This window comes from Pandoraea morbifera (assembly GCF_902459575.1).
In the GTDB taxonomy this organism is placed as follows: Bacteria; Pseudomonadota; Gammaproteobacteria; order Burkholderiales; family Burkholderiaceae; genus Pandoraea; species Pandoraea morbifera.
Genome location: NZ_CABPSD010000001.1, coordinates 1 through 57,671, shown reverse-complemented (window position 1 = coordinate 57,671; position 57,671 = coordinate 1). Strand labels below are relative to the sequence as shown.

The 57,671-nt window shown below is 65.0% G+C and carries 44 protein-coding genes and 1 pseudogene (1 of these 45 running past the window's edge); 20 read left to right on the top strand and 25 right to left on the bottom strand.

All coding sequences use genetic code 11. The annotated features are described in order from the left end of the window. From fdhF to PMO31116_RS00210, 4 genes are all read right to left on the bottom strand, one after another. Positions 1-1,909, bottom strand: partial view of a formate dehydrogenase subunit alpha gene (gene fdhF / locus PMO31116_RS00225; RefSeq protein ID WP_150564938.1) — the 5' portion only. The gene continues 986 nt to the left of window position 1, outside the view; only the first 1,909 of its 2,895 coding nucleotides appear in the window; its start codon is at positions 1,907-1,909; its stop codon lies beyond the left edge, outside the window. A 29-nt stretch (positions 1,910-1,938) separates the two neighbouring features. Then, positions 1,939-3,603, bottom strand: a complete 1,665-nt coding sequence (locus tag PMO31116_RS00220; RefSeq protein ID WP_246185077.1) for a formate dehydrogenase beta subunit — start codon at positions 3,601-3,603, stop codon at positions 1,939-1,941. Then, complete coding sequence (locus tag PMO31116_RS00215; RefSeq protein ID WP_150564937.1) at positions 3,596-4,072, bottom strand: NAD(P)H-dependent oxidoreductase subunit E; 477 nt, start codon at positions 4,070-4,072, stop codon at positions 3,596-3,598. The genes PMO31116_RS00220 and PMO31116_RS00215 overlap by 8 nt, the downstream gene beginning before the upstream one ends. Before the next feature lie 256 nt (positions 4,073-4,328). Further along, positions 4,329-5,402 carry a substrate-binding domain-containing protein gene (locus PMO31116_RS00210; RefSeq protein ID WP_174970661.1) on the bottom strand — a complete coding sequence of 358 codons (1,074 nt, stop codon included), beginning with the start codon at positions 5,400-5,402 and terminating at the stop codon, positions 4,329-4,331. A 237-nt stretch (positions 5,403-5,639) separates the two neighbouring features. Between PMO31116_RS00210 and PMO31116_RS00205 the strand changes: the two genes are divergently transcribed. The 7 genes from PMO31116_RS00205 to PMO31116_RS00175 all read left to right on the top strand — a co-directional run bounded on the left by PMO31116_RS00205 (position 5,640) and on the right by PMO31116_RS00175 (position 14,332). After that, positions 5,640-7,952, top strand: a complete 2,313-nt coding sequence (locus PMO31116_RS00205) for an FdhF/YdeP family oxidoreductase (protein WP_150564935.1) — start codon at positions 5,640-5,642, stop codon at positions 7,950-7,952. Continuing rightward, positions 7,945-8,370 carry a helix-turn-helix domain-containing protein gene (locus PMO31116_RS00200; RefSeq protein WP_174970658.1) on the top strand — a complete coding sequence of 142 codons (426 nt, stop codon included), beginning with the start codon at positions 7,945-7,947 and terminating at the stop codon, positions 8,368-8,370. Before PMO31116_RS00205 ends, PMO31116_RS00200 begins: the two co-directional genes overlap by 8 nt. A 128-nt stretch (positions 8,371-8,498) precedes the next feature. Continuing rightward, positions 8,499-9,566 (top strand): fatty acid desaturase family protein, encoded by a 1,068-nt coding sequence (locus tag PMO31116_RS00195; RefSeq protein ID WP_150564933.1) that lies wholly within the window; start codon positions 8,499-8,501, stop codon positions 9,564-9,566. A gap of 218 nt (positions 9,567-9,784) precedes the next feature. Beyond that, complete coding sequence (locus PMO31116_RS00190) at positions 9,785-10,063, top strand: hypothetical protein (protein WP_150564932.1); 279 nt, start codon at positions 9,785-9,787, stop codon at positions 10,061-10,063. Further along, a complete protein-coding gene (locus PMO31116_RS00185) occupies positions 10,053-10,307 on the top strand; it encodes a hypothetical protein (protein WP_150564931.1) in 255 nt (84 codons plus the stop codon). The genes PMO31116_RS00190 and PMO31116_RS00185 overlap by 11 nt, the downstream gene beginning before the upstream one ends. Positions 10,308-10,326: 19 nt before the next feature. After that, positions 10,327-11,916 (top strand): PepSY-associated TM helix domain-containing protein, encoded by a 1,590-nt coding sequence (locus PMO31116_RS00180; RefSeq protein WP_174970655.1) that lies wholly within the window; start codon positions 10,327-10,329, stop codon positions 11,914-11,916. Between the two features lie 277 nt (positions 11,917-12,193). Then, positions 12,194-14,332 (top strand): TonB-dependent siderophore receptor, encoded by a 2,139-nt coding sequence (locus PMO31116_RS00175; RefSeq protein WP_246185076.1) that lies wholly within the window; start codon positions 12,194-12,196, stop codon positions 14,330-14,332. Between the two features lie 192 nt (positions 14,333-14,524). Here PMO31116_RS00175 and PMO31116_RS00170 read toward each other — a convergent pair whose 3' ends face one another. From PMO31116_RS00170 to PMO31116_RS00145, 6 genes are all read right to left on the bottom strand, one after another. Continuing rightward, positions 14,525-15,295, bottom strand: a complete 771-nt coding sequence (locus PMO31116_RS00170) for a ferredoxin--NADP reductase (RefSeq protein ID WP_023596159.1) — start codon at positions 15,293-15,295, stop codon at positions 14,525-14,527. Between the two features lie 263 nt (positions 15,296-15,558). Then, a complete protein-coding gene (gene pelG, locus PMO31116_RS00165; protein ID WP_150564929.1) occupies positions 15,559-16,935 on the bottom strand; it encodes an exopolysaccharide Pel transporter PelG in 1,377 nt (458 codons plus the stop codon). Then, a complete protein-coding gene (gene pelF / locus PMO31116_RS00160; RefSeq protein ID WP_150564928.1) occupies positions 16,935-18,623 on the bottom strand; it encodes a GT4 family glycosyltransferase PelF in 1,689 nt (562 codons plus the stop codon). The genes pelG and pelF overlap by 1 nt, the downstream gene beginning before the upstream one ends. Positions 18,624-18,628: 5 nt before the next feature. Beyond that, complete coding sequence (locus tag PMO31116_RS00155) at positions 18,629-19,777, bottom strand: lipopolysaccharide N-acetylglucosaminyl transferase (RefSeq protein WP_150564927.1); 1,149 nt, start codon at positions 19,775-19,777, stop codon at positions 18,629-18,631. Continuing rightward, on the bottom strand, positions 19,770-21,188 hold the full coding sequence (locus tag PMO31116_RS00150) for a PelD GGDEF domain-containing protein (RefSeq protein WP_246185075.1): 1,419 nt from the start codon (positions 21,186-21,188) through the stop codon (positions 19,770-19,772). Before PMO31116_RS00150 ends, PMO31116_RS00155 begins: the two co-directional genes overlap by 8 nt. Positions 21,189-21,638: 450 nt before the next feature. Then, on the bottom strand, positions 21,639-22,466 hold the full coding sequence (locus PMO31116_RS00145) for a phosphodiesterase (RefSeq protein WP_150564926.1): 828 nt from the start codon (positions 22,464-22,466) through the stop codon (positions 21,639-21,641). Positions 22,467-23,022: 556 nt separating this feature from the next. Between PMO31116_RS00145 and PMO31116_RS00140 the strand changes: the two genes are divergently transcribed. Next, the gene (locus tag PMO31116_RS00140; RefSeq protein ID WP_023596162.1) at positions 23,023-23,301 is read left to right on the top strand and encodes an HU family DNA-binding protein; all 279 of its coding nucleotides are present in this window, start codon (positions 23,023-23,025) and stop codon (positions 23,299-23,301) included. Between the two features lie 431 nt (positions 23,302-23,732). Continuing rightward, a complete protein-coding gene (locus PMO31116_RS00135) occupies positions 23,733-24,764 on the top strand; it encodes a CHAD domain-containing protein (protein ID WP_174970652.1) in 1,032 nt (343 codons plus the stop codon). Between the two features lie 35 nt (positions 24,765-24,799). Here the strand turns inward: PMO31116_RS00135 and PMO31116_RS00130 are convergent, their stop codons facing one another. Then, a complete protein-coding gene (locus PMO31116_RS00130) occupies positions 24,800-27,241 on the bottom strand; it encodes a heavy metal translocating P-type ATPase (protein WP_150564924.1) in 2,442 nt (813 codons plus the stop codon). 68 nt (positions 27,242-27,309) lie between these two features. On the opposite strand from PMO31116_RS00130, the gene PMO31116_RS00125 reads away from it, so the two are divergent. The 6 genes from PMO31116_RS00125 to PMO31116_RS00100 all read left to right on the top strand — a co-directional run bounded on the left by PMO31116_RS00125 (position 27,310) and on the right by PMO31116_RS00100 (position 34,648). Next, entirely contained in the window at positions 27,310-27,780 is a 471-nt protein-coding gene (locus PMO31116_RS00125) for a Cd(II)/Pb(II)-responsive transcriptional regulator (protein WP_150564923.1), read from the top strand. 427 nt (positions 27,781-28,207) lie between these two features. Continuing rightward, a complete protein-coding gene (locus PMO31116_RS00120; RefSeq protein WP_150564922.1) occupies positions 28,208-29,473 on the top strand; it encodes an NAD(P)/FAD-dependent oxidoreductase in 1,266 nt (421 codons plus the stop codon). Between the two features lie 324 nt (positions 29,474-29,797). After that, positions 29,798-31,132, top strand: coding sequence for a putative bifunctional diguanylate cyclase/phosphodiesterase (locus tag PMO31116_RS00115; RefSeq protein ID WP_150564921.1), 1,335 nt, complete (start codon positions 29,798-29,800; stop codon positions 31,130-31,132). Between the two features lie 78 nt (positions 31,133-31,210). Beyond that, positions 31,211-32,833: a sensor domain-containing diguanylate cyclase gene (locus PMO31116_RS00110; protein WP_150564920.1), complete on the top strand. Its 1,623-nt coding sequence runs from the start codon at positions 31,211-31,213 to the stop codon at positions 32,831-32,833. Between the two features lie 47 nt (positions 32,834-32,880). Next, positions 32,881-34,188 carry a phospholipase A gene (locus tag PMO31116_RS00105; protein WP_150564919.1) on the top strand — a complete coding sequence of 436 codons (1,308 nt, stop codon included), beginning with the start codon at positions 32,881-32,883 and terminating at the stop codon, positions 34,186-34,188. A 244-nt stretch (positions 34,189-34,432) separates the two neighbouring features. Next, a complete protein-coding gene (locus PMO31116_RS00100) occupies positions 34,433-34,648 on the top strand; it encodes a DUF1289 domain-containing protein (RefSeq protein ID WP_150564918.1) in 216 nt (71 codons plus the stop codon). On the opposite strand, the gene PMO31116_RS00095 is transcribed toward PMO31116_RS00100, so the two are convergent. Further along, positions 34,629-36,062 carry an aldehyde dehydrogenase family protein gene (locus tag PMO31116_RS00095; protein WP_150564917.1) on the bottom strand — a complete coding sequence of 478 codons (1,434 nt, stop codon included), beginning with the start codon at positions 36,060-36,062 and terminating at the stop codon, positions 34,629-34,631. The two genes, PMO31116_RS00100 and PMO31116_RS00095, sit on opposite strands and share 20 nt — an antisense overlap. A 346-nt stretch (positions 36,063-36,408) precedes the next feature. Then, complete coding sequence (locus tag PMO31116_RS00090) at positions 36,409-38,004, bottom strand: ABC-F family ATPase (RefSeq protein ID WP_150564916.1); 1,596 nt, start codon at positions 38,002-38,004, stop codon at positions 36,409-36,411. A gap of 275 nt (positions 38,005-38,279) precedes the next feature. Between PMO31116_RS00090 and PMO31116_RS00085 the strand changes: the two genes are divergently transcribed. Next, positions 38,280-38,933, top strand: coding sequence for a cupin domain-containing protein (locus PMO31116_RS00085; protein ID WP_150564915.1), 654 nt, complete (start codon positions 38,280-38,282; stop codon positions 38,931-38,933). Between the two features lie 108 nt (positions 38,934-39,041). Here PMO31116_RS00085 and PMO31116_RS00080 read toward each other — a convergent pair whose 3' ends face one another. From PMO31116_RS00080 to PMO31116_RS00065, 4 genes are all read right to left on the bottom strand, one after another. After that, positions 39,042-40,190 carry a BMP family ABC transporter substrate-binding protein gene (locus tag PMO31116_RS00080; protein ID WP_150564914.1) on the bottom strand — a complete coding sequence of 383 codons (1,149 nt, stop codon included), beginning with the start codon at positions 40,188-40,190 and terminating at the stop codon, positions 39,042-39,044. Positions 40,191-40,269: 79 nt separating this feature from the next. Continuing rightward, positions 40,270-41,199 carry an ABC transporter permease gene (locus tag PMO31116_RS00075; protein WP_150564913.1) on the bottom strand — a complete coding sequence of 310 codons (930 nt, stop codon included), beginning with the start codon at positions 41,197-41,199 and terminating at the stop codon, positions 40,270-40,272. A gap of 10 nt (positions 41,200-41,209) precedes the next feature. Next, positions 41,210-42,316 (bottom strand): ABC transporter permease, encoded by a 1,107-nt coding sequence (locus PMO31116_RS00070; protein ID WP_246185074.1) that lies wholly within the window; start codon positions 42,314-42,316, stop codon positions 41,210-41,212. Positions 42,317-42,408: 92 nt separating this feature from the next. Then, positions 42,409-43,968: an ABC transporter ATP-binding protein gene (locus tag PMO31116_RS00065; protein WP_246185073.1), complete on the bottom strand. Its 1,560-nt coding sequence runs from the start codon at positions 43,966-43,968 to the stop codon at positions 42,409-42,411. A 252-nt stretch (positions 43,969-44,220) separates the two neighbouring features. On the opposite strand from PMO31116_RS00065, the gene PMO31116_RS00060 reads away from it, so the two are divergent. Further along, on the top strand, positions 44,221-45,159 hold the full coding sequence (locus PMO31116_RS00060; RefSeq protein WP_150564911.1) for a LysR substrate-binding domain-containing protein: 939 nt from the start codon (positions 44,221-44,223) through the stop codon (positions 45,157-45,159). Between the two features lie 191 nt (positions 45,160-45,350). Here PMO31116_RS00060 and PMO31116_RS00055 read toward each other — a convergent pair whose 3' ends face one another. Together PMO31116_RS00055 and PMO31116_RS00050 are read right to left on the bottom strand one after the other, a co-directional pair. Further along, complete coding sequence (locus PMO31116_RS00055; RefSeq protein ID WP_150564910.1) at positions 45,351-46,709, bottom strand: 8-oxoguanine deaminase; 1,359 nt, start codon at positions 46,707-46,709, stop codon at positions 45,351-45,353. After that, positions 46,709-48,076, bottom strand: coding sequence for a nucleobase:cation symporter-2 family protein (locus tag PMO31116_RS00050; RefSeq protein WP_023596179.1), 1,368 nt, complete (start codon positions 48,074-48,076; stop codon positions 46,709-46,711). Before PMO31116_RS00050 ends, PMO31116_RS00055 begins: the two co-directional genes overlap by 1 nt. Before the next feature lie 436 nt (positions 48,077-48,512). Between PMO31116_RS00050 and uraH the strand changes: the two genes are divergently transcribed. From uraH to PMO31116_RS00035, 3 genes are all read left to right on the top strand, one after another. Beyond that, the gene (uraH, locus tag PMO31116_RS00045) at positions 48,513-48,863 is read left to right on the top strand and encodes a hydroxyisourate hydrolase (RefSeq protein ID WP_150564909.1); all 351 of its coding nucleotides are present in this window, start codon (positions 48,513-48,515) and stop codon (positions 48,861-48,863) included. A 42-nt stretch (positions 48,864-48,905) separates the two neighbouring features. Beyond that, complete coding sequence (locus PMO31116_RS00040; protein ID WP_150564908.1) at positions 48,906-50,111, top strand: urate hydroxylase PuuD; 1,206 nt, start codon at positions 48,906-48,908, stop codon at positions 50,109-50,111. A 465-nt stretch (positions 50,112-50,576) separates the two neighbouring features. Further along, complete coding sequence (locus PMO31116_RS00035) at positions 50,577-51,956, top strand: MATE family efflux transporter (RefSeq protein WP_150564907.1); 1,380 nt, start codon at positions 50,577-50,579, stop codon at positions 51,954-51,956. 84 nt (positions 51,957-52,040) lie between these two features. Here the strand turns inward: PMO31116_RS00035 and PMO31116_RS00030 are convergent, their stop codons facing one another. From PMO31116_RS00030 to PMO31116_RS00005, 6 genes and pseudogenes are all read right to left on the bottom strand, one after another. Then, the gene (locus PMO31116_RS00030) at positions 52,041-52,889 is read right to left on the bottom strand and encodes a proteasome-type protease (RefSeq protein WP_150564906.1); all 849 of its coding nucleotides are present in this window, start codon (positions 52,887-52,889) and stop codon (positions 52,041-52,043) included. A gap of 49 nt (positions 52,890-52,938) precedes the next feature. Beyond that, positions 52,939-53,745 (bottom strand): transglutaminase family protein, encoded by an 807-nt coding sequence (locus PMO31116_RS00025; RefSeq protein WP_150564905.1) that lies wholly within the window; start codon positions 53,743-53,745, stop codon positions 52,939-52,941. A gap of 4 nt (positions 53,746-53,749) precedes the next feature. Continuing rightward, positions 53,750-54,748 (bottom strand): alpha-E domain-containing protein, encoded by a 999-nt coding sequence (locus tag PMO31116_RS00020; protein WP_150564904.1) that lies wholly within the window; start codon positions 54,746-54,748, stop codon positions 53,750-53,752. A gap of 43 nt (positions 54,749-54,791) precedes the next feature. Then, positions 54,792-56,216, bottom strand: a complete 1,425-nt coding sequence (locus tag PMO31116_RS00015; protein ID WP_174970650.1) for a circularly permuted type 2 ATP-grasp protein — start codon at positions 56,214-56,216, stop codon at positions 54,792-54,794. Between the two features lie 298 nt (positions 56,217-56,514). Then, positions 56,515-57,048, bottom strand: a complete 534-nt coding sequence (locus PMO31116_RS00010; protein ID WP_150565453.1) for an ureidoglycolate lyase — start codon at positions 57,046-57,048, stop codon at positions 56,515-56,517. Positions 57,049-57,186: 138 nt separating this feature from the next. After that, a pseudogene (locus PMO31116_RS00005) lies at positions 57,187-57,671 on the bottom strand (allantoicase); the annotation flags it as partial.

Below are 57,671 nucleotides of genomic sequence, written 5' to 3'. Positions count from 1 at the left end.
TCGCCGCATCGAACATGTTCGGAATGCGCAGTCCCGGCTCGGCCTGCAGCGCCACGCCCCATGCCGCCTCGAATTCCTGGCGCACCAGCGTGTCCGACACGTGGCGGTACCCCGGCAATTCGTGCGGGAACGAGCCCATGTCGCACGAACCCTGCACGTTGTTCTGCCCGCGCAGCGGGTTCACGCCCACGCCTTCCCGGCCGACGTTGCCCGTGGCCATCGCCAGATTGGCAATGCCCATGACGGTGGTCGAGCCCTGCGCGTGCTCCGTCACACCCAGCCCGTAGTAGATCGCGGCATTGCCGCCGGTGGCGTACAACCGGGCCGCGCCGCGAATCTGGTCTGCCGGCACACCGGTCACAACGCTCACGGCTTCGGGCGAATTTTCGGGCAACGCCACGAAGTCGCGCCACTGAGCGAACGCACGATCCTCGCAGCGCTCTGCGATGAACGCCTCGTCGAGCAGCCCCTCGGTCACGATCACGTGCGCGAGCGCGTTGACCATCGCCACGTTGGTACCCGGACGCAGCGGCAGGTGGTAGGCGGCTTTCACGTGCGGTCCATCGACGATGTCGATGCGACGCGGATCGATCACGATCAGCTTCGCCCCCTCGCGCACGCGGCGCTTCAGACGCGAAGCGAAAACCGGGTGCCCGTCGCTCGGATTGGCGCCCATCACGAGAATGACGTCGGTATGCTCGATCGACTTGAAGGTCTGCGTGCCGGCCGACTCGCCCAGCGTCTGCTTGAGCCCGTACCCCGTGGGCGAGTGGCAAACGCGCGCACACGTGTCGACGTTGTTGTTGCCGAACGCCGCGCGCACGAGCTTCTGCACCAGATAGGTCTCTTCGTTCGTACAGCGCGAAGACGTGATGCCGCCAATCGCGTCGCGTCCGTACTTGGCCTGAATGCGCCGGAACTCCGATGCGGCGTGGTCGAGCGCCTCGTCCCACGACACTTCACGCCACGGGTCCGTGATCTTGCTGCGAATCATCGGCTTCGTGATGCGCTCCTTGTGCGTGGCATACCCCCACGCGAAGCGCCCCTTCACGCACGCGTGGCCCTCGTTCGCACGACCGTCCTTGTAGGGCGTCATGCGCACCACTTCGCCACCTTTCATCTCGGCCTTGAATGCACACCCCACGCCGCAATAGGCACAGGTCGTGACCACGGCATGCTCGGGCTGCCCCATCTCGATGACGGTCTTCTCCTGAAGCGTCGCGGTCGGACACGCACTCACACACGCTCCGCACGACACGCATTCCGAATCCATGAACGGCTGGTCCTGACCGGGCGAGACACGCGCCTCGAAGCCCCGCCCCGAGATCGTCAGCGCGAAGGTGCCCTGCGTTTCCTCGCAAGCGCGCACGCAGCGGTTACACACGATGCACTTCGACGGATCGTACGTGAAATACGGGTTCGACTCGTCCTTCGCGCTGTGGATGTGATTCTCGCCGTCGAAGCCGTAGCGCACTTCGCGAAGTCCGGTCACGCCTGCCATATCCTGCAATTCGCAATCGCCGTTGGCGGCGCACGTCAGGCAATCGAGCGGGTGATCGGAGATGTACAGCTCCATCACGTTGCGCCGCAAATCCTGTAGCTTCGGCGATTGTGTGCGCACTTTCATGCCCGCTTCGACCGGCGTGGTGCACGACGCCGGAAAGCCTCGGCGCCCCTCGATCTCGACGAGGCACAGGCGGCACGACCCGAACGGCTCCAGGGAGTCGGTCGCGCACAGCTTGGGGATGTTCACGTCGGTGCCCGCCGCGGCACGCATGATCGACGTGCCGGCCGGCACGGTCACGGTCTGACCGTCGATCTCCAGCGTGACCTCGACCTCGCTCTCGCGCCGCGGTGTACCCATGTCCGGGCCGTGGCCCGGCGTGACTTGTACGTTCGGATGGATCATCTGTCGTCCTCCTCCTGGCCGCGCGTGCGTCACGCGGCTTCGGCGCGTCCGGCGCCATCGGGCAGACCGAAGTCCGCCGGGAAATGCTCGAGCGCCGAGCGCACCGGGAACGGCGTCATGCCTCCCATGGCGCACAGCGAGCCCGAGACCATCGTGTCGCAAAGATCGTGCAGCAGCCGGATCTGACGCGACGAGCCATCGCCACGCCGGATCCGATCGATTACCTCGACACCGCGCGTCGACCCGATACGGCATGGCGTGCACTTGCCGCACGACTCGATCGCGCAAAATTCCATCGCGTAACGGGCCAGTCCGGCCATGTCGGCCGTATCGTCGTGCACCACCACGCCGCCGTGCCCGACCACCGCGCCCAATGCCGCGTAGGCCTCGTAGTCCATCGGTACATCCCACTGCGCGCTCGGCAAATACGCGCCGAGCGGACCGCCAACCTGAATGGCCTTGGCCGGACGACCGCTTGCCGTGCCGCCGCCGAAGTCGTCGAGCAGGGTTCGAAGCGTCACGCCGAACGCCAGTTCGACGAGCCCCCCGCGCCGGATGTTTCCGGCAAGTTGCACGGGCAGCGTGCCCTGCGAGCGGCCCATTCCGTAGGACCGGTAAGCCTGCGCGCCGTGCGAAAAGATGAACGGCACGCTCGCCAGCGTAATCACGTTGTTGATCAATGTCGGCTGGCCGAAGAGGCCGGACAGCGCGGGAATCGGCGGCTTGGCCCGCACCACGCCCCGCTTGCCTTCCAGGCTCTCGAGCAACGCCGTTTCCTCGCCGCAGATATAGGCGCCCGCCGCCTTCGCGACTCGCAACTCGCAGGTGCGTCCCGAGCCGAGCACGTCGGCGCCAAGCCAACCTTCGCGGCGAGCGACGGCGATCGCGGCTTCCATCGCGGCGATGGCGTGCGGATATTCACTCCGCACATAAACAATGCCCTCGCTCGCGCCCACGCTCAACGCCGCAATAATCATCCCTTCGATGAGGACGAACGGGTCACTCTCCATGATGAGCCGGTCGGCGAACGTTCCCGAGTCGCCCTCGTCGGCGTTGCAGACCACGTATTTGCGTGGCGAGGCGGCGCGACTCACTGTCTGCCACTTGATGCCCGCCGGAAAGGCTGCCCCGCCACGGCCGCGCAGACCGGAGTCGAGCACGGTCTGGCACGCGGCCTGCGCATCGAGGGCAAGACAGGCGCGCAATCCGGCCAACCCGCCGTGTGCCTCGTAGTCCGCCGGGTCGAGCGGGTCGGTCACGCCCACGCGGGAGAACGTGAGGCGCTGCTGGCGCGCCAGATAAGGAATCGTGTCGACCCGCCCGACACAGGCGGGCGCGGGCGCCTCCCAACTTCCGTCGGGATCGCCGGCCAGCACCGTCTGCGTGGCATCCTGCGTCGCCCGCGCGGGCCACCCACTGTCAAACAACGCGGCGACCTGCGAAGCCTGCACGTTGCTGTAGCCCACCCGTCCCGCCGGCGTTTGCACTTCCACGAGCGGTTCGAGCCAGAACAGGCCGCGCGAACCGTTGCGCACGATGTCGAGCGCCACGCCGCGGCGCGCCGCCTCCGCCGCGACGGCGGCCGTGAGCCTGTCGGCCCCCAACGCGAGAGCCGACGAGTCGCGAGGAATGTAGACGCGGTACGGGCCGCGCGCAGCCGGTGCACCGACGCTTTGCATGACCGAATCAGGCATGACGCGCCTCCTCTTTCGCCGACGCGAGCAGCGCGTCGAATCGGACCGGACTCACGCGAGCGTGCAATTCGCCGTTGATCGTCACCGCCGGCGACAGGGCACATTGCCCCAGGCAGTAGACCGACTCGACGCCGACGCCGCCGCATGCCTCGCCGTCGATATGCGCGCCAGTGCACGCTTCGACATGCGCGACGAGCGCCTCGCCGCCGCGACTGCGGCAGGCTTCCGCACGGCATACCTGCACCACCGTTGCCGGGGGCGGCGCGCTTCGGAAGTGGTGATAGAAGGTGATCACGCCATGGACTTCGGCGCGCGAAAGATTCAGGGCGGCAGCAATCGCGGGCACGTGGGCCGGATCGACATAGCCTTCGCTGTCCTGCAATGCGTGCAGCAGCGGCAACAACTCGTGTGCGCGGCCGGCGTGGCGAGCCAGCAGCGGCGCGAGCGTCGCGTGGGGTGTGGGCACCATCTCGAGTATCTCCTGGGGCGAACCGCATCCCATATGTTCTTCATTGCATATGATGACGACCAGTTCCTGGGGGCTCAACACCTAGGACATTAGTGCAAATGGCCCACGCCAACAAGCCTCGTGCAAATACCGATGGCTTGGATTAACGGCATTTGCTGCGTTGCAGCATTCAACAACGTCGCAAGCCGCGCGGGCCGGGGGTTTCCCGACCGAATTTGTTGTGCACTTAATATGCAAAACTATTCATATATGAAAGTCACCCTAGCGAAGGAAACGCTTCGGACAACGGCGCAACCTGCCCGGTCGCCGCCTCGCTGTACCCCGGAATGGCATGTACCGCCTGCCGGTACTCGCCGCTCTGAAGGATCTCGAGCAACGCCTGCAGGTGCGGCGATTCGCTGCCGCTCTCGGGGAACATGAGGCAATAACGCTCCGTGAGGATCGGCAGGAAGTCGAGTCCGAACTGGCTGGCGGCCGCCTCGATTGCCAGACCGGCGTCGGCGCGACCGCTCGCGATGTACGCGGCAACGGCGGCATGCGTGAACTCGATGTTCTCGGCGCCTGCGATCGCGCCTGGGTCGATCCCTTCTCGGGCGAGCAACAGATCGAAGATGATGCGCGTACCCGACCCGCGCTCGCGATTGGCGAAACGCGCGCCGGTACGGGGCAGATCGGCCAGCGAGTGAATGCCCAGCGGGTTACCGCGCGCGACGATCAGCCCGAGGCGTCGTGACGCGACGTCCGCCACGCGATACGCCTTGCCTTTGAGCAGCGGACCATAGTGATCGAGCACCGGCCCGGCCAGCGGCCCGATGGGCACGTGAAAGCTCGCCACTTCGCACTCATGCTTGCCCAGCGCCGCGATCGCCTCGATGCTGCCCCGATAGCTGACGTCGATCGGCAAACCGGCACGCCCCGCGAAGTCGACCAGCGCCGCCACGGCCAGACCATGGCTGGCGAACAATCGCAGTTGATCGCTCTCCTGAAGCAGAAGATCGTCGAGTTCCGATTGCAACTCCGAGGCCATCGTCTCGAGCAGCGGGCCGAGCCGGGCCTGCAATCGCTTTTGCCCCCAAAGCAGGCGCTGCGCCAACGGGGTGAGCACCGCTCCCCGCCCACGCGCCATGGTCAGGAGCGGCGCACCGATGAGCGCCTCCACCTCCTTCACGTGTCCCCAAGCGCCCCGGTATGACTGCCCGAGCGCCTGACTGGCCGCCTGAAGGTTGCCGTGCGCCTGGACCTGCGTGAGCAACGACAACACCTTGTCCAGCGCGAGATCGTCTCCGTCGTGACGCAGACGCAGTTGCGGCGCGATCGAAATGCGCTTCATTAAGCCCCCGTATATGCCATTTTTTGCATAAATCAATCTATGCAAATTCCTGATAAGATGCCAAAAAACACCGAATCCACAAGGATTCATGCTTGCGCATCGCGATGAATTTCACGCTTTGACGCAATTTATTATGCATTAATTTGCCTATTTCGGTGCTCATCGTTTGCCCTAAGATGCGGCGTCTCCCCCCCGATGCCGACACCGCACGCCTACCACTCTGTCCGAATACGTTTCATGTCTGCCCCGAAAATTTCACCCTACGACCGCCCCGCCGGTGGCTGGGGTGCGCTCAAGAACGTCGCCATTCAGCTCGTTACCCAGGGAATCCCGCTCAAGGGCGCGCGCACGCTGCTGAGCGCGAACCAGCCGAGCGGCTTCGATTGCCCGGGGTGTGCCTGGCCAGATCGCGAGCACGCCTCGACCTTCGAGTTCTGCGAAAACGGTGCCAAAGCGGTCGCCGCCGAGGCGACCAAGCGTCGCGTCACGCCGGAATTCTTCGCCGCGCACAGCGTGACCGACCTGCTCGCGCTCGACGACTACACACTGGAAGGCTACGGCCGCCTCACGCATCCCATGCGCTACGATGCCGCGACGGACCGCTATCGACCGGTTGACTGGCATGACGCGTTCGCGCTCATCGGCGAACACCTGCGTGCCTTGCCCGATCCGGACCAGGCGGCGTTCTACACGTCGGGACGCACGAGCAACGAGGCCGCATTCCTTTACCAGCTTTTCGTTCGTCAGTTCGGCACGAACAACTTCCCGGACTGCTCGAACATGTGCCACGAACCGACCAGCGTCGGCCTGCCGCCGGTGGTGGGACTCGGTAAGGGCACCGTCACCCTGGACGATTTCGAGCACGCCGACACGCTCCTGCTGTTCGGGCAGAACCCTGGCACGAACCACCCGCGCATGCTCGGCGAACTGCGGGAGGCCGCACGTCGCGGGGCGACGATCGTCTCGGTGAACCTGCTGCACGAGCGCGGACTGGAGCGCTTTGCCGATCCGCAGAGCCCGACCGAAATGCTGAGCCTGAGCGGCACGCCGATCAGCGCGCACTACGTCACGCCCGCGTGCGGCGGCGACTTCGCGTTCGTGAAGGGGGTCGTCAAGCACGTGCTGGAGCGCGACGCCGAGGCCCGCAACAACGGCCAGCCGGCCCTGCTCGACGACGCCTTCATCGCGGAACACACGCACGGTTTCGACGCCTTTGCCGCCGACGTTCGCGCGGAGCGTTGGGACGATCTCGAGCGCGCTTCAGGCGTGTCGCGGGCGCAGATGTGCCGCATCGCCGACGTGTACCTGCGCGGCGAACGCGTGATCGCCACCTGGGGCATGGGCATCACACAGCACAAGCACGCCGTGGCGACTATCCAGATGATCGTCAACCTCATGCTTCTGCGCGGGAACATCGGACGCCCGGGCGCCGGGCTTTGTCCGGTGCGCGGCCACAGCAACGTGCAGGGCGACCGCACCGTCGGCATCAACGAAAAGCCTTCGGCCGCGTTTCTCGCGCGGCTCGGCGAAGTCTTCGACTTCTCGCCGCCCCAACGCGAAGGCCTGGGCGTCGTCGATACGATTTCCGCCATGCTCGCCGGACGGATCAAGGTCTTCATCGGGATGGGCGGCAACTTCGCGATGGCCACGCCCGACACGCCACGCACCTGGGAAGGACTGCGCCAGTGCGCGCTGACGGTGCACGTCGCCACCAAGCTCAATCGCAGCCATCTGGTGCACGGCCGCGACGCACTGATCCTGCCCTGCCTCGGCCGCACGGAAATCGACATGCAGAGCGGCGTGGCGCAAGGCGTCACCGTCGAGGACTCGATGAGCATGGTGCACCTCTCCTACGGGATCAACGCTCCGGCATCGGCGCACTTGCGCTCGGAACCGGCCATCGTTACCGGGATGGCGCAGGCCACCCTGGGGCGGGCGCCCGCGGGCCTCGTCGACTGGCATTGGTATGTCGAAGACTACGATCGGATTCGCGACGCCATTGCCGCGACCTTCGACGACTTCGCCGACTTCAATCGCCGCGTGCGACGTCCAGGCGGCTTCCGTCTGGACGTGCCGCCCGCCGATCGCCGCTGGCTCACCCCCAACGGCCGCGCCAACTTCACCGCGCACCCGCTGCCCGGCGAACTACCGATCGACAGCGCACGCCGGCATGCGGGCGCGCGCAGTGCCGAAGTCCTGCAACTGGCCACCATTCGCTCGCATGACCAGTACAACACCACGATCTATGGCCTGAACGACCGCTATCGCGGCGTGTTCGGCCAGCGGCGCGTCGTCTTCGCGAACCTGGAAGACCTCGACGCGCTCGGGTTCCGCGCGGGAGAACGAGTCGACATCGTCGGCGTGTGGCATGACGGGATCGCGCGCCGGGCGAATGACTTCCTGCTCGTGGCGTACGACATTCCGCGCGGCTGCGTTGCCGCCTACTACCCGGAGACCAACGGTCTGGTGCCACTCGATGCGCTCGCCGACGGCGCGGGCACGCCAACCTCCAAATCCATTCCGGTACTGCTGGAGCGGCGCCATGGCTGATGTGCAAGCCATGTGCGCGCAGCAAGCGGGCGCAACGCCCGCCACCCCAGGCGTCGATCCGGGCGTTGATCCGCGTCCCGACTCACGTCCCGATTCGTGTGCCGATGCGCACATCGATCCCCTCGCAAGCGCCGAAGCCGATCTGGCGCGCGTGCTCGCGACGCTTTCCCAAGGGCGGCGCGAGGGCCGCGAATCGCTCTCGCTCGCCCGGCTGGCCAAGCGCAGCGCACTGCCGATGAGCACGTTGCTGCGCTACCTTGGCGTACTCGCCGACGCGCACTGGGTCGTCGTCGAGGCGACCGGGGACACGCGCCAACACGTACGACTCACTCACGCCGGCCTCGCACAGCACGACAGCCTTGTGCAAGACACGCCTTTGCGCTCGCCGGCACCGGCACGAACAGGATTTCCATCGTAAGGAACCGCAACGCGGCTGACATATTTCCATCCCATGACGCGGCATACACTCCTGTCGCAACCGTGACGCGCCCCCCTCGCCTGGCGAGCCTGCGGCGCCCGGCACGGCCTTCACGTCACGGAGACCTCATGGAGAATGTCGTCATCGACACCGCCTCGTGCGCCGCTGATTCGATCGCCCCAGAACCGATGGGCGAGCCGGCTTCCCAGGCCGGCGACATTACACCCTCTCCGGCGCTATGGCGCCACGCCCGGCCTTCGCGCTGGAATCCATGGCTCATCGGCGTCGCCGGATTCACCGGCCTTTGGCAATGGCTAGGGCTTGGCTGGGCGCTGCGCCACTGGGGCGATGCGGCCGCGTGGTCGCTGCTTCCGGTCCTGCTTCTCACCCCCATGCACTGGGGGCTGATTCACGAATCGATCCACGGACAGCTGCGTCTGAAGCCACGCGCCAACGAGCGCGCCGGCCGAGCCCTGGCCTTGCTACTGGGGCTGCCGTTTGAAATCATGCGGTTCGGCCACCTGCTGCATCACCGCTTCACCCGCCAGCCATACGATCGCCCCGACATTTCGGCGTTGCCCGCCGACGCCACGATGGCAGCGCGCGTGCGCCGGTGGCTGGGCTATCAACTCAGGCTGCTGGGTGGTATGTGGCTGGCTGAAGTGTTCGCACCGCTCATCGCCTGGTTGCCCGCTCGGCGCTTGCCCGCACTGGCCGCGCGTGTCCTGGGCAGCGACCCGCAGGACGACGACGTGCGCCGACGCGTGGTGATGTTCACCGCCGACCCGGTGCGCCGCCGCCGGATGCAACGCGACTTCGCGATCCTCGTCGCCTCCACGATCGTCGCCCTGTGGGCTTACGGCCCATGGTGGCCCGTGTTCGCGGCAACGTTCGTGGCACGCGGCGTCTGGCTGTCGATCGCCGACAACCTGCCGCACTACGGCGTATCGATGGACGAGCCCGCACGGGCGCGCAACTTCCGCGCCGCCGCCCCGGTACGCGCCCTGCTGCTCAATCAACACTTGCATCGCGTGCACCATCTGTACCCGACCGCACCGTGGCACCTCTTGCCGGCGATCCATGCCGCACACCCTGCCGACGTGCCGGCGACGCCGTACTGGCACGCCGCCCTGCGCCAGTTCCGCGGACCGCTTCCGGGCAGTTCGCTTACGGGTCACACGGAACGCGCGTCATAACTGACGCTTCGCCTCGCTTCGCACCCCTTACGAACTGGCACTCGGCACACGGCGCATCGGGCGCCGTTGTTCCGATACCACGCCGATCATGCTGCCGCCTATCGCGTATTGCCAGGAACGCTTCGGGAATTATCCGAATCGTGATATAAATGCGAATCGTTTTTGTTTACGTTTACGTTCACACGATTTGTCGTGCGAAGCGTTTGCACAGGGTTCGCATGTTGATTGCACTGGCCATCGTACTGGCATGGCTCGCGGGCGGCGCCTGCTATCTCACTTCGGAACACCAGCGCCTGCGAGCGCACCGTCTGGCGGCGCAGCCCGCGCGCGCGGTCTCGCTCCTCGCCGCGATCGCGTGCCTCGTGTGCTGGTGCCTGGCGGCAGGCCCGTCGGCCGGCATCGCTTCCGCCTTCATGTCGCTGTGTTTCGGTTTGCTGTTCTGGCCCTACGCCGCCGGTGGCTGGCATTGGCTGCGTGGAGATGCGCATGTGGAGTAGAACCGTCGCGGGCCTCGGGCTCGGCTTTCTCGCGGCCATCGCGCTGTGCGGTGCGATCGCCTATCTCACGCCGGCCGGCTGGCAAACGGCCGTCATTCCGGTGATCGCGCTCTTCCCGCTGGTGTGGCTTGGCTTGTTTGCCGTGGTTTACGCGAGCCGCAATGCCGGGCGCGCATGGATCGGCCTTGGCGCCACCACGGTCGTTGCCTGGGTCGCGCTGCTGCTCGCGCGCGCCGTTTGGTGAGTTTCGCAAGGAGTCTTCGATGCGCGCCCAAACCCTGCGCCAATACCTGAGTGTCCACACGTGGGCCGGCATCGTGGCCGGCTTCGCACTGTTCGTCGCCATGCTCGGCGGCGCACTGACCGTCTTCCATCACGAAATCGAACGCTGGGAACAACCGGCCACGCGTCATGCGCCACTCACGCTCGCGCAGACCGAGCAACTCGCCGACATGGTTCGCGAGAAATACCCGGCCGCCAGGGAGCAAATGGGGGTAGTGCTTCCGAATCACTCGCCGACCCCGTTCGCCTACTGGCAGCAACCCGACGGCGAATGGATGCAGGCGCGGCTACGCCTCGATGGCGACGGCTCGGCGCCGTCGCTGGTCACCGGCGACGCCCGCCCCGGCCTGTCCGGCACGATCAACGCGCTGCATTACTCGCTGTCGATTCCGACGGTCGGCCTGTATTTGATGGGGGTCGTGTCGCTGTTCTACGGCATGGCATTGATCTCCGGGGTGATCGTGCACCTGCCGCGCGTCTCACGCGACATCTTCGCGTTGCGACCGGGGCGCAACCTCAAGCGTTTCTGGCAAGACGCCCATAACGCCATCGGTGTGCTCAGCCTGCCGTTTCACATCGTCTTCGCCCTCACAGGCGCCCTGCTCTGCCTGAGCCTGCCGCTCATGATGGCGTTCAACGTGATCACGTTCGAGAACAAACTGATGTCGCAGATCCCGCAGATCACGGGATCCGTGCCGGCAAAGATCGCCCCGGTCGACGGCAAGCCGCTCGATCTGCCGGCCATCCTCGCGCACGCCGGCCGCGCCGCTCCGGACATGGAGGCGACCGCCGTTGCATGGTCCCGCTATGGGAAGCCGGATGCCGTTGCGGAGGTCTATGGTGAAGCGACCGATTCGCTTGGCGTGTTCGCGGCCGTTGCCGTTCGTCTGAACGATGGGCAAATCGTCGGCCAGCATAGCCCCGGCACGCGCGACGCCAACCATGCCGTGCTCAGCATGATCTACGGCGCGCACTTCGGCAATTTCGCCGGCGACGCGATGCGCTGGGTGTACTTCGTGCTCGGCCTGATGGGCGCAGTGCTCGTGTACAGCGGCAACCTGCTCTGGCTCGAATCGCGCCGCAAGCGCAACACGGCCATTCAGCCCGTCAATCTGCGCTGGATGGCGAAGGCCACCGCCGGTGTTTTCCTCGGGACTTGCCTGGGGATTGCCGTGGCCTTTGTCGGCGCCGTCGTCGCGCCCGGCGCGACGGCACTGTCGATTTTCGTGGTCACGCTGGCCGTCTCGCTGGGCATCGCCGCCATTACCACACCGGCCGTGGCCGCCACCGGTCTGCTCGCGGCGACGGCGCTTGCCTGCCTCGCGGTCCCGGTGGCCGACGCCGCGTTCACATCCGACAACCTCGTGAATTCGATGGCGGCCGGCGACTGGGTGCTCGCAGGGGTCGATCTCACCGCCGTCGCGTTTGCCGTGGCTTTTGCCCTGTTCGCCCGCGCCACATGGCGACGCGCACGCCACGGCGACCCCAACAGCGTCTGGGCACACCCGGCAAGCGGCGCGGCGCAAACGCCGCCGGCCGCCAGCGCGACGAACAACGCGGCGACCCGGTAATTCGTCGCCCGCGCCCCTAACGTCGGGGCTGCCCGAGCAGCCACCCGCGTGAGCCGCCTGCGGCTCACGCCTCCCCAAGAAGCATTCGATCGTTTTCAAAACGTACCCGTCGGCACACGACGCAACACAAATAGGGAGATTCACTTCGATGTCGCACCACCGCCCCCTCACAGGGCGCGCCTTCGCCTGCTCCGCACGCGAGCGCACCACGCATGACTTGCTGTCTCGCTTGACTTCGTCGCGCCTGCCTTGCGAACCGTCATCGGTTACACGCGCTGTGACCGGCGTATTCCCCGCGCGGGCGGTTGGCGTCATTTGGGCCGCATCGCTCACGCTGGGCGCTGGCAATGCGATGGCACAGCAGGCGCCGGCCGCGGCTGACGTGGCGCCAGGCACCGCCGCCCTGCCCGCCACCAGCGTGTCGGCCGGGCGCGATGACGATGTGCGCGTCGAGCGGGTTTCGAGCGGCGCGCTCGGCACTCGCCGCGCGGTGGACACACCGTTCTCCGTGGTCGCGGTCAACAGCGAGCAGATCAAGAACCAGATGGCGCAGACCGCCACGGACGCCTTCAAGTGGGACCCCGCGGTGAGCACCCTGTCGGAGAACAAGCGAAACGAGAATGCGTATTTCGCGGTGCGCGGCATGCGCGTCGACATGCTCGACGGTACCAAGGTCGACGGTCAGAATTTCGTGTCGTGGCAGGCCGACATTCCGCTCGAACCGTTCGAGCAGGTCGAGTTGCTCAAGGGCCTGTCGGGCTTCATGTATGGCTTCGGTGCGCCGGGCGGCATCGTCAACTATGTGCTCAAGCGCCCGACGGAGGAGCCGCTGCGCCAGTTCTCCGTCGGCTACGAAGCCAGCAACGTCTGGAGCCAGAAGCTCGATCTGGGCGGACGCTTCGGCCCGGACAACCGTTTCGGCTATCGCCTGAATCTCGTGAACGAAGAAGGCAACACGGCCGAGCCCAACAACCACGTGCGCCGCAAGACGATCTCGTTCGCGACGGACTTCCGCATTACCCCCGATCTCACCTGGTCGGCGGACGTGGCGTACTGGAAGCGCCAGACGACCGGCACCCTGTTCGGCCTGAACTTCTCGGGCGCCGGCGCGGTACCCGACGCCAGCAAGGTCGCGCGCAATCTCGCCCAGCCCTTCTCGTATTACGAGACCGATGCCCTCACCGCGGGCACCGCGATCGACTACCGCATCAACGATCGGTGGAAGGCGAACTTCAAGTACCGCTTTGCCCGGCAGAACCGACTGAACGGCGACAGCTTCCTTTCGGTGCTCAATGCCGCGGGCGACTATGCGGATACGCAATACAAGTGGAAGACGGCCTATTACTACCAGGCCTGGGACGGCATGCTGCAAGGCAAGTTCGACACCGGCCCGCTGAAGCACGATGTGGTGTTCGGGGTGTCGTACCAAAGCCAGGTCAAGCTCAACGACAACGGTCGGGGCGGCGACGGCATCGCCCTTGGCACGAGCAATATCTACAATCCGTCCCTGCTCCCCAACCAGGACATCGGACTCGATTACGAACCGTATCGCAGCGAAAAGATTTCGCAGCGTGCGATCTTCGCCAGCGACACGGTGGGTATCACGTCGCGCCTCTCCGCGCTGGTCGGACTGCGCTACACGCAGTTCAATGACGATCTGTACGATATTTCCGGACAGACGAGCACGTCATATCGCGCGAAGCCGGTCACGCCGACGCTCGCATTGATGTACAAGACGGATCCGGATTCCACGGTCTATGCGAGCTACGTCGAATCGCTCGAACCGGGCGGCTCGGCAGGCGTCACCGACAATAACTATCCGCAGACGTTTGGCCCGCTCAAGAGCAAGCAGTACGAGGTGGGCTGGAAAGCAGACAAGCAACGCTGGGGCGCGAATCTCGCGCTGTTCCGCGTGGAGCGCGGTTATGCGTACACGAACCAGGCCAACGACTTCGTGCAGGACGGCACGCAACGCTTCCAGGGGCTCGACGCGAGTGGCTGGGTACGTATCGCGCGCGACTGGCGGGTCCTGGGCGGCGTGCTGCTGCTTAATACGAAGGCCGTGGGCGTTGACGATCCGAGCGTGGCGGGCAAGCGCATCTTTGCCACGCCGAAGTATGTGGTGACCGGTCGCGTCGAATACGACACGCCGTTCGTCCGTGGCCTGACCGTGGCCGCGGGCGTGAAGGTCACCGGCCAGCAGGAGGTCGATGCAGCCAACACGCTGTCGATTCCCGCCTACACCACCATGGATGTGTCGGCGAAGTACACCACGCGCATCGCCGGCAAGTCAGTCGTGTTGCGCGCCGCCGTCAACAACCTGACGGACAAGCACTACTGGACGACGACCTATAACGGCTTCGTGCTGCCCGGTTCGACGCGCACCTTCCTCGCCAGCGCCACGATGGACTTCTGAGCGCCGGCAGGAAAAAAGAAAAGCCCCCGTGAGCCGGACTCGTGTCCGGTTCACGGGGGCTTTTCGCTGGCCGCGACGCGCTTACCCGGCGGTGAGGCGACGCAGGGCAATACGGCGCGACACGATGCAACGATGGGGGGACGGCGGTGTCGCGATCAGGCAATGACCTTCACCGCGAGGCAATGCCCCATGTCAGCCAACGAACGCGCGCTCGACGAGGTAATGCCCCGGCGCGTGGTTGTGACCTTCCACAAAGCCGCGCTTTTCGAGCAACTCGCGCGTGTCCTTGAGCATGGCCGGACTGCCGCACAGCATGACGCGGTCATTCTCCGGGGTGAATTCCGGCAGGCCGATATCGGCGAACATCTTGCCCGACTCCACCAGCTCCGTGATACGACCCTGGTTCTCGAATTCTTCGCGCGTGACGGTCGGGTAGTAGATCAGCTTGTCGCGGACATACTCGCCCAGGTACTCATGTTCCGGCAGGTGCTGGGTGATCAGATCGCGATACGCCAGCTCGCTGGCAAAGCGGCAGCCATGGACCAGAATGATGTGCTCGTAGCGGTCGTAGACTTCCGGATCGCGGATGATGCTCATGAACGGCGCGAGGCCCGTGCCCGTCGAGAGCAGGTACAGATTCTTGCCCGGCAGCAGATTGTCGTTGATGAGCGTGCCGGTCGGCTTGCGGCCAACGATGACCTTGTCGCCCGGCTTCAGGTGTTGCAGACGCGAGGTCAGCGGACCGTCCTGCACCTTGATGCTCAGGAACTCCAGCTCTTCCTCGTAATTTGCGCTCGCCATGCTGTAGGCGCGCAGCAACGGCTTGCCTTCCACTTCCAGCCCGATCATCGTGAACTGGCCATTGACGTAACGGAACGAAGCGTCGCGAGTGGTCTTGAAGCTGAACAACGTATCAGTCCAGTGGTGGACTTCCAGCACGGTCTGTTGATTCTGAGTACTCATATTGGCTTGACGTTAGACAAAGGGCGACGCGGCACATCGGCAAAAACGGCGGCGCTGACGGCCGGGAATGCCTGCGTTGCGTGTGCACGGGCCGTCCTTGATGGCCCCGATGCCCGAGCGCCTGGTGCATCGGGTCGACGCACTTTCGGTTTTGGGCGGGAAAACCCCACTATTTTACCCTAATTGGGAATTGCTTTCATTTGTCCGTGCGGGCCGTCAGGGGGGCCGGGTGAGGTCGCCGATGGCGCCGCGGCCCGACGGCCTCAGGCCGGCTGCCCCATGTAGGTGTCGTATTCCAGCGCGGCAAGACGCCGGGCCAGCCGGTGGACGCCGAGCATCACCACACACAGCAGCGCCGCCGCGAATCCAACCCCGTAAAGCGGCGGCCCGTATTGCAGGCTGATCCACGTAAAGCCCGTGTTGAGCGCCACGAGCAGTGACGTGAGCATCAGCACGTCGCGCCGTCGGTCGAGATAGAAGAGCACATTAAGCACTCCGAGCAGCAAGACTTGCAGCCCGGCCGCGACGACATCGATACGCAACAGCGGCTGCCATGCAACGGGCGCGCCCACGAGTTTGAGGATGTCTGCGCCGAAAGCGAATATGAGCAGCGTGACGATTGCCTGCACTTTGACGATCTCGTAGAGACCGGCGCGCACCGCTCGCACCATGAGCACCCGCGCCGATGAAATCTGGCGCAACGTGCCGCCATGTCGCACGGCGTCGAAAAATCCCGCGTAGGCTTCGGCGAAGTCGGTCTCGATACGAAGCAGGAAGACCGCCATGCCAGGAATCACGCACAGGTAGGAGAGGAAGACCGGCAGATCGTAGAACGGCGAGGCGCGCAGCGGGCCAATCACGGCCATGCCGGTCGTGGGCCACGCCCAGAACATCAGCTTGTCGACCCACACACCGAGCGCGAAGCACACCCCGACGCCGATCAGCGAGAAGCGAACGTTGCGCGGCACGAACACCGCCCATGACAGCCACGTCGTGGTGCGATACTGGCGCACGACGATTGCCGTGAGCCCGAGCAACACGAACGTGTGCCCGATCACGAAGCCCCCCAGCAGCCCGGCAAGCCCGAAACGCCCGAGCAGCACGGCGCACACGACGCACAGGCTGCATCCCCCGCAGAACACGCCGAGAATCGCCCGGTACTGCTTCACGCTCGTGAGAAACAGCACCACGATCCAGAGATTGCCGAGCAGCACCAGGCCGATCCACATCAACCAGCGATATGCCAGCGGCTGCCGGGCAAAACAGGTTTCGGCCAGAATCAGCCCCAGCGCGCCGAGCACGACCGTCGTCACGAGGGAGACGGCGTTGAACGACGGAACGACCGCTTGCGGTTCGCCCACGAACAGGCGGTCGCTCAGGTAGCGCGCGAATGCCAGCTGGATCACCCCGGTGGCGATGACGCTGGTCGCGATCAGGTACGTCACCGACACTTGAAACTGCGCCAATACCTCGCGCGGATGCAGGTAAGTCAGGCTCATCAACCCGACCAGCACCACCCCGAGCATCGACAATAGCAAGGGGCCGGCGCCGATGATGCCCGCATAGCCATACGCCGCAATCGTGCCCGAGAGCGTGTCGCTGCGCAGCAGGCGCCGCAGTTCGAAACCGATGCCAGCCATCAGCCGTGCCCCTGCCCTGTGTTGACGCGGCCCATCCAGCGCGCGTAGCGCGCCCGGTAAGCCGCGCACATGATATCCGCACGGTAATAACGCTCGACTCGCGCCATGCCCGCACGGCTTGCCGCGTGCCACTGCGTCGGCTCGAGCACTTCAACGATGGCGGACGCCAGTGCCTCGGGGTCGGCAATCGGCACGATTCGCCCGGCACGGCCAAGCGCGCGGTCGGCGGCGTCGCCGCCCTCGATCAGTTCACGACACGCGCCGACATCCGTCGCCACGACCGGCACACCGGCAGCCGACGCTTCAAGCATCACCAGCGGCAAGCCTTCGGACACGGACGACAGTGCCAGCACACCTATCCTCGGCAGGATCGACTCGATGGCCTGAAAGCCCATGAAGCGCACCTGATACTCCATGCCGAGACTCGCCGCGAGGTCGCGGCACTCCGCCGCATAGCCCCGGTCTTCCGACTCGGGCCCGACGATCCATCCCTGGATGTCGGGACGCGCGCGATAAGCGATGAAAATCGCCCGAAGGAACGTCTTGATGTCCTTGACCGGCACGACGCGACCGATCAATGCAACGACGGGTGCGATCTGCGCGTGGGCCGAATGCGCCGCGGCGTCACGGCGCGCTCCCCGCAGTGCGCCGAACCGGGCCACCTCCACGCCGTTCGCGATACAGCGTGTCTTGTGAGCCGGGGCACCGTCGGCGATCTGGCGCGCTCGCCCGCCCTCGTGGAGCGACACAATCTCGTCGGCCGCGTCGTAGCAGACGCGGCCGATCGCTTCGAAAAAGCGCATCCAAAGATTCTGGAAGTAGCCCACGCGGGCGATGTCGCGCTCCAGCGGCCCTCGGTTGTCACGCAGCCATTCGCTTTGCAGCAGATCGAGCCGTCGCTCCTTGGTGTAGCTGCCGTGCTCCGTCACGAGCAACGGGCGCGCGGTATTCGCGCGCAGCATCGCACCCAGCAACCCCGCGTAGCCGGTCGACACCGTGTGATACATGCGCGCCGGCGGAAGTCCGCGAGCAATGCGTGCGAGCTGCCAAATCGGCTTGTGCATGGCGCGAATCGACCAGAAGTAATCGGTAAAGGATGGATCATGGCAATACCGCTCGTACCGCTGCGTGATGAAGCGCCATGCGCGCTCGCCATGCAGGAAGGCCGATTGGGCCAGCGCGCCGTCGTCGCTCAGCATTGGCAGGATCCGGGCAAGCAGCGCGCTCAGATCCTCCGCACGCATCTGCGCACCGGGTTCCGGCGCGGCTTCTTGCCATGCCTCCGGGCTCGACGCCAGTCCCGACGTCGCGACGCGCGCCGCCCCGGCGGCATCATGCTGCCGGAAGCGATCGTGCAATTGGGCAATCTGCATGAACGCGGCAGCGTCATCCGCGCCCGACGGTGAACGGCGCGTGCCGGAGACCTCTCCGGTCGACGCGTAAAGATAGTGCGCCTCGAAATGAACGACGTTGTCCGGCATCGCATAGACCGGCTCGCCATAATCGGCGCGGCGGCTTCCAATGAACACCACCGAGAACGTCAGATCGGGCAATGCCCGGATGAGCTGGTCGACCCAAGACGACACGCCGCCTCGCACGTAGGGAAACGTGCCTTCGAGCAGCAGCGCCACATCGGCCTGCGACGCCTCGACGCGCGTGGAACGAATTTCAGAGTGGGATACCGGCATGGCGCTCAAGGTGTCCAGAACTGCACAGCGGGCTGCACCGTTGGCGAGACCGCAACGCCCTTCGCCGCCGCATCACTCGCTCCCAGTCCGCGCAGCAGTTGCGACACCCGGTCGTAGCGGCGCTGCTGAAACGCCGCTTCTGCCAGCCACGGCAGCACGCGCTCGGTGGGAAAGCTGTGGAACTGCGCATGGCGCAGGTACATCTCGGCCACATCGGGCGTTTGGCGCAGCAACGCGCAGCGGCCCAGCAGGTACCACATCGACGCGTCGTCCTCGTGCAGCGCAAGCGTATCGCGCGCGAATTGCTCTACACGCTCGAGCGTGAATCGCAGGACTTCGCCGCGCACCAGATTCTGGTAGATCAGTTCCCAATACAACTGGGCGAGATGGCGGCAGGCGTGTGCGCGCGACTCGTCGTCCTGTGCGGCGGCATGACGCTCGCGCATGGCGAAGATCTGCCGCGAGATGCGCTTCTCCATGCCGTCCAGAATGCCGTAGGCGAGCAGCCGCACCTCCTCCACGGGATCGGCCAGCAAGTCACGCGCAATCTCACTCGTGACCCGCGACGGCAGCGCCCGCACCGAAATCAGCGCGTCGAGCCGGTCGGCGCGTGCCCCACCGACGTTTCGCAATCGCGCGCGCAATCGCATGCCCGTGCCATGCCGAACCTTCGCAATGAGATGCGCGATGAACCCTGGCGCGGTGACGCGAATGGCGGCCGGCGCTTCGCGCGGGGGCGGAAACACGTATCCGACGAGCAACACGCTCAGCACGACCGCCACGCCTGCCACGGGCAGGAAAAAGGCGATCAACGCCACATGCCAGAACGCGTCGCGTCGTCCGCCGTAGCCTTGGGGCAACACACGCATGACGAAGCCCCCGGCCAGCAGTGCGCAAACACCCTGCCACGCCAACACCGTTGTGAGGGCAACGCCCCCGGACGGCGCGTTCGACGGCGCCCCGCCAACGTCGGCCGCAGCCCCCGCCGGTGCATGCAGCACGAGACGCATCACATGCCACTGCACGGCGATAGCCAGCCCGCCCAGAATCAGCGTGAGCGCCGCACGCAGGATCCACACCGCGCGGGCGGCACCTCGGCGACGAAGCCGGCGACCGGGTCTCGCGCGCTCGTGCGGCATTGCATGCTCAGTCATGGTCGACGCACCGGGCCACAAGATCGCGCAAGCCCTCGCCTGGCGCCGATGCCTCGACGCGGGATGCATGCACCGCCACGTGCCCGCTCTGGAAATCCACGCCATATTGCTCACGCAGCAGCATCTCCACCCGCATCAGGTAACCGTCCACGCCATGCTCGTCGGTGATCGGCATGAGCGCCACGGCAATCTGCTTGCGCGGTGTGCCGATGGTCCAGACGGCGTCGAGCGCGCGACGCTGCCGCACCGTCTGTTCGAATAGCGAATCGCCGCGCGACCCTCGCGGGAACACCAGCGCGACAAGCGACGATTCGATACCGCTGGCACGCTTGAGGCGGGCAAGACGCCCGAGTTCCAACGCGAAGTCGTACGGCACCTGCGGCACCGATTCGCGCACGCTCGCCACCAGCGGCTGGTGGGCGACCCCGTCGGCATAGTAGGCAAGCAGCACCAGCAACAGTTGCAGGTTGTCATGATTGAGCGCCAGGAACGGCATGCGTCGCACGATCAACACGCTCGCCAACGCGCCATCGCCATCGAACATCGGCGCGCAGACGAGATACGGACTCGCGTCGCTCGCGGCGTCATCGGGGCGCACATGGGCGAGCGTGCCGTCGCGCACGCAGTGCTGCACGAGCGGGTCATCGATGTCCGGCTCGAAACCTTCGCCGACACGCGCGACCGGTGTCGTCAGAAGGCGTTGCCCGCGCACCGCAAACAACGACGCCACTTCGATCTGGCACGTGAGCGCCGCGAATTCGAGCATGGGTTGAGCATTCGGCAGTCCACCCGCGTGCCCATGAACGTCACCCGCCCGACGCAGGGTCAGCTCGCGCAAACGCGTCAGCGCGTCGCGCAATGTCATGGGCCTTGCCAGCAGATCGCGTTCGAGCCGCTCGTGCGACACGCGAAGCAGGTAATGGTTGTGGGTAATCGCGACGAGCCGGTCGCTGTAGTAGTCATTGATGCCATGCGCGCGATGCGTGCGGCGTGACCAGATGTCGCAGAAATGGCCCGCGATCAGCACCAGTGTCATCCAGCCGGCGAAGTGCACCACGGGAAACGTGCCGCCCGCCGGTGCACACAGCACATACCAGGCGGCGGCGAGCATCGCGCCGCTGACCGCGCCGGCGAGCGAGCCATAGCGCAGCGCGGCGACAACGGCGACCAGCCAGAGCCATGGGAATTGCGCGCCGAGGAGGAGCGGATCGTCCGGGCGCAGGCGCCACGCGACGCCTATCGCGAGCACCATACCGCCAGGCACTTCGAGCATGGCGAACGGCCGAACGATGGCAGGCGCGATCCAGCGGCCCCAGCGTCCGAGATTGCCCAGAGGCTGGGCGCTGCGCACCCGTGCCGAAGCCATGGTGTCGCGGGCCGGTTCGCCATCGTTGGGCGAAGCGGCACTCACCGGGGGCTCGCGTGGCGGCATTTCGACCGAACGTCCCGGATTGGCCAAGCGGACCAGGCGCCTGCATGCCGGTCACTTGGCGGCGTGTCTTTGCACGCGATCGACAGGCCCGGCGCAATGCGCGGGCGTTCGCGCGACCATGGCGCGATGGCGGTTCGCATGATTCCCCGTTTTCGGAAGGCGCCAAGGCCGGCAGATTTCGCCGGGATCCCGGGCAGCGGATCGAGAGCGCTCGCCAAGGGTCACATCGGCCGCGCTTGCGGTCCGCATGACGTCGGCTTCACGCCCCGTCGTTCCCGTTCCGCGCGTCGTCTCTCTGAACGCTCGCTCCGGAACGGCCTTTGACTGCTGATCCGAACTGATCTCTTATGTTTGATGGGAATGCACTTTACACACGGCGGGTCCCACTATCGTCCCCATTTTTCTCGCCGGTCCGCCGCTCAAAATACGTCAGGAAACCGACGTACCGTCGAAGCGGTACGGGCCGTCGTACGGGCCGACGAACGCCTGGTGAGTACGCACGCCGGACCCGGCTTGCCAGAGGTGCAACGCGAAGCCGGGCGGTTCGAGCGAGATCGTCTCCGGAGCTCCGGGCGCCAGTCCAAGCGTGATCTGATGCGCGGTGGACACGCACGTGCTGGCCATGACATTGGGTGCACCGGGAACCTGGGCCTGGATGCTGCGGTGCAGGTGACCGCAAATGACACGCTCGATATGACCGTGGCGCGACGTCACGCGCGCGAAACCCTCGCGCCCGGCGCTGGACAATCCGTAGCCGTCCATGAACGCTATTCCCGTCTCGAACGGCGGATGGTGCATCGCGATGATCGTCGGGCGTCCGGCGCAGGCGTGCAATTGCGCGTCGAGCCAGGCGAGACGCGAATCGCAAAGATGGCCGCTCGCGCCCGGTGGGTCCTGCGTGTCGAGCGCCAACACGGTCATCGGCCCCAAGTCGACACGATATTGTAAAAATTCGTAACCGGTTCGCAGATAGGCGTGATCGGGAAACGCGTCGCGCAATGCCTCACGATGGTCGTGATTGCCGACAACCAGGTACAACGGCATCGTCAGTTCCGCCAGGCACTCGCGAAGTACTTCGTATTCCGACGGATGCGGCGTGTCGATGAGATCGCCGGTCGCGATCACCGCGTCTGGACGCGGCTGCAGGTGATTGATGGCAGCGATCGCACGACGCAGCGCAAGAGCGGTGTCGACACGCCCACACGCCAGCGCGCCGGGACGCGTGACGTGAAGATCGGTGATCTGGCAGAGGAGCATGAGGCTTTCCTTGGTGGCGAATGGCGCCGCCATTCGAGTGTAGGACGCGAACGCTCGCGCGCGGTCCACTGAGCCGCGACACGCTAGACGTTGCAGATGACACGCCGGTGACGCCCGAACAGTCGCCGATGCCGTGCATACGCGCCCCAACCAAAAGTCGCCCGGTGGCGCAAGCCCCGATCAGCTAGGGAAACTCCCAAAGCCCGCCCGACAAGGGATTGCGGGCGGCCATGACCGAAGATGCCCGCAGTTACCGGGGTTTTGCCGCCAAGAACGAGAAAGTACGCGGCATAGCGCAACAAAATCGCCGCAAACCGTTGTCAGGACTGGCCCACAGCCCGCCGATGGCTCTATAATGCGGCTGCCCGGCCAGTGCCAGCGCCCTCACGATATGTGACGGAACCGATCCCCGGATCGAGTTCGCGTAACGTGCCGCGAAGGCGACATTCTGGCGTGAGCCGCGTGCCTTATGGCGCGGATACAACACCGGCACTCGCCAAATGGCGAAAGTGTTAGAGTTGTCGCCGGTATTCACCACCTCTCAAGGGAAACACACATGAACAAACAGGAACTGATCGACGCCGTCGCCGGCGCTACGGGTGCCAGCAAGGCTCAAACCGGCGAAACCATCGACACGCTGATCGAGGTCATCAAGAAGGCCGTCGCCAAGGGTGATACGGTTCAGTTGATCGGCTTCGGCTCGTTCGGTTCGGGCAAGCGTGCCGCGCGTACCGGCCGCAACCCGAAGACCGGCGAAGCGATCAAGATCCCGGCTGCCAAGACCGTGAAGTTCACGGCTGGCAAGGCGTTCAAGGACGCCGTGAACAAGAAGTAAAGCCAGTTGCGCGCAGGCCGGCCTTCGTGCCGGCCTATCTTTTTGCTCGCCCGGCCGTTCACGGATGGCAGCAATCAATAGACGTTGCATCATCCTCTTTCGAGGTCCACGACTGATGTAACGCTGCGCGCCTCGCGGGTGTCCTGCGCACCGACTCTCGGAAATCCGGGCGCCCGCGACGAATTCCCCCTCGTCAGTTCAAGGGCCTGCGGCCCGCCATCCCCCTCCCCCGCGTACCGTTCCTCGGCATCGTTTGCGATGCACCGAGCCAGACTTTGCGCCACCGTCGGTGTCTTGCCCTTTCGCAGGGTCATGCACTTTACGCGCCGCCTCCGCGTCGGCCCGGGCGCTCGACCACGCCCGGCGGCATCGAGGTGCATCGCATTTTTTCGTCACGCTTGCCCCAAGCCTTCTATGCTATGTTGCGTGACATGACACGCGCGACCACTGCGGCCAATGCCGCCTCTGCCAGAGGATCGCCCGCTCACGGCCACGCCGAAGCGGCAGCGCCGCGCCCACCCGGCGCCAAGCAGGCGCGGCGCACATCGGCCGCACGTCTGCTCGTTGCCCTCGCTGCGTTTGCGCTGACGCAATGGCCAACATCGCGGGCGGCAAACGCCGAATCCCTGCCTGTCGAATCCATCGATCCGGAAGCGCTTCATGCCCTGCGAATTACCGCGCGCCGCCTGCGCACGCTGATCGACGTCTTCTCGCCGTGGATCAAACCGCGGTGGCGCCGCGAGCTGTTGGAAGAATTGCGCTGGCTTGGCGAGTCCACCGGTCTCACGCGAGACACCGATGTGCTGGCCACGTCGACATTGCCCGCGTTGCGCGCCGAGTATCCGGATATCGACTGGCCCACCGTCGACGCACACGTCGCGAAACTGCGTGGCGACGCCAACAGCATGGCGGCCGAAGCCTTGACGAGCGCTCGGCAGCGCGCACTGCACTCGCGTTTGCGCGACGCGTTCGGCGTACGCAACGACGGCAGTGTCGCGCACCGCGCCGCCAAGGCGCTGCGACGCCCGTCACGCACCCCCGGCAAGCGCCCTCGTGCGCTGGCAAGACATGCGCACAATGTGCTGCGCGCTCGATACATCGCATTGTTTCCGGAAGCGCGCCAGCTGGCGATGCTCGACACCGAGCAACTGCACGCCTTGCGCGTGAAACTCAAACAGGCACGCTACAGCGCCGAAGCGTTGGCGCCATGGATGCGCAAGGCGGTCCGCTCGCCTTACCAGGATACGCTGCACGCCGCGCAGGAATTATTGGGGCAACTCAATGACGCGGTCGTGGCGCAACGTCTTATCGAAGCCATGCCCCTGAGCGCCGCCCACCGCGACACACTCGCGGGGCGCCTCGACACCCTGATCGTGAATACCACGAGTCGCGCAGCCCATGTACTGTGTCATCTGCCCGACGCCCACACTCTCGAACGTGGCATGCGTCAAGGGCGCGGGTGACGCCGGCGTCGGCGAGCTCTCACGCCCGCCGTGCGTCATGCCACTTTCGTGCGCAGCAGACGCATGCCGTTGGCAATCACCAGCAAGCTCGCGCCCACGTCGGCGAACACCGCCATCCACAGCGACGCCAGGCCAAGAACGGCCAGGGCGAAGAACACGGCCTTGATGGCCAATGCCACCGCGATGTTCTGCTTGAGCACCGTGGCAGAACGCCGGGACAACATCAGGAACGCCGGCAGCTTGCGCAGATCGTCGTCCATCAGGGTGACGTCAGCCGTCTCGAGCGCGCTATCGGTCCCCGTGACGCCCATCGCAAAGCCCACGTCGGCGGCAGCCAGTGCCGGTGCATCGTTGATGCCATCTCCGACCATCCCCACGTGACCGAACTTGTCGCGCAGCGACGACACCGCCTGCCACTTGTCTTCGGGCAGCATCTCGGCACGCACATCGCTCACGCCGGCCTGCTCGCCGATCACCTGCGCGGTCGCGCGATTGTCGCCCGTCAGCATGACGGTGCTCACGCCCATGTCTGCCAATCGCGCAACGGCCTCCCGACTTTCTTCCCGCAACGTGTCCGCCACGGCCAGTACCGCGAGCGCCTGCGTTTCGCTGGCCAGCACGATTGCCGTGCGCGCCTGCGCCTCGAGACGCGCGAGCTCCGCTTCCACGGTCGCATTGCACACGCCCAGCGACTCGATCAGACGATGATTGCCAAGGTAATACAGCATCGATCCCACGCGCCCCTTTACGCCCATGCCGGCAAGCGCCTCGGCCTCGGTCACTTCCGGCAACGCTCCCAGGTTCGCCTGCCGGAACCCGTCGACGACCGCACGCGCGATCGGGTGAGTGCTCTGCGCATCGAGGGCGGCGGCGAGCGTCAGCACGTCGTCGTGCGACGCGCGCCCCAGCGGCACCACGTCCGTGAGGTGCGGCTCCCCTCGCGTAAGCGTGCCCGTCTTGTCGAGCGCCACCGCCCGAATCAAACGGCCACTCTCGAGGAAAGCGCCGCCCTTGATCAGAATGCCGGCGCGCGCTGCGGCGGTCAGACCGCTCACCACGGTCACCGGCGTGGAGATCACCAACGCGCAGGGACACGCGATGACCAGCATCACCAGAGCCTTGTAGATCCAAGGCGACCACGCAAGACCGAAGGCCAGCGGCGGCACGATTGCCACGAGCAATGCGCAGAGCACGACGACCGGCGTATAAATGCGCGAGAACTTGTCGACGAAGCGCTGCGTGGGAGAGCGCTGCTGCTGCGCCGTCTCGACGATGCGAACGATGCGCGCGAGCGTGGTGTCACCCGGCGCCACGTTGGTGCGGTAGACGATCAGCCCGCTCTCGTTGATGCTGCCCGCGTAGACGTCGTCACCCACGGTCTTGTCGACGGGCACGCTTTCGCCCGTGATCGATGCCTGGTTGAGCGCCGAACTCCCTTGCTCGATGACGCCGTCGATAGCGATGCGCTCCCCCGGACGAGCGCGCACACGCGCGCCGATCGTTAGCGACGCCGCAGGCACCTCGCGCCAGCTGCCGTCAGGCTGCTCGACCGACGCCTGATCGGGTGCCAGACGCATGAGCGCCTCCACGGCGCGGCGTGCACGCGAGAGCGACGCCGCCTCGAGCTTCTCGGACAGCGCGAAAAGCACGATCACCATCGCCGCTTCCGGCCATTGGCCGATGACCATCGCGCCGATGACCGCAAGCGACATCAGGAAATGGATGTTCAGCGTGAGGTGGCGCAACGCGATCCAGCCTTTCTTGAGCGTGGGCAGGCCGCACGCGAGAATCGCGGCGACCACCATGGCGCCGACCCACGGGCTATGCTCCGGCACGCCGGACCAGACGACAATCTCGCTCGCCGCGGCGAGTACGCCGCCGATGACAAGACGTGCCACGTCGGACTTGCGTCCGGCCGGCGGCGGCGCCGCGGCATCGCCTCCAGAGAGCGAAACCGGTGTCATGCCGAGTTTGCGCAAGGTGTCGGCCACCTCGTCGCCATGGCGCCTGACGTCGTCGGCCGAACTGCGGGTATCGAACACGACCGTCAGTTCACGTTTCAGCAGGTTGAAGTACAGGGCATCGACCCCAGGGCGACGCTCCAGTTGGTCGCGAATCAGACGCTCCTCCGTGGGGCAATCCATCTGGTCGATACGGAAGCGCGCCTGCGGCGCGTTGGCATCGGGCGTTGTTGTCGGTGCCATAGGGGCGAGCTCGGCGCCGGTGGCGCAGCACGAAGCCGTGGAATGCCCGTTTGCCGCACCCGACGCGCAGACATCGCCACGATCATGCCCGTGATCGTGCGTGTGGCCGTGCGCATGGTCATGCGGGGCGTCATGATCGTGCCGATGCGCATGCCCGTGGTCGTGGCCATGCGCGTGGCCGGAAACGTCGCCGCAGTGCGCCAGCGCCTCGCCATCCGTCACGCTCGCGCCCGCCAGACGAGCCACATCCGAGGGATTCGAGGGTTTGGACATGTGAACTCCTGGTTGACTGATTCGTGTTACTCTCCATTGAAAACCCTGTAGTCACTACGGAGTCAAGCATGAAAATCGGAGAACTGGCCCGGGCGGCGGGCACCGATGTCGAAACGATCCGCTACTACGAGCGCGCCGGCCTCCTGTCGGCCCCGCCGAGGACCGACGGCGGTTACCGCGCCTACGGCGAAGACCATCTGGAAGCCCTTCGCTTCATTCGCCATTGCCGCTCGCTCGACATGCCGCTCGCCGACGCGAAGCGTTTGAGCGAACTGGCCCACGATTCGAACGTGACCTGCGAGGACGCCAATCAGCTGATCGAGGCGCATCTGGGCCGCGTCCATGCCCGCATCCATGAGTTGCAGGCGCTCGAGCAGCAGTTGCTCCATCTGCAGGCGCAATGCCAGAGCCGACACGAGACGAGCGATTGCGGCATCCTGCGCGCGCTGATGCAAGGGGCTCACGGTGAAGCCTGCGCCTGCCACAGCGAAGGCGGTCCCATCGACGTCGCGTGCGACCACGGTCCTCTGCATGCATAATCCGGACGCGCGCGGCCACCTCAGCGCCTGACCACCGCCGTACGGCGCCCACGCGCAAGTTACGCCCTGCCACGCAACATGTCGACGTCGCCAGCGCGAGTGTCGATGCCCCGGACGAGCGCGCCGCCCGTGCTGCCCGCGCGATATCCGAGGCACCAGACATCGCTCGCCCAGCGCGACATCCTCGACGAACCGCGTGCTGTGCGCCCCTCGTTCCGATGCGCCTCGACGCCGGCGCCCGGGCGATTGTGACGATTCACCGTGCCCGCCCTGAAAACAGGGGCAAAACACCGCAGTTTCTATACAATGTCCCGCACGCGTCGCGACGCAAGCCCTTCGTTCGTGCAGGGCGCCGCCGTTCGATGCTCAGGATGTGCACGGATACGTCGCAATCCGTTCCAATTTTTGCTTCTTTGTCGGAGATATTATGTCCAGCGATGTAACCGCGACGCCCGTGCCTTCGTCGCAAAGCAGCGCCGACATCGTCATCATGGGTGGGGGAGCTGCCGGCATTTCCGTCGCGGCCAGCCTGCGCCGTCGCCGTCCATCCCTGACGATCACCATCGTGGACCCGGCCGACACGCATTACTATCAGCCGGCATGGACGCTAGTGGGCGCAGGTGAATTCGATCCTGCCCGCACCGCCCGGCCGATGGCAAGCGTCATCCCCGAGGGCGTTAACTGGATTCAGGCGGCCATCACGGCTTTCGCGCCCGAACGTTCGCAGATTCTGCTCTCAAACGGACGTCCGCTGACCTACCGCTACCTGATCGTGGCGCCGGGACTGCAACTGAACTGGGAAGCGATCGACGGCCTGACCGATACGCTGGGCCGCAATGGCGTCACGTCCAACTATCGCTTCGACCTCGCACCGTATACCTGGTCGCTGGTACGCGAATTCAAGGGCGGCAACGCGCTCTTCACGCAACCGCCCATGCCGATCAAGTGCGCCGGGGCGCCGCAGAAGGCGATGTATCTGTCGGCCGACACCTGGCGCCAGCACGGCGTGCTCGACAAGTCCCAGATCGAATTCCATCTGGTGGCGCCGGCGCTGTTCGGCGTGAAGGAGTACGTTCCCGCACTGATGACCTATGTGAAACGCTACGGCATTTCGCTCAACCATCTGTCGCATCTTCGCGCGGTCGACGGTGAGCGCCGTGTGGCTCGATTCGAGATTTTCGATGCCGACGGTCAGTCGCAGTTCGTGGACAAGCCGTTCGACCTGCTGCATGTCGTGCCGCCGCAAAGCGCACCCGACGTATTGCGCGCCAGCCCGCTCGCCGATGCGGCGGGTTGGTGCGAAGTCGATCACGCCACGCTGCGCCATCCGCGCCACGCGAACGTCTTCGGGCTCGGAGACGCCATTTCGGCGCCCAATGCCAAGACCGCCGCCGCCGCGCGCAAACAGGCTGTCGTGGTGGCCGAGAATCTGCTCGCCGCCATGGACGGCCGCCCCCTTCCCTTGCATTACGACGGTTACGGCGCTTGCCCGCTCACGGTGGAACACGGCAAGATTGTGCTCGCCGAGTTTGGCTATGGCGGCAAGCTGTTGCCCACGCTCCCGATCGACGGCACGCGCGCGACCCGCGCCGCCTGGATGCTCAAAAAGTACGTACTGCCCAAGGTCTATTGGGATTACATGCTTCGCGGGCGCGAATGGCTGGCACGGCCAAGCCGCCCCGGCCATAGGTGAAACCCCAACTCAATTTTCGGCCAAGGGTGCCGTTAAAAACGAGAGAACCCGGTTTCGCGACCGGGCACGAGCTTCTAGTCGGGCCACGCCTTGCGCGCGGTCTGCCGGAGCGCGGGAGGACGGCACGTGGTGGCGCGACGGCGCTCACGCACGCCAGGTTCCCCGCTCGATGGCCGACACATTTACGCGTCTTATGCAGAACATGATTCAAGGGTTTTCTGGCGGCACGACCTGTTCGACGCGTGGGCTTGCGATGCCCTGCGGCTTTACATGCGGCAATGATCAACGTTCAACCGAGCGGGCAACGCGTGCCCGCCTGCCGAGATGAACGATACGAACGCGCTGCGCCGGCAAGTCGTTCTCGCCGATCTCCTGCTGGACCGCCAGCGGCTCCTGCGCGCCCTCAGCCTGGAGTTGCGAACCCCCAGCCCGCCCAACAGCCACAGTGCGCTGGTGGTTCTGCACGTCGGGCGAGGCCAGCGCACGGCGACAAGCCAATCCGCCATTTCCGACGCCGATCTGCTCGCGACCATCGCATTCCGGATCGGCTCGCGCATCCGTCGGCGCGATCTCATTGGCCGGGTGTCCGATCAGCAGATCGCCATCCTCCTTCGCGACCTCGGCAGCCGTGAAGCCGCCGTGCAAGTCACGCGCCGTTTCATCCGCGCGGGCGAGTCGCCTGTTCCGTGCGGCAACGGCCTGCTTTACCCGATCCTTTCCGCGGGCATCACGCACTTGCCGCAGGTGCCCGTGTGGCCTGCCACGCTGCTCGAACACACCTCCGACGTCGCCGATCAGGCCATACGGGAGAGCGCATCGCGCTTTCTCGTTACGGAAGCCCCTTGCGCGCCGACCGAGGGCATCAACCCGCCGGACGAAGCCGGCAACGAACAGTATTGGCGCAGTGCCATCGGACGCGCGCTCTCGGATTCGGAATTCCGCCTGCATTACCAGCCGCAGATCGATATGCGGACTCACCGGCTCACCGGACTCGAGGCACTGATCCGCTGGCAGCGAGACGACGAGCTGATCATGCCCGGCGAGTTCATTCCGGCAGCCGAACGGTGCGACGTGATCGGACCGATTGGTGACTGGACCCTCCAGGAGGCCTGCCGGCAACTCGATCAGTGGCACAAGGCGGGCGAGGAATACCCCCGCGTGGCCGTCAACCTGTCCGCGCAGCAGATGCGCGTGCAGACGCTGGAGACCGTACGTTACGCCCTGCGGCACCACCGCGTGCCCCCGGACAAGCTCGAGATCGAAATCACCGAATCGTCGCTGATTTCTCACCTCGACGAAGCCGCTACATTGATGAACGAACTCGTGGCGATGGGCGTGCGTCTGTCGCTCGACGATTTCGGCACCGGATATTCGAGCTTCGTGCGTCTGAAACGCTGGCCGTTCGGTACCGTGAAGATCGATTACCAGTTCGTGGCCGGCGTGCTGCTCGGCGGCTATGACACCGAACTCATCCGTGCGATCATCGCCATCGCCCGCAAGCTGGAAATCGAAACCGTCGCGGAAGGTGTCGAGACCAGCGCGCAACGCGACGCCCTCGCCTCGATGGGCTGCCATGCGTGGCAGGGGTATCATTGCACACGTCCACTTCCGCCCGGGCACATCGAGACATTCATCCGAGACTGGCACGGGCGCCTGTAAACGCGTCTGCACCCGCATTTGCCGTTGCTCAACGATTTGTTCAATCGCCGCCGCACTGTCTCCGCCCTCGTAAGCGGCATGACCATCCTGCTGGGTGTGCTTGCCGCCTGGGCCTTCGCCCGCTTCGCCGCCGATCAACTCGTGGCGAGCCGTTTGGCGCGCCTGCTCTTCGAAGAGCGCAGTATCGCCAGCCGGCTGGCACACGGCACGGTCCATACGGTCAATCAGGACCTGATGCTCATTCGCGGCATTCCCCGCGTGCTTGCACAAATCGGGCAGATTCAGAATGCCGCGGCGGCCGTCGCCGACCACCCGTTGACGAGCCTGTCGCCGAAAGCGGCCAGACATGCGCTGCTTGCCAACCCGCAACTCAAACCCGTGAACGCGCTGCTGAGCGCCGCGCAACAATACTTCGGCGCCGATCTCGTCTGGCTGGGCACGGCCGACGGCGTGACGATCGCGTCCAGCGACGCCGACACGGCGAGTCCGCTCGTCGGCGACAACTTCGGGGACCGCGCGTACTTCAACGCGGCCGTGCTCGGCGGAACGGGCCAGCAGTACGTCATCGGACGCAAGACGGGACTCCCCGGCATCTACTTCACGGCGCCGGTCTATCACGACGGCCGGCTCGTCGGCGTGGTGGTCGTCAAGCTGGGTATTCGCCGGCTCTCGCACTGGGTGGACACCGGCGCTTCGTTTGTCACGGATCCCAACGGCGTCATCGTGCTCGCCAACGATCCGACATTCACCGGCCTGGCCGTGCCCGGCGCCAGGATCTTCGACATGACGCCTGACGAACGGCGCCATCTGTACAAGCGGGAAGATTTCACCGTAGTGCCCATCGAAGCATACGACCTTGCGCCCGGCACGCCGGCGATATTCCGACATCAGAGCGATGGCGACACCGGTAAACGCACGGCGCGTCTCGTTCGCATACGCCCGGACAATCAGCCCTTCCTGATGGAAGCCGAGGTGTCGACCGACGACGATCTCGTGATCTACACCATGAGCGAGGCACCCACGCTCGGCAGCCTGTCCATCGAACGCCGCCGCTACGCGGTACTGGTATTTGCCTTGCTGCTGAGCTCCGCTGGCGCACTGTACCTGCTGGTTCGATATCTGCGTCGGGAGAAACTTCAACTGACCGACACCCTCGCCAAGAATGCCGCGCTCGAGCATGAAGTGAAATACGATGCGCTCACGGGAGCGCTGTCGCGCGGCCACTTCCTCAAGCGCCTGTATTCGGAAGTCTCGCGAACCGAAGCGACCGACATGCCCGCCTGCGTCATACTCGTGGATCTCGACCATTTCAAGCAGATCAACGACACATGGGGTCATGCGCTCGGCGATACGGTTTTGGCCAACTTCGTCCACCTCTGTCACGAATCGTTACGCGAAGATGACATTTGCGGTCGTTTGGGTGGCGAAGAATTCGCTATCATCCTGAGTGGCGCCACGGAGGCCCGAGCCTTCGAAGCCGCCGAGCGGCTGCGCGAAGCCGTTCGCACCAGTCGCATTGCCGTCGACGACCGGACGCTTCAGTTCACGATCAGCGCCGGTGTCGCGCAATGGCACCCTGGCGATGACGCCAATGCATGGCTCAGACGTGCCGATGCAGCGCTTTACCTTGCCAAATCTCACGGACGCGATCGTTGCGCCCGTGAATCCGACCTCCGGGACCTCACCCAAGGCGGATCGTAACGGACCTCGGGCTGACCGGCCCGGGGTCGCCAACCCAGACCGGACCGATGCCCAAGACGAATTTCGCCACATTCGCCCCGTCGCCGCTGCGTGCCCTGCAATGCGGGGCGACGGCGCTATGCCTGGCCCTGAGCCAGACGGCCCATGCCGATCTTTCGCTTTTGCAACCGCCACGTGCGCTAGCCGGCGGAGCACCGCTCCAGCTTATCCTGCTCGCCACCCAGGACGCCCCGGGACGCAAGACGATCAAGTTGCCAGGCGAGATCGTCGTGCGCGTCTCCAACGACGACTTCAAGCCCACGCTGCTGCATCTCAAGCGCGCCGCGCTCGCGCCGTCCGAAGTCACGCTCTCGGGCGGCCAGTTCCAGCGCATTTCGTACTCCGCGGTATTGCCCGCCGAATGGCGCGGCTCGGTGCGTATCGAGCCCGTCGACTGGGATGCATCGACGACCACCATCGTGCTGGATCGGGCCGCGCCGGCGGAGCCGATGGTGGCAGCGGCACCGGTGGCTTCCGGCACGGGGGGCGGATCGCCCACCGCCGGCGCATCGGGATCTCCGGGCGCTTCCACCGCCGCGGCCACTTCCGGCGCGGTGGCCGCGGCATCCGCCGACGCGATTGCCCCCACCAGCGATACCGAGTTCGCACGCATCTCGTCCAATGAGCCGATGTACATTGCCTTTGGCAAGAACGGCGATGCCAATGCGCGCTTCCAGTTGAGCTTCAAGTTCCACATCCTGAAGCCGGACAATCCGACGTCGAAGGCCTTCCTCGACAATCTGTATTTCGGCTATACGCAACTTTCAATCTGGGATCTCGAAGCCGAATCGGCCCCTTTCCGGGATTCGAACTACCGGCCGAGCCTGTTCTACTACGTCCCCGATACCGGCGTACGCGCCGGCTGGTTTTCGTCGCTGGGCGTTGCCGCCGGTTTCGAGCACGAGTCCAATGGCAAGGCGGGTGCCGATTCCCGAAGCATCAACACGGTATTCGTCAAGCCCATTTTCAAGTTCGGCAATCCATCCGACTATCACTGGACGATCGCGCCAAAGCTCTATGCGTATGTCGAGAAAAATGACAACCCCGACATCCAGAACTATCGCGGCTACATGGATCTGCTTGTGTTGTGGGGCAAGCCGAACGGTTGGCAGGTCGGCGCAACGTTGCGCAAGGGTATGAAACGCAACTACGGCAGCGTGGACGTTCAGGTGACCTATCCCCTGGGCAAGCTGATCCCGGGGACCGGCGGCTATCTCTGGCTCGGTTACTTCACGGGCTACGGCGAAGACATGCTCGACTACAACCGGCATTCGCCGTCGCAGGTGCGGATCGGGTACAGCGTATTCCGCTGGTAGGCCCGCCACGGCGGGAGACGACGCGCAACAGCGTGTCACCGCCGCGGGAGCCGCGCGTTGCCAGCACGATCGAGGACGGCATCGACACGTCGTCCCGATGCGGCAACCGCCCCCGGCTACCCCGAATCGGTGCGCAATGTCCACCCGTCACCCCCGGACGTAGGGGAATCGAAACCGGCATCGCCATCGGTGAGATAATGGCGCGTCGGCACCCTCGCTCGCAGCCTAATCCGAAATATCCCTTATGTCCGAATTGCACGACCGTCCCGACAGCCCCTGTATTGGCGTTTGCTCGACGCTCTTCGACGACGTCTGCAAGGGTTGCGGCCGCACCGCCTCCGAAGTGTCGAACTGGGTGTTCTTTACCGACGAGGAAAAAGCGGCCGTGTGGGAACGCATCTCGCGCGAGGGCACGGCCATGCGTTTCTGCGACAACAGCGCTACGACTTCGCAGACTTGAACTGAAGCGACTTGTATTCGAGGAATTCCTCGAAGCCATAGACACCGTTCTCACGGCCATGTCCGGACTGCTTGAAACCACCGAACGGTGCCTGAACGTTGAACTCGCCGCCGTTGATGTCGACCTGACCTGTGCGGATCTGACGCGCCACCCGTACCGCTCGCGCCTCGTCGCCTGACCACACGCCTCCCCCCAATCCATAGATCGAGTCGTTGGCAATGCGCACGGCATCGGCCTCGTCCTGATAGGTGATGATCGACAATACCGGGCCGAAAATTTCCTCCTGCGCCACGGTCGCGTCCGGCGCGACACGCCCCAGTACCGTCGGCTGCACGAAAAAGCCCGCCTCGAAGCCTTCGGGCACAGCATCGCCGCCGGCGATCAGTTCCGCCCCCTCCTCCAATCCCTTGCGAATGTAACGCTGCACGCGCTCGCGTTGTGCCGCCGACGCCAGCGGCCCAAGGCGCGTCGTTTCCTCACGCGGGTCGCCCAGCGTGAAGCGCGCGACGGCATCCTTCACCAGTGCCTTGACCTCGTCGTAGCGCGACACCGGCACCAACATGCGCGTGTGCGCCGAGCAGGTTTGCCCGGAATTGAGATAGCACGCGTTGAGGGTTCCCTTCACCGCCGCGGCGAAGTCGGCGTCGTCGAGCACCACGGACGCCGACTTCCCGCCCAACTCCAGGGCCACGCGCTTGACCGTCTGCGATGCCACTTCGGACACACGCTTGCCCGCACGCGTCGACCCGGTAAAGGACACCATGTCGACATCCGGATGACGCGCCAGCACTTCGCCAACGACCGGGCCGAGTCCCGTGACCAGGTTGAAAACGCCAGCCGGCAAGCCCGATTCGGCGATCACCTCGGCAAGAATGAAGGCGCTGAATGGCGCCACTTCCGACGGCTTGAGCACCACGGTGCAGCCGGCGGCCAGCGCGGGGGCGACCTTGAGCGTGATCTGATTCAACGGGTAGTTCCACGGCGTGATCGCCCCGACAACCCCCACCGGCTCGCGCACCACCAGCGAATTGCCGACGCGCGCCTCGAATTCGAATGTCTGCGCCAACTCCGCGTACTTGTTCCAGTGATACACCGGCCCGCCGACCTGAATCGCACGCACCAGTTTGATCGGCATGCCGGTCTCGCCGGTCATGGCCTCGGCCAGTGCATCGGTGCGGGCCTTCAGGCCCGACGCGATCCTGCGCAGGTAACCCGCGCGTTCTGCCGGCGTCGTTGCCGCCCACGCATCGCGCGCCTTGCGCGCCGCGGCGATGGCAGCTTCCGCATCGGCCGCATCGCCTTCGGGAATGCGGCCCATGAGCTTGCCATCGGCCGAGTGAAAGACGTCCAGCGTGCCACGCCCGATCGGGGTGACCCATTGGCCATCGATGAAAAACTTGTCGTACGTCATCATGCAATGTCTCCTGAAGGGAGGTCCGCAACGAACACCCATTGTAGTCCGCCCGCCCCTCGCTTTCGCCGCGTCGCGCTGAAATCGACCGACGCCGATACGCAACTTCCGATATTCCCGGGAGGCCGACGGACGGAAGGCGCCATCGCGACATCGGCCCCGGCGCCCGCGCCCCATGCACGCGGCGAGCCGACGTCGACCGGATGCGCAACGGATGCCACCCGCAAACAAAAACGGGGCGCCTGCCATGCAAGCGCCCCGTCAGGGGACCCCACCTGTCGCGCCCGGTCGACGCCCCGGCATAGGCGACGCCCATCAGGATTCGGCTAGCACCGATTCCGGAGAAGCCTCAGACCTCGACGCCCTGGCTTGCCAGGTATTCGTCGTACGTGCCATGGTAATCCACCAGGGTGCCGTCGCTCTTCACTTCGATCACGCGCGTAGCAAGGCCCGACACGAATTCACGGTCATGCGACACGAAGACCAGCGTACCGGGATACTTGTCGAGCGCGATCTGCAGCGACTCGATCGACTCCATGTCCATGTGGTTGGTCGGCTCGTCCATCATCAGCACGTTGTGACGGCCCAGCATCAGCTTGCCCCAGATCATGCGCCCTTTCTCACCGCCGGAGAGCACGCGAACCGACTTGCGCACGTCGTCACCACCGAAGAGCAGCCGACCGAGCGAGCCGCGGATCACCTGGTCGTCGTCGCCTTCCTTGCCCCACTGCGTCATCCAGTCGGTCAGCGTGACGTCTTCCGGGAACGCCTCGGACGTATCCTGCGGCATGTAACCGATGTTGGCATTCTCGGCCCACTTCACGTTGCCCGCGTCAATCGGCAGATCGGCCATCAGGCTACGCAGCAGCGTCGTCTTGCCGGCACCGTTCTCGCCGATGATTGCCACGCGCTCGCCGGCACGCACCGCGCCCGTGAAGTTCTTGAAGATCTGACGGTCGTAAGCCTTCGAGATCCCTTCGAATTCGAACGCCAGGTTATGCAGTTTTTTCTCGAACTCGAAGCGGATGAAGGGGTTCTGACGCGACGACGGCTTGACGTCCTCGACCTTGATCTTGTCGATCTGCTTGAGACGGCTCGTCGCCTGGCGCGCCTTCGACTTGTTCGCCGAGAAGCGGCGCACGAAGTCCTGAAGGTCGGAGATGCGCTCCTTCGCCTTGGTGTTCGCGGCCATCTGCCGCTCGCGAGCCTGCGCCGACGCCAGCATGTAGTCGTCGTAGTTGCCCGGATAGATGGTCAGCGTGCCGTAGTCCATGTCGGCCATGTGCGTGCACACGGCATTCAGGAAGTGGCGATCGTGCGAAATGATGATCATGGTGGAATTGCGCTCGTTGAGCACGTCTTCCAGCCAGCGGATCGTGTTGATATCCAGGTTGTTGGTCGGTTCGTCGAGCAACAGCACGTCCGGATTCGAGAACAGCGCCTGCGCCAGCAACACCCGCAGCTTCCAGCCAGGCGCGACGTTGCTCATCGGCCCTTGGTGCTGATCCGTCGGGATACCCACGCCCAGCAGCAGTTCGCCGGCACGCGCTTCGGCGGTGTAGCCGTCGTACTCGGCGAACTTCGCCTCGAGCTCGGCGGCGTGCATGTAGTCGTCGTCCGTGGCTTCCGGATTCGCGTAGATAGCGTCGCGCTCGCTCATGGCGGCCCACATTTCGGTGTGGCCCATCATCACGACGTCGAGCACGCGCATGTCTTCATACGCGAACTGGTCCTGCTTGAGCTTGCCCAGACGCACGTTCGGTTCGAGCATGACGTTGCCGCTGCTCGGTTCCAGGTCGCCGCCCAGAATCTTCATGAATGTCGACTTGCCGCAACCGTTGGCGCCGATCAGGCCATAGCGGTTACCTCCGCCAAATTTGACGGAGATGTTCTCGAAGAGCGGCTTGGCGCCGAATTGCATCGTGATATTGGCAGTAGACAGCACAGGCGGTATCCGGGAGATGAGGTGCGGTGGCACAAAATTGCGCCACGAAACCGGATATTTTAACACCGATGCGTGTCGTGCGCCCCCTGCGCTCCCCTCGTCTCCTGTGAACGCTCCCAAATTTGGCGCGCGTCCCGGACACAGGCGCCCACCGGCTTTACGCTGCCTGGCGCCGTCGAGGCTCGCTCGCTCCGCCGACGAGGCCCGACCGGTTCAATCCCCCGGTGCCACCGCCCTGTCGCACCGGCGACACCCCCCTGTCAGAGAACCTTCACATGATGATCAAGCTAGGCGCGACGTCGCCCTCACGCCTCTCACGCCTCTCGCGCCACGCGCACCACGAGCACCGCCAGAGTGCCTCTCGCCCCTCCCGCCGCTCTCGCCTGGCGCGCTCACTGCGCCGCGCCCTCACGCTTACTGCAAGCGCCACGGCGCTGCTGAGCCTGACTCCGAGTGCGTACGCCAGCCCGGCCTCGGCCGGCGTACGCGCCGAAACCCTGGTCCAATCCACCAGCGCCTGGGATGGAACCCGCTACACCGCGTATTCGCCGGGACGCCCGCAGCCCACGCTCGTTCGCATCACCCTGGCGCCGAACACCCGGCTGGACTGGCATACGCACCCCATGCCCGCGATCGGATACGTCACCGCGGGTCACCTGACGGTCGAACGTGCCGACAACGGCAAGCAGCAGGCGTTCTCCGCCGGTCAGACACTCACGGAACTGGTCGATGTGGCGCATCGCGGCTGGTCAGGCAGTGCCGGCGCCGAGCTTCTGGTCTTTTACGCACGCACCGAACAGCAGCCGCTGTCGTTGCCGGCGAGCGGCGCAGACAAGTCCGCTCACGCTTCCGCCCCGAGCGCGCCATCGGTCCAGCCGGCCCGACCGGTGCCACCTGCCGCCAACGCGGCCCGCGCCGCCCAGGAGTGATCGGCGGCGTCGACACGCCGCAGGGGCGTTCAGCACCATAAAAAAACCGCCGGCAAGACCGGCGGTTTTCCGTCATCGCGCTGCGCCGTCGCAAGACGGCCCACTGGCTCACTGCTTCGGCAGCGAGCCTTCCACGCCCTCGACGAACCAGTTGATCTGGTGCTTCTCGTCGTCGTTGAGCGTCTTGCCGGCCGGCACGATTTCCTTGCCGTCCTGCCCCTTGATCGGGCCGGTGAACGGGTCGTACTTGCCGTCGCGGATCGCGTCGTGGCGTGCAGTCACAGCCTTGCGCACCGCTTCAGGCACCGCCTTGTCGTTGATCGCCACCAGGTTGATCTCGTCTTCCTTGATGCCGCCCCAGACCGGCGAGTTCTTCCACGACCCCTGCATCACTTCCCCGACCGTGCGGATGTAGTACTTGCTCCAGTCAATGGCGGCGGACGCCAGATGCGCGTTCGGGCCGAACTTGCTCATGTCCGAGTCCCAGCCGAACGCGTGGATCTTCTTCTCTTCGGCCACTTGCATGACTACAGCCGAATCGACGTTCTGCATCAGTACGTCGGCGCCCTGACCCACGAGCGATTCAGCCGCCTGGCGCTCCTTGCCCGGGTCGAACCAGCTGTTGATCCATACGACCTTCACCTTGACCTTCGGATTGACTTCGCGCGCGGCGATGGTGAAGGCGTCGATGTTGCGGATCACCTCGGGAATCGGCACCGATGCCACGTAGCCGATCACGTTGGTCTTGGTCACATGACCACCGACCACGCCCGCCAGATGCGCGCCTTCATACGTGCGCACGTCGTACGTGCCGAGATTCGGCGCGGTCTTGAAGCCGGTGGCGTGCTCGAACGTCACATCGGGAAAGTCAGCCGCGGTCTTGACCATCGAATCCATGTAACCGAACGACGTGCCGAAAATCAGCTTGTTGCCCTTGCTCGCGAGATCGCGGAACACGCGCTCGGAGTCGGCGCCCTCGGGCACGTTCTCCACCCGGGTCACGCTCACCTTGTCGCCGAACTTGGCCTCGACGGCCTTGGCGCCCTGCTCGTGGGCATAGGTCCAGCCCGCGTCGCCCGGGTTGCCAATGTAGACAAATGCCACGCCCATGGGGCCCTTGCCCGCCGCGGCGGCCGACGCCTGCGCATCCGAAGCTGCCGCCGGCGCACTGGCCGTGTTGTTCTCCTGCTTGCCGCAGGCGCTCACCAGCATGGCCGCCGCCAGGCTGGCCATCGTGATCAGGACTTTACGTCGCATCGATTCTCTCCTCGTCATCGATTGTTTCGGGTTGATTCTTTTGTCGCTCATCGAAAGGTCGCACCGCCAGCCCGGGACATCAGGATCCGGCGAAGAACGGCTTGCCAAGCGATGCGGGCGCGTTAAGGCGAATCGTCTGCCGATTGCGCGAGATGACCACCAGCACCACGATCGTGGCGAGATACGGCAGGCTTGCCAGCACCTGCGAAGGAATCCGCATGCCCATCGCCTGCGCCTGAAACTGAAGCGCCATGACCACGCCGAAGAGCAGTGCCCCCAGCGCCGTGCGGCCGGGACGCCAGGTGGCGAACACCACCAGCGCCAGCGCGATCCAGCCACGCCCGGCCGTCAGGCTCTCCTGCCACAGCCGCAGATAGCCTACCGAGTAATAGGCGCCGGCCAGCCCCGACATCGCGCCGCCGAACAGCGTCGCGCAGTACCGGATACGCACCACCGGGTAGCCGATGGCATGCGCCACGGCGGGCGCTTCGCCGATCGAGCGCAGCACCAGGCCGGCGCGCGTGCGATACAGGAACCCCGCGATCGCCGCGAGCAGCACGATCGACAGATAGCCGAGCGGGTTGAGCGAGAAGATCGACGGCCCCAGCACGGGAATCGACGACAGGCCCGGAATCGGCATGTCGCGCAGCATCGGGATCGTCGCGTCGGTGTAGGGACGCCCAACATAGGCCGACAGACCGACGCCGAAGATCGTGAGCGCGAGTCCCGTGGCCACCTGATTAGCCATCAATGACAGCGTGAGCCAGGCGAACACGCCCGACATCGCAACGCCGGCCACCACGCCCGCGAGTACGCCGAGCCAGAGGCTGCCCGTTTGCACGGTAACGGCAAAAGCGCCGATGGCGCCCATGAGCATGGTGCCCTCCACGCCGAGATTGAGCACGCCCGACTTCTCGGTGACCAGTTCCCCCAGCGCGGCGAGCATCAAGGGAATTGCCGCGATCACGGCGCTTGCCGCCAGCGGTGTGAGCCAATGGATCCCGTCCATGCGTCGCTCCTCAGGCTTCGCTCGCCTGCGCGCGGGCGCGGCGGCGAAGTCGGTAATTCACGAAAACGTCGCAGCCCAGCAGACTGAACAGCAACAACCCCTGGAAAACCCCGCTGATGGCCTTGGGTAATTGCAGCGACGTCTGCACGGCTTCGCCGCCAAGGTACAGTAGTGCCATGAGCAGGCTCGCCAGCACGATGCCGACCGGATGCAGACGGCCGACGAACGCCACGATGATGGCCGTGAATCCATAGCCCGGCGCCCACGTCGCCTGGAGCTGACCGACCGGCCCGGCGACCTCGCCCGTTCCCGCAAGCCCCGCCGCCGCCCCGCCAATGAGCAACGCAAGCCAGACCGCGCGCGGTTCCGAATATCCCGCGTAGCGGGCGGCCAGCGGCGCGAGCCCCCCCACCTCCATGCGATAGCCCGCGAAACTCTTGCGCATGAAGCACCACGCCGCGGGAACCGCCAACACGGCCATGAAAACGGACGCGTTCAACCGCGTGCCGCGCCACGGCGCCCAGTGCCAGTCGCCGAAGAAGCGCGGAAACAGCGCGTCGCGGCCGAAGTTGATGGACTGCGGGAAGTTCATGCCGTGCGGGTCCTGCCACGGACCGCTGACCAGGTAGATCAGCAATTGCGTGGCCACGTACGTCAGCATCAGGCTCACGAGAATCTCGTTCGCATTGAAGCGCACGCGCAGTAGGGCGGGAATCGACGCCCAAAGCATGCCGCCCAGCGCACCGGCGACCATCATCAACGGCAGCAGCCAGGGCCCGCCGTGGCCGTCGAAATGGATGGCGACGCCGGACGCGAAAATCCCCCCGAGCAGCAACTGCCCTTCCGCGCCGATGTTCCAGACATTCGCGCGATACCCGATGGCAAGCCCCAGCGCGATCAGACACAACGGCGACGCCTTGAGCAACAGTTCCGACCAGCCGTTCAGACTGGCGATAGGCGCCAGGAAGAACGCGGCCATGGCCTGTGCCGGGTTCTTGCCGAGAAAGCTGAAGATGAGCACCCCGCCGGCGAGCGTGATGAGCGTGGCGACGAGTGGCGTCACGAGCCGCATGCTGCGGGAGGGACTTGGCCGCGGCTCAAGCATGAGATCGAACATGGTGTCTGGTGATCGATGGAAACCGATAAATACGTTGGGTCGGTGGCAGCCGTATCACGGCGACGGCGCCAAGTATGGCAATGGCGTGTGTCTCAGGCGGCGCGCTCGCCCGGCCCGCCGGGGAACATCCCGGCCATCCACAGGCCGATCTCGCGCGAATCGGTCTGCTCGGGCTGGCGCACCGGCGACAGGCGCCCCTGCGCCAGCACCGTGATCCGGTCACAAATTTCGAAAAGTTCGTCCAGCTCTTCGGACAGCACCAGCACAGCCACACCGCGCGCCGACAGATCGAGCAGTTGCTGGCGAATGAAGCTGGCCGCCCCGACGTCAACCCCCCAGGTCGGCTGCGCAACCACCAGAACCCGGGGCTCCTGCAGAATCTCACGCCCGACGATGAACTTCTGGAGGTTCCCGCCCGACAGGCTCTGGGCCACGGCGTCGGGCCCCCCGGCCTTCACGTTGAACCGTTCGATGCACAGCGAAGCGAACCGGCGCAACGCGCCGCGACGGATCCATCCGCCGCGCAACAACCCGAGATGTGCCGTGCCGGAAGCGCCCAGCAACGCATTGTCGGTCAGCGACATGCCGGGCACGGCCCCGCGCCCGAGGCGCTCCTCCGGCACGAAGGCCAGTCCGAGACGCCGTCTCGTGGCTGCCCCCATGCGCCCGACGGCGCGGCCGTTGAGCCGAATCGCCTCGGCCAGCGGCGCCTTGATCTCCCCCGACAGCGCGGCGAGCAATTCCGCCTGGCCGTTGCCGGAGACACCGGCAATGCCCACGATCTCGCCGGCATGAACGTCGAGATCGATGCTCTGGAGGTCGGTGCCAAACGGGTCGTCGCTCGCCATGCTGAGCGAGCGCAGCGACAGCAGTGCCTCGCCTGGTTGGTGCGGGCGACGCTCGATCTGCGGCAAGGCGCGCCCGATCATCAGCTGCGCAAGGGTCTCGGCCGTCTCCTCGCGCGGCACCGCGTGGCCAGACACCCGTCCGCCGCGCAACACCGTGGCCCGGTCGCAAAGATCGCGGATTTCGTCGAGCTTGTGGCTGATATAGACAATGCTGCAGCCCTCCGAGGCCAGCCGTCGCAGCGTGGCGAACAACTTCTGGACGGCTTGCGGCGTGAGCACCGAGGTGGGCTCGTCCATGATGAGCAGCCGCGGATTCTGCAACAGGCACCGCACGATTTCCACGCGCTGGCGCTCCCCCACGGACAAGCTGTGCACGTGGCGCATGGGGTCGACTTCGAGACCGTACTGGCCGGACACCTCGCGGATGCGGGCCGCGAGTGCCTTGAGATCGCGCCCGGCGTCGTCCAGCGCGAGCGAAATGTTCTCTGCGACGGTGAGCGTCTCGAACAGCGAGAAATGCTGGAACACCATGCCGATACCGAGCTTGCGCGCGGCGGCGGGACTATCGATGCGGACCGGTCGTCCTTCCCAGTGGATTTCCCCCGCGTCGGGGCGCACGGCGCCGTAGATGATCTTCATCAACGTGCTTTTGCCCGCCCCGTTCTCGCCCAGCACGGCGTGGATCTCGCCAGGCAACACGCACAGCGCGATGTCGTCGTTGGCCACCACGCTCGGATAGCGTTTGGTGATGCCGGTCAGCGCCAGACGTGGCGTGGCTTGCGCGGCTTGCAATGGGGATGTCACTGGCGCGGTCTCGGTCGGGATCTGCTGGCTTGGCCGGCCTGACAGGTCAGGCTTCGGGCGGGGACGAAAATACCCAATTCGCGGCGAAATGTCGAGCGTGTATCAATAAGACGGCAACGCCCCGCGCGACGGGCGCGACAAGCGTCGACTTTGGTGATAAGGGTTTTCGCTATGGAGCCCCGGCAGCTTGTGCCTCATAATGATTTACTTATGCAATTCCGGGTCCGACATATTCGGATCGTTATATTTCTCATGAGCCAAAACCGCGAACCGATTGACACCTATTTGCTGCGCGTTCTTCACACTTTGTTGATCGAGCGCAGCGTGACGCGGGCGGCCGTCAAGCTGAATCAGTCGCAACCGGCGATCAGCGCGGCGTTGCGCCGCTTGCGCGACATTACCGGCGATCCGCTTCTGGTGCGCGGTAAATCGGGCATGGTGCCTACGGAATACGGTCAGTCGTTGCTCGAGCCGACGCAAAACGCATTGCGCGAGATCGAACGCATTACGGTGCAGCAATCGAACTTCGATCCGGCAACGACCGTACGCACGTTTCGCATCGGCTCGCCCGATTATCTGAATACGCTGTTCGTGCCCACGGTGGTCGAACGTTTCCGCCAACAGGCCCCTAACGCGCAACTCGAATTGCATTCGCTCGGGCCCGCCTTCGACTACGAGCACGCGCTCGAGGACGGCAAGGTCGACATCGTCATCGGCAACTGGCCGGAACCCCCCGAGCAGTTGCATCTCTCGAACCTGTTCGTCGACCAGATCGTGTGTCTGGTGCGCAATACGCATCCGTATGCAAAGCGCGGCCTCACGCTGGAACAGTACCTCGGCAGCCCGCACCTCGCGCCCACGCCGTACTCGGTCGCCCAGCGCGGCGCCATCGATATGCACCTCGCGCGCGAGCGTCTGAAGCGCAACGTCGTGGTCACGATCCCGTACTTCAATCTGGCGCCTTACGTTTTACTCAAGTCGGACCTGATTTTCACCACGACACGCCTGTTCGCCGATCACTACGCCGAATTCCTGCCGCTCACGGTGGTCGAGGCACCCATCGATTTCCCGCCGATGCAGTATTACCAGTTGTGGCATGAGCGCACGCACTATTCAGACGAGGTGCGCTGGCTGCGCAGCGTGATCTCCGATGCAACACGCACGTTGCTCGAAGCCCGCCATCCGTCCTGATCCGTCCTGAGCTTTCCCGATCCGTCATTGGCCGTCGTTGGCGCGCCGGTTTTACCGGCGGAGCGGCCCCCACCGCTCCGCCGAACCGCACGGCGGCGTTCCCCATGCACGGGAACCCCACCCCGACTTCCCGCTTGCTCGGTGTCACGCCGCGTCCCACACCATGAATATGGCACCGGCGTGGCAACGCGCTATCGGGAGGCCTCGGCCAGTTGCCGCGCCAGCGCGTTGTGACGCGTGACGAGCGACGGCAGGTCGAGCGTCGCCAAACGCCCTTCCCGCACCACCACCCGACCGTTCACCACGCTGTACGCCGCTTGTCCAGGATTACAGAAGACGAGCGCCGCCACGGGATCGTGCAGGCCGCCGGCCATGCCGATGCCGCGCGTGTCGAACGCCACGAAGTCGGCGGCCATGCCGGGGGCGAGCCTGCCAATGTCGTCGCGTCCCAATACGCGCGCACCGCCCACGGTGGCGATCTCCAGCGCCTCGCGCGCCGTCATCGCGTCCGGGCCGAACCCGACGCGCTGCAGCAGCAGCGCCTGACGCGCTTCGTTGATCATGTTGCCCGCGTCGTTCGACGCGGAGCCGTCGACGCCGAGGCCGACCGGCACGCCTGCGTCGCGCATGCGGCGAATCGGGGCGATCCCCGAGGCGAGACGCATGTTGGAGCACGGACAATGCGCCACGCCCGTGCCGGTCCTGGCAAAGAGTGCGATGCCCGCGTCGTCGAGTTGCACGCAGTGCGCGTGCCAAACGTCGTGGCCGACCCAGCCGAGGTCCTGCGCGTACTCGGCGGGGGTCATGCCGAACGTTTCCCGGCTATAGGCGATGTCGTTGACGTTCTCGGCCAGGTGCGTGTGCAGCGAGACCCCGAAGTGGCGCGCCATCGACGCCGATTCGCGCATCAGGTCGCGGCTCACGGAAAACGGCGAGCACGGCGCCACGACCACACGCAGCATCGCGTAACGGCCGGCATCGTGGTAAGTCTCGATGAGTCGCTGAGTGTCTTTGAGAATCTCGTCTTCACGCTCCACCACGCGATCGGGCGGCAGGCCGCCCTGGCTCTGCCCCACGCTCATGCTGCCGCGGCTGGCATGAAACCGCATGCCGATCTCGGCGGCGGCTTCGATGCTGTGATCGAGCCTGCAGCCGTTCGGGTAGATATACAGGTGATCGCTCGACGTGGTGCAGCCGGAGAGCAGCAGCTCGGCCATGGCGGTCTGCGTCGAGACGCGAATCATCTCCGGCGTGAGGTTGGCCCACACGGGATAGAGGTTCGTGAGCCAGTTGAACAGTTCGCCGTCCTGCGCGGCGGGCAGCGCACGCGTAAGGCTCTGGTACATGTGGTGATGCGTGTTGACCAGACCAGGGATGACAACATGCCCCGTCAGGTCGAGCACTTCGTCGGCGCTCGACGGCAGTGCGTCGCTCGTGCCCACCGCCACGATCCGGTTGTCCTCTACGTACAGCCCGCCACGCGCGATTTCGCGGCGTCCTGCGTCCATCGTCACCAGCACATCGGCATTCTTGACGAGCAGCGTTTTCATCAATGCGCCTCCAGCCCCATGCCATTGCCGTTCGTCTCGCCGTGGCCGTTGGCTTCCGGGGCCTTGAAGCCGTTGAAGTAGGCGTTCAGGATTACGGCCGAGAGCGTGGCGAGCAGAATCCCGCTATGCAGCAGCGGCGCGAGCTGTTCGGGCATCTTCGAGAAGAACTTGTTCGATGCGACCGGAATCATCGCCATGCCGACGCTGATGGCCACAATGTACAGGTTGTAGCGATTTTTCGCGTAATCGACCTTGGCAAGGATCTTGATGCCCGTGGCGAGCACCATGCCGAACATCACCACACCGGCGCCACCCAGCACGAATTGCGGGATCGACGCGACAACGACGGACATCTTCGGAATCAGCCCGAACACGAGCAGGATGACCCCGGCCGCCGCGCATACCCAGCGGCTCTTGACGCCCGTCACCCCCACCAGCCCGATGTTCTGCGAGAACGACGTGTGGGGGAACGTATTGAACACGCCGCCAATGACGGTGCCCAGGCCATCGACGCGCAGGCCCGCAACGAGGGCCTTTTCATCGACGGGTTTGCCGACGATCTCGCCCAGGGCGAGGAACATGCCGGTCGACTCGATGAAAGTGATCAGCATGACGATGGTGAGCGTGACGATGGCCCACGGATCGAACACGGGCATGCCGAAGTGGAACGGCAGCACGACGTCGAACCACTTCACCTGGTCGAGTCCGTCGAAGTTGACCTTGTGGAGCATCAGCGCGATGGCGAATCCGAACAGAATGCCGAGCAACACCGCGATGTTCGAGAAAAAGCCTTTCACGAAGCGCGTGATCAGCAGGATGAAGATAAGCACTGCGAACGACACGCCGAGATACACCGGGTCGCCGTAGTCGGGATTGCCCACGCCGCCGGCGGCCCAGTTGATGCCCACGCCGATGATCGTCAGGCCGATGGACGTGATGACGATGCCCGTCACGATCGGCGGGAAGAAGCGCAGCAGTTTGCCGATCACGGGCGCGAGCAGCGTGCCGATGATCCCTGCCGCAATCGTTGCGCCGAAGATCCCGGGCAGCCCCAGTGACGGATTGGTGCCGATGGCGAGCATGGGGCCCACGGCCGCGAAGGTCACGGCCATGATGACCGGCATGCGAATGCCGAAGCGGCCCACGCCCACGCTTTGCAGCAGCGTGGCGATTCCGCAGCACATCAGGTCCGCGGAAATGAGAAAGGCAATCTGATCCTTGGGCAATCCAAGGGCGCCGCCGATGATGAGCGGTACGGCTACCGCACCCGCATACATCACCAGCACGTGTTGCAGGCCCAGCATGAACAATTTTCCGATCGGCAGTCGCTCGTCGACCGGATCCACGGCTTTGGTTGTCACACTCATTGCGTCTCCGTCCCAGGGGGGCTGTTTGATTGATTTTTTGGGGTGGCTCAATGGTGCAGGTCGACGCCTTTCGCGGCAAGACCGCCGGGGGCTATAGTGTTTTTTTCATGGAACGTATGCATGAATGCGTATCATGCCTCTCGGGTTTTCCCCGAGAATGCACGCAACCATTGGGCTTTCCGGGCGACGCGTCTCTCCTCGCGACATGGCCTCATATGCCTTGCGTTATGCACGCGATAACAAAAGCCCATAGTGGTCGCCGAATCCCCCGATGCGAGGCATTCGGCCTACGCTTGAACGCATGGCGACGCGCGTTTGATGCCGGTCATCTTTTTGTCTGGGGTGACATGGTATGTGCACGTTTTTATCTTTGGTATTGCGCGCGTTGCCCGGCTGCCATCTCCCTACAATGCACCCATCCATCACAGGAGACACCATGGGACGACTGACTACCCACGTACTTGATACATCGCACGGCAAGCCCGGCTCGGGCATTCGTGTGGAGCTGTGGCGCGTGGACGGCGAGCGTCGCTCGCTGCGCGACGTGCACACGAACAGCGACGGCCGCTGCGACAAACCGCTGCTCGAAGGCGACGACTTCGTCGCGGGCGAATATGAACTGGTGTTCCACGCGGGCGACTATTTCGCCTTGCAAGGCGTGGAAGTGCCGTCGCCGCGATTCGTGGATCGCGTTGTCCTGCGTTTCGGCATCGCCGAGCCGTCCCAGCATTACCACGTGCCGCTTCTGGTGTCGCCGTGGAGCTTTTCCACGTATCGCGGCAGCTGACAAGCCCGAGCGTGAACGTCAGGCAGTTGAGGAGAACATAAGATGGAAGCGTTTATTACCGACTGGGTCAACCTGTTGCTTCGGTGGTTGCATGTGGTGGCAGCCATCGCCTGGATTGGCGAGTCGTTCTATTTCGTGATGCTGGACAATGGGCTGAAGCCGCCCAAGGCCGCCGAGGACAGGCAGAAAGGTGTGTTCGGCGAGATGTGGTCGGTGCACGGCGGCGGCTTTTACCATGCCCAGAAGTATCTGAACTCACCGCCACAGATGCCGGAGGACCTGCATTGGTCGAAGTGGAAGTCGTACACCACGTGGCTGTCGGGCTTCGCGCTGTTCTGCGTGCTGTACCTGCTGCAGCCGCAGACGTACCTGATCGACAAGAACGTCATGGACCTGCAACCGGGTCAGGCGGTGGGGATTGCGCTGGCGTTCCTGATCGGCGGCTGGTTCGTCTACGATTTCCTGTGCCGCATGCTCGGCAAGAACGAACGCGTGCTGGGCATCGCCGTGGCGCTGTTCGTGGTGGCCGCCACTTACGCGACGACGCACATTTTTGCCGGTCGCGCCGCTTACCTGATCGTTGGCGCGATGATGGCGACGTCGATGTCGGCGAACGTGTTCTTCTGGATCATTCCGGGGCAGCGCAAGAGCGTGGCCGCGCTGGCCAAGGGCGAAGTGCCGAACCCCATCTGGGGCAAGCTGGGCAAGCAGCGGTCGGTGCACAACACCTATTTCACGCTGCCGGTCGTGTTCATCATGATCAGCAACCACTACGCGTTCACGTACAGCAACCCTTACAACTGGGTGATCCTGACGATCATCATGGCTGCGGGTGCAATGATCCGTCAGTTCTTCGTGCTGCGTCACGCGGGCAAGAACCTTTACGCACTTCCCGTGGCGGGCGCCGCCTTGCTCGCCGGCGTTGCCGTGTTCGCCGCACCGCGCCCCACGCCGGCGCCGGCTGCCGGGGCACATGGCGAAGCCGCCGCACCGGCCGTGAAGCTCTCGGAGATCCAGCCGATTCTCACGCAGCGTTGCGCCACCTGCCACTCGGCCAAGCCGACGATGATGGGCAGCGCCCCGGCTGGCGTGATGCTCGATACGCCGGCCGAGATCTCGCAGAACGCACAACGCATCTATCAGCAAGCCGTGGCGCTCAAGTCGATGCCGCTGGGCAACGTGACCCAGATGACCGACGACGAACGTCAGAAGATCGCCGCGTGGTTCAACGGCGGTGCACAACAATAACGCGGCCGACCGTCTTTCTTGCTGGACCCATGTTGGGGCGCTTCGGCGCCCCTTTTTTTCGCTCGCCTTTCGCAGCCTCCCACCATGGGAGCCAGAGCGAACTCACTGGGGAATGGGCCAGCACATCCTGTGGCGGCAGGACCGGGGAACTCCGGCATGAAGGTTGGTGTCTGTCAGAGGCGCCCGTCACTCGGTCGCGATCGACAAACATCATGAATTTCCTTCTTTTCTGCGCCTCCCGTCAGGGCGTCGTCTGGGTGCATCTGCACCAGGCGATGTTCCCTCCGTCCGCCCGCCTGCCTCGCTGAACGCGCCAACGCGCGCATCGGCGAGGCGGAGCGCTCACGCCATCGCTTGCGCGCGAGCGGCAACCCTCCCCCATTCCGACGTCTTCCATGTCCCGGATAGGCAAGCCACGGTGAACCGCGTCCCGACACGACGCGGTGCAATGTCATCGAGGGGACCATGTCTCTTTCCAATACAACCCATCACTGCCATCCATCGCAGGGCGCAAGGACGTCCCTGCTCAAGGAATTCACCTCGCTCGCCGTGCCGACCATCCTTTCGGGCTGGGTCTACACGGTCTATACGCTGATCGACGGCATCTTCATTGGCCGATACGTCGGTGAGCAGGCGCTCGCCGCGCTGAATCTGGTGGTGCCGCTGCTTTACGTGCCATATGCGCTCAGCGTGATGGTCGGCGTCGGCGGCGCGACGCTCATCGCGCGCCTGCTCGGCGAGGCGCGGCACGCGGAAGCCCGTCGCGCATTTTCCCAGGTCCTTTGGGTGATGTTTGCCGCGGGTGTCGCGATGAGCGCGGGTGTGCTCGCGTTCAAGCACGACATCGCCGCTGCGTTGGGTGCGAGCGGCGCCATCACACCACACGTCGTCGACTATCTGTCCGGCTGGGGCTGGTTTGTGCTGTTCGCGAACGGGCTCTACGCCATGGAGTTGTTCCTTCGTGTCGAAGGCGCGCCCGCGGCGCGTTTCGGCCTGTACGCGATGGTGCTGGGTGCGCTGGCCAACGTCGCACTCGACTATTGGTTCATCGCGGTTCGCGAGATGGGCATGTATGGTGCGTCGCTCGCGACCGGGTTGTCGATGATGGTGTCGAGCAGCGTCATGTTCGCGTACCATCTCGTGCTCGCGAAACGGGTCGTGCCCGCGCGTCGTGCATTCGGCGGCGCCGGACAAACGCACGTATGGCGCGCCATGTACAACGGCGCGTCGGAATTTCTCGGCGCCATCGCCCCGGCGTTGACAGTGTTCGTCTTCAACCGTGTGATTCTCGTGCACTTCGGCGAGCCGGGGCTGGCTGCCTACGCCATCCTGGAATACATGACGCTTGGCGCAACGGTCACGATGGTCGCGCTCGTGCAGAGCATGCAACCGATGATCAGCTTCTACCGCGGCGCACGCAACGCGCAGGCGCTGCGAGCCTCGTTCCGGCTGGGGGCGATCGCCGTGATGGGATTTTCGCTGATCGTCGCGATCGCGATGGCAACGTTGGCACGTCCGCTTACGTTCCTCTTCCTGCCGGCGGGCGGTGCGGCATGGTCGATCCTGGAGCATGCGGTCGTCTGGTATGCGCTCGCGTTTTTGCCTGCGGCGGGCAACCTGGTCGTCGCGGGCTATCTGACAGCGCTTGAAGCGCCGGGACCGTCGGCGGTCATCGCCATGCTGCGAAGCTGGATTCTGCTGCTGGGCATCCTCTGGGTGCTTGACGCCCTGCTCGGGGGCGACGGCATCTGGTACACGTTGCTGGCCACGGAGGCGGTAACGCTCGCGCTCAGCGTGTGGCTGTATCGCAAGCAGCATCGCCGTCACGGTGCGACGCCGGCGTAGGCCACCATGTCCGGCATGCCCGCCTCGACAGGCATATCGCGCCTGTCAGCGGGGTTGCCACGACCGCCTTTTCCTGCCACTCGCTCACGATGGCATGCGAAGCGACACGGTCTGCGCGAGCGACTGGACACTGCCCGCTTCCTGTGCACCGGGCATGCCCTCGGGAGGCTCGGCGCGTGGCGGCAGCGACGCGGGCACGTTGGCGGTGTCGCTCGCCGCCCATTGCGGCTCTGGCAACTCGTCGAAGACCTGACGCAATCGCGAACCCCATGTGTCGTGAATCATCTTGTAGTAGACGTTATCGTCATCGAGCGACGCGAAACGCGTCACGCGAAGGCTGTCTTCCTCGTAGACGAGCAGGTCGAGCGGCAGCCCCACGGAGATGTTGGAGCGCAACGTCGAGTCCATCGAGATGAGCGCGCACTTGGCGCCATCGTCGAGCGACGTGGCGGGCGTGACGAGCCGATCGATGATCGGCTTGCCGTATTTGGATTCGCCGATCTGGAAGTACGGATTGACGGACGACGCCTCGATGAAGTTGCCTGCCGAGTACAACTGGAAAAGTCGGCTCTTCGCGCCCGCAATCTGTCCGCCCAGCAGGAAGCTGCAATTGAAGTCGACGCCGAACGCCTCGAGCGATTTGGCGTCGCGCGCATAGACATCGCGGATGGCCTGCCCGACCACGCGGGCCACGTCGCCCATGGTCTTGGCGGTCCATAGCGTTTCGGTATCGCGCGCTTCGACGAGTTGCTGGCGCACCGCCTGCGTGAGCGCAAGATTTCCCGCCGAGAGCAGCACGATCACCCGCTCTGCCGGACGCTCGAAAACGAGCATCTTGCGGAAGGTGCTCACGTGATCGACGCCCGCGTTGGTACGGGTATCGGAGAGAAAGACCAGCCCGGCATCGAGCTTCATGGCCACGCAATACGTCATGTCGTTCCTGTCTCGCCGTGCGAGGCATGCCGCCTCGTCACATGTCACGCTATTGTTGTTGATCGGGCGGCACGGTGTCGACACTGACCGACACGTGCAGTGCCTCGCTCGCACCGCCGCTGCGCATGCCTCTTACGGGTGCGGCGGATTCGTAGTCGCGTCCCACCGCCAGACGGCAATAGTTGCCGCTGGCGAAGCACGCATGGGTCACGTCGATGCTCACCCACCCCGCCCCGTCCACCCATACGTCGACCCAGGCGTGACTGGCGGCGTGCGGCACGTCGCCCGGATCGATATAGCCGCTCACGTAGCGCGCCGGCACGCCACGCGCCCGGCACACGGCAAGCATGAGATGGGCGTGATCCTGACACACGCCCCGCCCGAGCGCCAGTGCCTGCGCGGCGGTGCTGGTCACGGCGGTGATCCCGGACGCATAGTCGACCCGCTCGCAAATGGACGCCGCGAGCGCGAGCAACCCCGCGGGCGTGCTTACCGCGGCGTCGGCGGCGAGCGCATCGATCGCGTCACTGCGCCCGGTCAGCGGTGTGGCGCTGGCGAAGCATAACACCGGCACGGCGTGGCTCGTTTCGTCCAGCTTGCCGTCGACGAGCGGCGTGGTGTCGACCTCGCCCTCGGCGAGCAGATGGATCTCGTCGTGCGCCTGATGCAGCACCAGGGTGTGCATGTCATTGCCGAACGCGTCTCGAGACGGCGTGAGTTTTCCCGGTGCGCTCAAGCGCCATTGCAGCACGCGCTGCGCCTGCGAGGCGCCCGGCGTGAGCCGAAGCTGCTGGATGGTATAACGCACCGGCGTGTCGTACCGGTAGGAGGTTTCATGACGGATGATCAGGCGCATGGTGTCAGGCCGCCAACGGGATCAGGAATGTCTGGCTGATTTTGTTGCCGAGCACGGAGACTCGCTCGAGAAACTCGGTCAGGACGGCGTGCAGGCCTTGCTGCTGGATTTGCCGGATGTCGGTGTACTTGAGCTCCGCCTGGAGTTTGCCGGCATAGCGCTCGACATCGCCGGACTGTGCGTTGGCAAGTGTCGCGAGATTTTCGCACACGCCGTTGAGCGACGCGAGTAACGAGCGCGGCATGTGGGCATTGAGCATGAGCAACTCGACGACGCGCTCGGGCGTGATCACGTCGCGATACACCTTCCGGTAGATCTCAAACCCCGACACGCTGCGCAACACGGCGGACCAGTAGTAGAAGTCGGTCGGATGCGACGCGTCGGGGCCCGCCTTGTCGACCCGCACAGCCTCGTGAAAGCGCACGTCGAGGATCCGGGCGGTGTTGTCCGCGCGCTCGAGGAACAGGCCCAGGCGCGTGAAGTAGAAGGCATCGTCCTGGAACAGCGTGCCGAAGCTCACCCCGCGCGAGAGATGCGAGCGAACCTTGACCCATTCGAACAGGTGGGCCGGATCTCGTTCCAGCAGATCGAGCATGCGCGGGAACTCGAGCCAGGTGCTGTTCACGGTCTCCCAAAGCTCGGTCGTCAGCGTGCCCCGCACGGCGCGAGCGTTCTCGCGTGCGGCGGCCAGGCAGCACGCAATGCTCGACGGGTTGTCGCGATCGCGCACCACGAAATCCAGGACATTGGCCCGGGTCGCGCGTGCGTGCTTGCGATTGAACGCAGGCTCCAGCTCAGAGATGCGCAACGTTGCGCGCCATCCCGCCTCGTTGTCGATGCCGGCCGCGAGCGCGTGCGCGACGTCGGCATCGTCGTCGTCATCGCCGAGGTCTTGCGGCAGTAGCAGGTTTTGCAGGTTGACGTCGAGCAGGCGCGCGGTATTCTCTGCCCGCTCCATGTAGCGAGCCATCCAGAACAGGTGGTCGGCGGTACGGCTTAGCATGATCTCTTCCCGTTGGGTTGTGAGGGATCGCCGGCAGGCGCGCTCATTTCTCCAGCACCCAGGTGTCCTTCGTCCCCCCGCCCTGCGAGGAATTGACGACGAGCGATCCTTCGGTCAGGGCGACGCACGTGAGCCCACCAGGCACCATGGTCACCCCCTTGCCCGACGACAGCACGAACGGGCGCAGATCGATGTGCCTGGGCGCGATACCCGCCTCGACAAAAGTCGGACATGCCGACAGCGCGAGCGTGGGCTGGGCGATGTAGCCGTCGGGCCTGGCGACGAGCCGCTGGCGAAACGCCTCGATCTCCGCTTTCGTCGCCGCGGGACCGACCAGCATGCCGTAACCGCCGGCGCCGTGGACTTCCTTGACGACCAGGTCGCCCAGATGATCCAGCGTATAGGCAAGATCGTCGGCGCGCCGGCACTGGTACGTCGGCACGTTGTTCAAGATCGGCTTCTCGCCGAGATAGAACTCGATCATGTCCGGCACGAACGGGTAAATGGATTTGTCGTCGGCAACGCCTGTGCCGATGGCATTGGCCAACGTGACGCGCCCGGCCCGGTAGACGCTCAGCAGTCCCGGCACGCCGAGCGTGGAGTCGGCGCGAAACGCAAGCGGGTCGAGGAAGTCGTCGTCGATGCGCCGGTAAATGACGTCCACACGTCTCGGACCGTTGGTCGTGCGCATGTAGACGAGATTGTCTTCGACGAAAAGGTCCTGCCCCTCGACGAGCTCGATACCCATTTGCTGCGCAAGGAACGCATGCTCGAAATATGCCGAGTTGTAGATGCCCGGCGTCATGACGACGACCGTGGGATCGTCAACGCCCGTGGGGGCGACCGCGCGCAGGCTGTCGAGCAGCAGGTCGGGGTAGTGCTCGACCGGTGCGATGCGATTTCTCGCGAACAGCTCGGGGAACAACCGCATCATCATCTTGCGGTTCTCCAGCATGTACGACACACCGGACGGAACACGCAGATTGTCTTCGAGCACGTAGAACTCGCCGTCGTCGCCCGTACCGGCCCGCACCACGTCGACGCCAGCGATGTGCGAGTAAATGCCGCCAGGAACATCGACCCCCTGCATCTCCGGACGATATTGCGCGTTCTTCAGCACCTGCTCCGCCGGAATGATGCCCGCGCGCAGGATGTCCTGATCGTGATACACGTCGTGGACGAATTTGTTCAGCGCCTCGACCCGCTGGCGCAAGCCGCTCTGCAAGGTTTGCCACTCATGCGCCGGAATGATCCGGGGAATCAGGTCGAACGGAATGAGGCGCTCCGTTCCAGCCTCGTTCCCATATACGGCAAACGTGATCCCGACTCGACGAAATGCCAGATCGGCCTCGGCGCGCTTGTGGTGCAGAACATCGTCTGACTGGCATTTGAGCCAATCGTCGAATCGCCGGTAGTGCGAGCGAGTCGCCCCCGTGATGCTCGCCATCTCGTTGTAGCTCTCGACCATACGCTTCTCCGCAGATTGCCGTGTCGAGATCGAGCAATATCCATGCCCGTCGTGGCAACCTGCGATTCTCGCGCCGACCCGGTGCGCTTTTTCGGTGCGGCCGCCATTTCCGCTCCGCTACGCGCGCCCCCCCGGATCGCTTCTAACGCCGTCCATGCACCGCTTTCGTGCCGACGACCATGCACCATGCGGGTGAAAAATCTCCCGCTACCAACGCAAAACGCCGAGGATCTCTCCCCGGCGTTCTCTCTTGCCGCTCCCTTCCCATGACTCGCCTGCCTCACAACCACACGCAGTCTTATGCAGCCTTTCGCGCCTTCTGCGCCACATCCAACGCCGCCTGCGTCAGCACATACGCACCCGGCAAATCCTGCTCGTCACAGTTGTGCCCCTCGCCACCCCGATCCACCACCACGAAGTCACTCAGTTCTTCCAACGCCAGCAACGGGTGATGCCATACCCCCCTCGCATAATTCACGCCCTGCCACCCATCCGAGACGAACGCCCGCATACGACTCACGTCCAACTCGCCCGCCGGCGCCACCACCACCAGATACGGCGTCGTCTTCAACGGGATGAACGCCTGGCTACCCAACGGGTGACGCTCCAACATCCTCACCTCGTACGGCAACTGCCTCGGCTGACCCCGGAACACGTTCACCAACGGTCGCCCACCCTCCGGCCCCAAATCCACCGCCGCCAGATCGTGATAACGCTCGGTCGTCCCCCCGTTGATCGCGAAATGCTTCGCCCCCTCCAACTCGATCACGTCGCCAAACTCCGCAAACGCCTCTCGCGTCAACCGCTCAATCTTCAACGCCGCACCCGCCATGTCACATCCCCCCTTTTTCACGCATTTGCCTTCACCAGCCCCCAGACCGACGCCGTTCATCGCGCCATCGCGCGCATCACGCCCGCACGACGAATGGGCCCCGGTGCCGCTTGCGACACCGCCGCCCGTCGCGCCGTCTTATGCCTTCCTGTCGCTCAACCGCCCCCACAGACGCAGACGCGACACGCCCCCGTCCGGAATGATGTTGAACCGGATGTGCGTGATCGCACCGAGCTTCTGCACCGGCGCCTCGAAGTGAAACTGGCTGTCCATCGCCAATTTCTGCTCGGGCAACAACACCGGCCAGAACATGGACTGCGTAATCAACGACTGCTCGGTGCCCCCGGTCACATACGCCCCCTGTATCGAACACCGGTCCGGGAAGTTGCCCTTGAAGTGCGCGGTGTCCACTTCGATCTTCGCGATCTCGCCCGGCTGCGCCAACGCAATGATCGCCCAGTCGTTGCCCGGCTCGCGACGCCGACGCGTCTCCCATCCATCGCCCATGTTCACCCCGCGACCCGGCATCAACAGGTTCGACGCCAGCCCGAAGTGCTGGTTGTTCGCGGCCACCACGTATCCCCCGTTCTCCATCGCGATGAGGTCGATGAGCTCGTCACGTG

Excerpts from the sequence above, each read along its gene's own strand:
- PMO31116_RS00035 (WP_150564907.1), top strand. The coding sequence starts at position 50,577 with ATGTCTCTTTCCAATACAACCCATCACTGCCATCCATCGCAGGGCGCA.
- PMO31116_RS00185 (WP_150564931.1), top strand. The coding sequence starts at position 10,053 with ATGTGGAGTAGAACCGTCGCGGGCCTCGGGCTCGGCTTTCTCGCGGCC.
- PMO31116_RS00080 (WP_150564914.1), bottom strand. The coding sequence starts at position 40,190 with ATGCGACGTAAAGTCCTGATCACGATGGCCAGCCTGGCGGCGGCCATG.
- PMO31116_RS00135 (WP_174970652.1), top strand. The coding sequence starts at position 23,733 with ATGACACGCGCGACCACTGCGGCCAATGCCGCCTCTGCCAGAGGATCG.
- PMO31116_RS00180 (WP_174970655.1), top strand. The coding sequence starts at position 10,327 with ATGCGCGCCCAAACCCTGCGCCAATACCTGAGTGTCCACACGTGGGCC.
- PMO31116_RS00190 (WP_150564932.1), top strand. The coding sequence starts at position 9,785 with ATGTTGATTGCACTGGCCATCGTACTGGCATGGCTCGCGGGCGGCGCC.
- PMO31116_RS00130 (WP_150564924.1), bottom strand. The coding sequence starts at position 27,241 with ATGTCCAAACCCTCGAATCCCTCGGATGTGGCTCGTCTGGCGGGCGCG.
- PMO31116_RS00025 (WP_150564905.1), bottom strand. The coding sequence starts at position 53,745 with ATGCGCCTGATCATCCGTCATGAAACCTCCTACCGGTACGACACGCCG.
- PMO31116_RS00015 (WP_174970650.1), bottom strand. The coding sequence starts at position 56,216 with ATGGTCGAGAGCTACAACGAGATGGCGAGCATCACGGGGGCGACTCGC.
- PMO31116_RS00220 (WP_246185077.1), bottom strand. The coding sequence starts at position 3,603 with ATGCCTGATTCGGTCATGCAAAGCGTCGGTGCACCGGCTGCGCGCGGC.
- PMO31116_RS00010 (WP_150565453.1), bottom strand. The coding sequence starts at position 57,048 with ATGGCGGGTGCGGCGTTGAAGATTGAGCGGTTGACGCGAGAGGCGTTT.
- PMO31116_RS00155 (WP_150564927.1), bottom strand. The coding sequence starts at position 19,777 with ATGACTGAGCATGCAATGCCGCACGAGCGCGCGAGACCCGGTCGCCGG.
- PMO31116_RS00110 (WP_150564920.1), top strand. The coding sequence starts at position 31,211 with ATGACCATCCTGCTGGGTGTGCTTGCCGCCTGGGCCTTCGCCCGCTTC.
- PMO31116_RS00200 (WP_174970658.1), top strand. The coding sequence starts at position 7,945 with ATGGCTGATGTGCAAGCCATGTGCGCGCAGCAAGCGGGCGCAACGCCC.
- PMO31116_RS00195 (WP_150564933.1), top strand. The coding sequence starts at position 8,499 with ATGGAGAATGTCGTCATCGACACCGCCTCGTGCGCCGCTGATTCGATC.
- PMO31116_RS00060 (WP_150564911.1), top strand. The coding sequence starts at position 44,221 with ATGAGCCAAAACCGCGAACCGATTGACACCTATTTGCTGCGCGTTCTT.
- PMO31116_RS00205 (WP_150564935.1), top strand. The coding sequence starts at position 5,640 with ATGTCTGCCCCGAAAATTTCACCCTACGACCGCCCCGCCGGTGGCTGG.
- PMO31116_RS00100 (WP_150564918.1), top strand. The coding sequence starts at position 34,433 with ATGTCCGAATTGCACGACCGTCCCGACAGCCCCTGTATTGGCGTTTGC.
- PMO31116_RS00030 (WP_150564906.1), bottom strand. The coding sequence starts at position 52,889 with ATGACGTATTGCGTGGCCATGAAGCTCGATGCCGGGCTGGTCTTTCTC.
- PMO31116_RS00105 (WP_150564919.1), top strand. The coding sequence starts at position 32,881 with ATGCCCAAGACGAATTTCGCCACATTCGCCCCGTCGCCGCTGCGTGCC.
- PMO31116_RS00055 (WP_150564910.1), bottom strand. The coding sequence starts at position 46,709 with ATGAAAACGCTGCTCGTCAAGAATGCCGATGTGCTGGTGACGATGGAC.
- pelF (WP_150564928.1), bottom strand. The coding sequence starts at position 18,623 with ATGCCGGTATCCCACTCTGAAATTCGTTCCACGCGCGTCGAGGCGTCG.
- PMO31116_RS00115 (WP_150564921.1), top strand. The coding sequence starts at position 29,798 with ATGAACGATACGAACGCGCTGCGCCGGCAAGTCGTTCTCGCCGATCTC.
- PMO31116_RS00210 (WP_174970661.1), bottom strand. The coding sequence starts at position 5,402 with ATGAAGCGCATTTCGATCGCGCCGCAACTGCGTCTGCGTCACGACGGA.
- PMO31116_RS00075 (WP_150564913.1), bottom strand. The coding sequence starts at position 41,199 with ATGGACGGGATCCATTGGCTCACACCGCTGGCGGCAAGCGCCGTGATC.
- PMO31116_RS00095 (WP_150564917.1), bottom strand. The coding sequence starts at position 36,062 with ATGATGACGTACGACAAGTTTTTCATCGATGGCCAATGGGTCACCCCG.
- PMO31116_RS00070 (WP_246185074.1), bottom strand. The coding sequence starts at position 42,316 with ATGTTCGATCTCATGCTTGAGCCGCGGCCAAGTCCCTCCCGCAGCATG.
- PMO31116_RS00040 (WP_150564908.1), top strand. The coding sequence starts at position 48,906 with ATGGAAGCGTTTATTACCGACTGGGTCAACCTGTTGCTTCGGTGGTTG.
- PMO31116_RS00120 (WP_150564922.1), top strand. The coding sequence starts at position 28,208 with ATGTCCAGCGATGTAACCGCGACGCCCGTGCCTTCGTCGCAAAGCAGC.
- PMO31116_RS00050 (WP_023596179.1), bottom strand. The coding sequence starts at position 48,076 with ATGAGTGTGACAACCAAAGCCGTGGATCCGGTCGACGAGCGACTGCCG.
- PMO31116_RS00125 (WP_150564923.1), top strand. The coding sequence starts at position 27,310 with ATGAAAATCGGAGAACTGGCCCGGGCGGCGGGCACCGATGTCGAAACG.
- PMO31116_RS00170 (WP_023596159.1), bottom strand. The coding sequence starts at position 15,295 with ATGAGTACTCAGAATCAACAGACCGTGCTGGAAGTCCACCACTGGACT.
- PMO31116_RS00145 (WP_150564926.1), bottom strand. The coding sequence starts at position 22,466 with ATGCTCCTCTGCCAGATCACCGATCTTCACGTCACGCGTCCCGGCGCG.
- PMO31116_RS00020 (WP_150564904.1), bottom strand. The coding sequence starts at position 54,748 with ATGCTAAGCCGTACCGCCGACCACCTGTTCTGGATGGCTCGCTACATG.
- PMO31116_RS00140 (WP_023596162.1), top strand. The coding sequence starts at position 23,023 with ATGAACAAACAGGAACTGATCGACGCCGTCGCCGGCGCTACGGGTGCC.
- PMO31116_RS00085 (WP_150564915.1), top strand. The coding sequence starts at position 38,280 with ATGATGATCAAGCTAGGCGCGACGTCGCCCTCACGCCTCTCACGCCTC.
- uraH (WP_150564909.1), top strand. The coding sequence starts at position 48,513 with ATGGGACGACTGACTACCCACGTACTTGATACATCGCACGGCAAGCCC.
- PMO31116_RS00215 (WP_150564937.1), bottom strand. The coding sequence starts at position 4,072 with ATGGTGCCCACACCCCACGCGACGCTCGCGCCGCTGCTGGCTCGCCAC.
- pelG (WP_150564929.1), bottom strand. The coding sequence starts at position 16,935 with ATGGCTGGCATCGGTTTCGAACTGCGGCGCCTGCTGCGCAGCGACACG.